Origin of the sequence: Thalassotalea hakodatensis (assembly GCF_030295995.1) — a bacterium.
Classification (GTDB): Bacteria; Pseudomonadota; Gammaproteobacteria; order Enterobacterales; family Alteromonadaceae; genus Thalassotalea_C; species Thalassotalea_C hakodatensis.
In genome coordinates, this window is record NZ_AP027365.1 from 2,076,175 (window position 1) to 2,133,845 (window position 57,671).

Here is a 57,671-nt window from a genome sequence, read left to right on the forward strand (position 1 = left end):
TCATTTCGTTTTCATGTTGGTCGTGCGCCAAATTTTTGGTACGACATTGCTGATGAACAAGGTTTTATTGTTACCGACGAATACCATATTTTTGCGCCGGTTCGTTTAGGCTTACCTGGCATGCCGACTTCTATTAATTGGTCACTAAAAGAGCTTGAGAAAGAATTTACTGCTTGGGTTCAAGAAAATTGGAACCATGCTTCAATTGGCTGGTGGGATGCGTCAAACGAGAATCACAATCCTATCCCATATGAAGCTGTGCCGTTGGTACGTCATTTAGATTCAACGCGTCAATGGGAATCCGGCAGTTATAGAGCGCCAGATAGACCCAATGACCCACTAGAAGATCACCCTTATAAACTCAATGGTCAGAGTTTTATGAACAGTAACCCCAAAGAATATCGTTTAGATGATTTAGATGATTTTAGTCGTCTACCACCTATGACAGAAGGAGATATTTTTAGAACCTATGATGGTCCGGGGGCGAGAAACCACCCTTATATTAATAATGAGTACTCGTGGCTGTGGATTACTCGCGACGGTAGTGACCCGGTTACTATTTCCGAAATTGCATATGACATTATGGCACCGGGAGTTGACTTAACACCTGAGCAACACCGAGAAATTTATGCCTATGTGACGAGTGAATTAACCGGTTATTGGCGCGCTCGTAGAGGCTATGCGGGTATTCAACATTTCTTATATTTAGGTAAATGTGCCGATAAAGACACCATACCTGATGATTGGGATATAAAAGAGCCAAGCTACACGTGTGATAATTTCATTGATATCCCTAACTTAACCATGGAGCCACGTTGGGCAGAGTGGGGACGACATTCTTTCGCGCCTATTGGCATTAACATCGAACGTTGGGCTGAAGACTTTTATACAGTAGGCAGAACAGTGTCGGTGCCAGTTAATTTACTAAATGATACTTATCAAGCAAGCAATGTGATTGTTGAAATGGTAACGGCGGATGCAGACGGTAATGTGTTAACGCGCTCTATGCCTGTAGAGCTAACGCTTAATTCACTTGAAGATAAACTCATTAACATAGATCTAGCCATGCCTGAGCAATCACCTTTTGTTATTTATGCTTACCTCAATGGTGAGGGTATTGAATCAACGGTTATTAGCCGTCGCAAAGTCGGTTTTGAACACCCCGGCATAGATACAAAACTGCCAGTTATGAGTACTGGTATTAACATGTATTCTGAGAGTGGTAATAGTGAATAAGATGAAAATCTTAAAAGGAATTATGCTAGGCATTGTCTGCTTAGCTGTCCTTGGCTTTTTATTTAAAGCTCCTATAATAGGGGCTTTTCGGGCGCACATAATAAGTACCTTTGGTGAGTTTCCAGAGACCGAATTTAAATACAAAGAAATTCCTGGCAGTTATGCAGATACTGTTTGTAATAATAGCCATACTAACTATGGAGAAACGGTTAGAAATACTCAGTCGTTAGACGGTACTTGGGCAATTGAACAGGGCAGTTTATCGGATCAAATGCCTAATGAATTTAGCCGTAGTGTTCAAGTGCCCGGTTTTGTATCAGAAGCTGTGCCTGCCTTTGTTGATGTAGGTGTGCAAAGTGATGAACGTGATGCTTTTTGGTATAAGAAAACTTTTACAGCGCCAGAGCAAGAGTTCGCTCAATCTCATTTGTGTTTAGAAAAAGCAAAATATGGCGTTAAAGTTTGGCTTAACGGAAAGGCTCTAGGTGAGCACTTTGGCGCTTATTCAGTTTCTGAATACGATTTATCACAAGCGATTAAGTATGGACAAGAGAATGAGTTAATTGTTCGCATAGGATCTGAGTACTCTTCAGTACCTGAATTTATTCCCGTTGGTGCAGATCTTGAAAAGCGTGGCTGGTTTCCTGGTTTGTGGGACAGTGTCAGTTTAGTTCATACAGGTGCTACAACAATTGTTAGAACCAAGGTCGAGCCAGACATTGATACTAATCAGGTTAAAGTGCTTACCACGGTTAAAAACAGTAGTAATCAATCAGTAGAAATCTCATTAGGCCAACAGGTTTCTGAGTGGCAATCTAAAATAGTTTCAGCTATGCCTGTTGAAACCACATTAACCTTAAAGCCACAAGAAACAACAGTTGTAGAGCAACTTATTACTCTTGAATCACCGAATTTATGGTCACCTGAATCGCCATTTCTTTATAGTGTTAAGGCTCATATCAAAGAAAACGGTGTTGACTCAGATGATCGAGTGACACGCTTTGGTATGCGTAAATTTGAGTGGAAGTCTGGCGAAGGTAAAGGTTTTTTCTTAAATAATAAACGCTACTATTTGCGCGGCTCTAATATTGCATTGCACAGGTTTTTTGAAGACCAAGATCGTAAAGCTCTGCCGTGGGATAGAGAGTGGGTTCATAAACTTTATTCAGGCCACATGAAAGACTTTAATTGGAATACCTTTAGATTTCACAATGGTCGCGCGCCAAATTTTTGGTACGATTTAGCAGATGAAGTAGGTCTTATCGTGGTAGATGAATACCATATATTTGCGCCAATTAATCGACTGGTTGAAGGGCGAGCAAACTCACTTAATTGGTCATTAACAGAATTAGAGAAAGAGTATACTTCATGGGTTCAAGAGAACTGGAACCATGCTTCAATTGGCTGGTGGGATGCGTCGAATGAAACTCACAATCCATTACCTTATGAAGCGGTATCATTGGTTCGCCATTTAGACCCAACTCGTGCATGGGATGCTGGCAGCTATCGTGCACCGAATGGTCCCAATGACCCACTAGAAGAGCATCCGTACAAATTTAGTGGCGCTCATTTCTTAAACAGCACTAAGGTTGATCACGAACTAAAAGATCTCGATGATTTTAGCCGTATACCTCCGATGACTAATGGCCCCATTTTTAGAACCTTTGATGGCGAAGGCGCGAGAGAACATCCTTATATTAATAACGAATATGGTTGGTTGTGGCTAACCCGTGACGGCAGCGACCCTACAGAAATTTCTGGCATCGCTTTTGACTTATTAGCGCCGGGAGTTGATCTAACCCCTGAACAACGCCGTGAAGTTTATGCCTACTTTATTTCTGAGTTAACTGGATATTGGCGCGCAAAAAGAGGTTATGCAGGGATTAAACATTTTGTTTATTTAAGTAAATGTTCAGACAAAGATACTATTCCAGAAGATTGGGCGTTAAAAGAACCCAGTGTCACTTGTGATAATTTTGTCGATGTTAAAAATTTAACGATGGAGCCTAAATGGCAGTTTTGGGCACCTCATGCCTTTGCGCCTGTGGGTATAAATATCGACAGGTGGAACGACGAATTTTACTCGCCGGGTAGAAAGGTACCGGTTCCTGTGGCGCTTATTAATGATACTTACGAAGGCGGTTTAGTGACGGTGACATTAATAGCGGCAGATAAAAACGGCAAAGTATTGTCAAAAGCGATAAAAGAAAACGTTTCATTAGCAGCGCTTGAAGCGAGAACACAAAGTTTTGATATTCATTTACCTAAAGCAAATGAGTTTGTTTTATACGCTCAATTGTCGGCTGATTGGATTAAAACACCGGTGTTAAGTCGTCGTAAAATTGGTTTAGAACATATCGGTATAGAAACCAAGTTACCTGCTGAATTTGCAGTAAACTAAATAGGAATTGTAATTGATGAATAAATTGATAAAGGTATCACTTGGGCTAGTTTGTTCTGCATTAATACAAACAGTTAATGCGAGTGAACAACAGCCAAATATATTGTTTGTATTTTCTGATGACCATGCAACGCATTCGATTAGTGCATACGGTTCAAAAATCAACCAAACACCTAATATTGACCGTTTGGCTAATGAAGGTATGTTGTTTAGAAGTGCTTTTGCTACCAACTCTATTTGTGGGCCAAGCAGGGCGGTGATCTTAACTGGAAAGCATAGCCATATGAATGGCTTTATGAATAATGAGTGGGGTGGCGATTTTGACGGCTCACAACAAACTTTCCCTAAGCTTTTGCAAAAAGCAGGTTATCAAACATCCTTAATTGGTAAATGGCATTTATTCAGTAAACCGACAGGTTTTGATCATTGGGAAATTTTACCCGGGCAAGGGCGTTATTATAATCCGCGCTTTAAAAGTGAGTTGGGAACACAAGAGATCACTGGCTATACTACTGATGTTATTACCGACAGGGCACTTGATTGGTTAGATAAGCGTGATAAAAACAAACCTTTTATGTTGATGTATCAGCATAAAGCGCCACATCGTGAATGGGCACCAGGTCCTGATCATATCGACAAATATAAAGATATTGAAATTCCTGAGCCAGCGACACTTTTTGACGATCACAAAGGTCGTGCAGCATCACTTAGCCCAGATTTAGAGATGTCGATTTCTCATTTCTTAACAAAAGCAGATTTAAAGCTTGAACCACCTGCTTATTTAAATGAAGAGCAAGCGGCTAATTGGAACAGAGCATATGCCGCTGAGAACAAGGCTTATTTTGAAAATAAACTACAAGGCGATGCCAGAACAAAATGGCGATATCAAAGGTACATCAAAGACTACATGCGCTCGGTTGATTCGATTGATGATAACTTAGGCCGCGTGATGGCTTATTTAAAAGAAAATAACCTTGAAGAAAACACCATTGTAATTTATAGCTCAGATCAAGGGTTTTTCTTAGGGGATCATGGCTGGTTTGATAAGCGTTGGATGTATGAAGACTCAATCAATATGCCGCTTATTGTTAAGTGGCCGGGTAAAATTAAGCCGGGCAGTGAAAATAATGATTTAGTCCAAAATCTTGATTTCGCCCAAACGTTTTTGGATATTGCGGGTGTTAAAGCGCCAAGTGATATGCAAGGTAAAAGTTTAGTGCCTTTATTAAGGCAAGAGAGACAAGACCAAGACTCTAGTGACAAAGCACCATTTCGTGATGCCATTTATTACCACTTTTACGAAAATCCAGGCTGGGCGTTTGTACCACGCCATTATGGTGTACGTACCGACAGATATAAGTTAATCCATTTTTATAAGCTAGGTACGTGGGAGTTTTATGACTTAGTAAATGACCCTAATGAACTTAACAATTTGATAGGAGATAAATCCCAATCTGCGATTATTTCACAATTGAAAACGCGATTAACTCAGTTACGAAGCGAATATCAAGTGCCTGAGGAAGATCCCGAGCCTACGCTAATGGAGCGATTTAAGTTTTGGATTATGCACAAAGGGCTTTCTTCACAACTTGAAGATTAATGCTTAACTTAATAATCTAACGCTATTACTTTACCTTGATAGCATAAAAAAAAGTAAAACCTGATGTGAATTAATTGTTTGCATCAGGTTTTTTTATATTTCTAATCGTTATTCTAAAGGTTTGAATTATCTATGTTTAAAAAACTAATTATTGGCTTTTTTGTCTTTCTTTTTATTATGGCAGTTAGTCTTTTTGTGTATGCAAAATATTGGGGCATGATACCTCGTCATGATTATGAAACCGTTGCGCCAGTTATTCCTAAAATGTCAAAGCCTGCGGTACTTATTTTCAATAAAACTAACGGCTATATTCATCACGATGCACTACCTGCAGCACAAGCTATGCTAGCTAACATTGCTAGAAAACATGGCTGGGATATTTACACAACGGATAATGGGGCTATTCATAATACTAACGATTTAGCACAGTTTAAGTTAATTGTTTGGAATAATGTATCAGGTGATGTGCTTACCATTAAGCAAAGACAAGCTTTTAAACAATGGTTAGAACAAGGAGGCGGTTGGCTAGGAATTCATGCTTCGGGAGGAGACCCTTCGTATCAATGGCAATGGTATGTCGATAGCTTAATTGGCGCCCAATTTATTGGCCATACTATGCACCCACAATTTCAAAATGCAAAAATAAATGTAACTGATATACAAGAGCCACTAACAAACCACCTGCCGAGTGCATGGTTATTTCCTGATGAAGAATGGTATGCATTCGATCGCAACCCAAGACATACCGGCCATGAAATCTTATTAACAATTGACGAAGGCTCTTATCAAACGGTAGGTAAATCCTTCTTAGGCAATGACCAAATGGTTGGGGAGCATCCGCTTGTTTGGCGAAGCACAATCGGTCAAGGACGTGCATTTTATTCCGCCATAGGGCATCAAGCCAAAAGTTACCAAATTAAAGAATATGTTGAACTCATTGATAAGGCATTAGTTTGGTTGATGGGGGAATAAATCCTCTTTTCTCCATTTGTACCTAAAGGAAAATGGCGTTATTTGTTCAGGTTGTTTTCATTTTAACCCTTTACCTTTATGGCTAACTTCTTAAAAGGTAATCTATTCATGGCTCAAAATATTCACTACATCAAAAAACAAACCACTATTCAGCTTATTGCCAATTTTATTATTGGTGGTGTTATCGCTTATTTCATGACCAAAGAATTGCCACAAGTCAATTTATGGTTAGACACTAACAATATCGCCCAAACCAACATTGCTGTTGATCTCATCATGGGTAGTTTCTTTATGGCGTTAATACTTAGCTTGGTTTATTCAATGTTAACAAAAAGTGCTAAAAACAAAGGTGAGTTCTCCTTACAAACAAGCCATAAACTATTAGCCAAACTGCCAAATAACTTTCTTAAACGTGCTTTATTTGTCGGTGGGTTATTTCTGTTTAGCTTTGGTTTTTTCGCAATTGCCATGTTTAGTTTAATGGGCATCGAAGGCCTTAGCCCAACGGCTTTTGTTTTTCTCAAAGCTGTGCTCTCTGGCATAGAGGCTGCTCTAGTCACCTTCATCATTATTCATAAAGAACTAAGCCATTAATCAATTTTATGTGGCATAAGTTTTAATTAATTTAGAAGAAAAAATAATCTTACATACCATGAAAGGATATTATTAATGATTAAATTTCAATCAATTAATTTTAAAGAAAAATATGGCCCTTGGGCTCTAGTTGCTGGCGGCGCCTTGGGTTTGGGGGAGTGTTGGTGTAATGAATTAGCGAGGCGTGGTCTTAATATTATTTCTATTGACCGTGATCCGGAAGCCTTAAAAAAGCAAGAATCTGTATTGCGAAATGACTTTGGTATTGAAGTGATATCAATCCAAGCCGATTTGTCTAATGAAAATGTTATTGATGTTATTAAACACAGAACAGGTGATATAGAGGTTGGTCTTATGGTATTTAGTGCTGCGATGACAACAGATCCTGCTATCGTAAGGCCTCATTTATTTCATGAAGGTAGTTTAAGTTACCACCAAAAGCTTATTAATCTAAATATTAGTGCGGTTAGTGACTTTTCCTATCATTTTGGTCAGTTAATGAAAAAAAGAAAAAAAGGCGGTATCGTATTAATTTCCTCCGGAGCTGATGGGCAAGGAGCGCCATTTAATGCGCATTATGGTGCATCAAAAGGGTATCAAACATTATTAGGGGAAGCCCTATGGTTTGAATTAAAACCTTACAATGTAGATGTTATCGCTGCTCCTTTGGGGATGACCAACACCACGGCAATGGATAAATTTCAAGATAAAGAAAATTTAGCTCGATTAAAGCCTATGGACCCAACTGAAGTTGTTATAGAGATAATGCAAAATTTGGGCAAACAGCCACAAATAATTCCAGGGAGAAAGAATAGAATAGGCCAATTAATCATGAAAAGATTCATGGGACGAGAGAGTGCAATTAGGGCGATGGCAAATATTTTTCTAGATAAGTTTCTTATCGGTGAAAAACAATATGATATTTATCGTAAGTAATCATTTTATCATCTGCATGATGCGTATTAGATCTTAGTATAATACATTGCAGGAATGCAATATGTGGAATGAGCCTATGTAAGAAGCTACCCTCTCGCTTGATAAGCACACTTGATAATACTAAATTGAGTTCAGGTTCATTTCATTAAAGCGCTTTAGGTTACCTAGTATAGAAGACAATATAAAGGTTAGCCATGAAAGTTAGTTTAAAGATGATCGACAAAGAGTTGCGTTTAGCCGGTTTTTTTGTACGTCCGTTTTGTCGTCCTTCGTTAACGATGTTTAAATTTGTACAGAAGATGTGTATTAAATCTAGAGGGAAACTGATTGAAGGTTTGCACTGTGAACAGAAGTACATAGATAGAAAAAATAGCCAAGAAAAGATACGCGTTTGTATTTACAAACCCTTAAATCCTAGTGATAAACCATTACCGGTTATACTCTATTGTCATGGTGGAGGGTACGCATTAACCATACCTGAATTAGCCTCACCTCAAATAAAAGGTCTTCTTGATACACGAGATTGTATAGTAGTTGCACCTGATTACAGAAAGTCAATGGAAGCCCCTTACCCAGCTGCTTTGGATGATTGCTATGATACGTTAAAGTGGATTAAAAATAATACTAAGGAATTGGGGGCGAGAAGTGATCAAATCATGGTGGTAGGACACAGTGCTGGTGGTGGTCTAACTGCAGCAGTAACGCTACTAGCCAGAGATAAAAAAGAAGTGAATATTGCTTTTCAAATGCCTGTTTGTCCAATGATTGACGATCGCATGTTAGGAGACTCTGCAATTGATAACAACGCACCAATGTGGAATTCAAAACTTAATGCATTTGGTTGGGATTTATACCTAAAAGGCTTAAAAGATAATAACCAAGAAATACCTGAATATGCTGCACCTGCCCGAGCAACAGACTATACAAACTTACCCCCAACAGCAACTTATGTTGGTGACATAGAGCCTTTTAGAGATGAAACAATAGCTTATGTTGCAAATTTAAGAGCGGCTGGTGTCCCCACTGAGTTCAAATTATATAAAGGGGGCTATCATGGCTTTGATGCCATTGTACCTAAAGCTAAAATAAGTCAGCAAGCGATTGAATTTATTCATGGTGAATTCAGTTATGCTGTTGATAACTATTTTGCCAAGCAATGACATAAAACTACTGTTCTAATGAAGTCACTCTAAAGTTTTCTGGTTTTTTCATGTGCTTAGCTGGCTTGTATGGCTAAGTGCTTGTTATTTTTCATTCTATTTTATCCATTTTTCCTTTCAGGATAGTTTCAGACTTCATTGTTAACCTAGGAGTATCTTTAAATATATGATACTCAAATTGGATAGTTAACCATGATAAATTCTTGGAAATTTGTGTCCATTGTTGCTGCTGTTTTTAGCGTTCTTTTACCTATAAGTTATGCAAAAGCAAGTGATGAAATAGCGGTTACAGAAGTACAAACTAAACCTAACATTATTTTCATTTTCGCGGATGATTTAGGCTATGGCGATATCAGTTCATTTGGTGCAACCGATATTAACACGCCCAATATTGACCAAATAGGCGAGCAAGGAATCAAGTTTACCAACTTTTATTCCGCTGCCAATATTTGTACACCGTCACGAGCTTCGCTATTAACAGGTCGTCACTCGGTACGCATGGGGATCTCAGCCGTTTTCGCTGAAAGCAGCCCTGAAGGTATGCCGTTAAGTGAAATTACTATTGCTGAAGCGTTAAAGCCACAAGGTTACAAAACCGGTATGGTTGGCAAGTGGCACCTTGGCCATCATGACCGTTTCATGCCTTGGAATCAGGGTTTTGAAGAGTTTTATGGTGTTCCTTTTAGTAACGACATGTCAAATTTCTTCTGGTATGAGAACCAAGAGGTAACCTATACCGAAATTGACCAACAATATCTCACTAAACGTTATACCGACAAAGCGATCGACTTTATCGACCGTCATCAACATCAACCGTTCTTTTTGTACCTTGCCCATAGCATGCCGCATGTGCCGCTTTATGCTTCACCTGAATTTCAAGGCAGTAGTGAACGAGGTTTATATGGCGATGTGGTGCAAGAGCTTGATTGGTCTGTTGGTGAAATAATCAAGACCTTAAAAGCTAAAGGGTTATGGGAAAATACTTTATTAGTCTTTTCAAGTGATAACGGGCCATGGCTAATGATGGGCGAAGACGGTGGCTCAGCAGGTGAATTACGTAATGGCAAAATGACAACCTTTGATGGTGGTCACCGCGTACCAACGGTTGCTCACTGGCCTGCTGGTATTGAGCCTCGTCAATATGACGGCGTGTTATCTATGCTTGATTGGTTTCCTACCTTTGTTGAACTGAGTGGCGGCTCATTGCCAACCGATCGCGAAATTGATGGTAATAACATTACCCGTGTACTCAGCGGAGAAAGCGACAACCAAGAGGGCGTTTATGTTTATTTCGATCGCCTCAATAAACAAGTTCAAGCGGTGCGTAAAGGAAACTTTAAATTAAAGCTCGCTCATGGCTTGGGGTTAAATATTTATACAGGTAACGGTATTATCGCCAATATGACTGCATACAGTCATCCATTATTACTAATCGACTTATCAAAAGACCCTTTTGAAAGTGATAATTTAGCAGACCAATACCCAGAAAAGGTTGCTGAATTAAAAGAAATTATTGCAAAGCATCAATCAATTAAACCAGAGCAACGATGGTTATTAATGGGCGGCACAGCGAGTGATAAAAAAGGTTATGGGCCATTTTTCACTACAATGGCAATCATGGCACTGATTTCATTAATCATTCTTGTCGGTATTATTTATGGTGTATTTAAATTGCTTAGACGTGGTTATCGCCGTATCAAGTCATCAACACAAAAATCTTCAAACTAGGTAAATTATTATGAATAAATGGCTCAAATATTCTGCAATTGCTGTTGCAGTTCCCGTGGGGTTAGCGGCATTAGGTGCAGCTAAGATCTTTTGGCTAGATACGCTTTTAGCAAAAAGTGATATTGGCCCTGAAGCACCAACATTAACTGCTAATGGCTATACTTATCGCGATCTAAATAAAAATGGTCAATTAGATGTCTATGAAGACTCACGTCAACCCATTGACCGTCGTGTCAGTGATTTGATTGATCAAATGAACATTGAAGAAAAAGCGGGCCTAATGTTTCAACCGCCAATAACGTTTGGTGAAAATGCTGAAATTATTGAAGGAATGAATTTTTCAATTGGCTACGGTACCTACGATGTTATTAATTCTCGTTTAATTAACCATTTCAATTTAATGGGCTCAGCGCCAATAAAAGAAATGGCTCGCTGGCACAACGATATTCAAAAGCTTGCCGAGCAAACCCGTTTAGGTATTCCAATTACCATCTCAACGGATCCTCGCCACAGTTTGCGTGATGGCAAAAGTGCAACCTCAGTACGCACTGAAGGTTTTTCATTATGGCCTGAGCCTATTGGTTTTGGTGCGATAGGTGATGAAAAAGTCGCCGAAGAGTTTGGCCGTATAGCCAACATTGAATACCGCGCTGTAGGTATTCGTTTAGCACTGCACCCAATGGCAGATTTAGCCACAGAGCCGCGTTGGGCTCGGGGTATAGGTACCTTTGGTGAAGAAGCAGAATTATCGTCTAAATTGGTTGCTGGTTATATAAAAGGTTTTCAAGGCGCTAACATTGGCAAATCAAGTGTGTTAACTATGGTTAAACACTTTCCAGGTGGAGGCCCACAACGTGACGGTTTAGATGCGCATCAATTCTACGGCGCAGAGCAAGCATACCCTGGTGATAACTTTGATTATCACTTGAAACCTTTTCAAGCAGCATTTGATGTAGGCGCTGCTCAAGTTATGCCTTATTACGGCATTCCTAATGGCCAAACATCAGAAGATGTTGCTATGAGTTACAACAAAGAGATTATCACCGATATGCTGCGTGGTGATTTTGGTTTTGACGGTGTTGTTTGTACAGATTGGGGTATTGTTACTTCAAAAATGGCGGGCCCTGTAGTTGCCATGCGCGCAAGAGCTTGGGGCTTAGAAGGTTTATCTGAGTCTGATCGCTTTAAAAAAGCACTTGATGCTGGTGTTGACCAATTTGGCGGTGAAGAATTACCTGAATTCATTGTTGATCTAGTCGAATCTGGACAAGTTTCTGAAGGGCGTATAAATACCTCTATTCGTCGTATCTTAAAAGACAAATTCCGCTTAGGACTATTTGACGACCCTTATGTCGATATGGCAATGGCGGATAAAATAACTGGCACAGACGAGTTTATGAAAGCAGGCGCCTTGGCACAACGTAAATCTTTAGTGTTGCTGAAGAACCAAAAAGAGACCGTTGCACAAAGTACTTCACAAAGCAGTATTCAAAATAAAGAATATGCTTTGCCATTAGCTAAAAATATTAAGGTCTATATTGAAGGTCTTAGTAAAGAGTCAACCAGCAAATATGCGCAAGTGGTCGATAATTTAGATGATGCCGATGTTGCTATTTTACATGTTAAAGCGCCACACCGTCCGCCAAGAACTGATTTAGGCTTTGGTGAAAATATTATCGAAACCATATTAAACCAAGGTGATCTTGATTTTAAAGGTGAAGAGTTAGCGCATATCAAAAAAGTGATGGCAACTAAACCAACCGTTGTGGTGATTTATTTAGAACGCCCATCAGTTATTCCAGAAATCGCTGAAAACGCTGTTGGTATATTAGCGGAATTTGGTGCCACTGATGAGGCGATGTTAGATGTTTTATTTGGTGATTTTAACCCAACCGGCAAATTGCCATTTGAAATGCCAAGTTCTATGGCGGCCGTTGAAGCGCAGTTTGAAGATGTGCCTTTTGACTCCGTTGATCCGTTATTCAACTTTGGTCACGGTTTGTCATACAAGCAGTAAGGGAATATCCTAACGCGTTAACTTTTGCGTTTAGTTCCCTCAAGGCCTTTTCATTATCCGATGAGAAGGCCACTTAATTTCCAATTATAACAAACCATTATTAACTAAAGCTCAATCAGAATCTGACTTTGCTTTTTGTTGATGTGTTTGCTTTATTCTTACCATAACCACTGCTGATAAATTGGTGATGCTTGATTAATGGTAAATACTTTCAGTAATACGCCTTGCTCAAGTACATCTATTTCGATAAAACCTTCTTGCGATGTAGCAAATTGCGTTTGCTCGTTATAACTTACGCCGCTAAGTTTTGCGCTATTGGCTGCGCCGCTGACTAGGTTGTAGTGCGTTTTATTTTCATCTTTTTGTTCAAACACCTGCAAACTGTGATCATGTCCTGCAGCAAAAATTGTTTTGGGATAAGGAATAAGCTGGGAGTTCATGCCATTTATTAAACGCTGGTACTTTAGGCTATCTACATCTTGTTGGTTGTTATTAAAAAATGTCACAATGCTGACGTAAAGTTGATAGCCTAAGCTCGAATAGTAACCGCCATGAGGCCCCATGGTTTCAATCGGGTGATGGCCATTTAATACAATGATATTGTCAGGAAACGCTTGGTAGCTCTTGGTTAGCAATGACGATAAATGTTCCAGGGCCTTGTTAAAGTCGTTTTGACTAGCCTTTATTAACCACATGGTATCTAAAAAAACTAAGCTGACACCGTCACGTAATATCATTTGAGGTAGAGGAGATGAAGCTTCTTGATAAGGAACAAACATGGCTGATAGTTTGTTGGTGCTAGCATAGTTTTCTATATATTCCGCTTGTGTGTCGACCTGTGTTGCATACCAGTCATGGTTGCCGGGAACGATGAACATTTCAGCGCCACTTTGTTTCGCTATTTGAAGTTGTGCTTCTAAAAAACTGATGTGTTTCAATTGCTTGCTGGTAAATACTTGCTGCTCAGGAAGTTTATTGGGAAAACCTGATGGGTAAATATTATCACCTAACATGATCACTGCCGTTTTTTCGGGAGATTTTTCTGCATGTTCAACTGCTTTCTGAAGACTTGCTTGTAAGGGCTTAATCGACGATAAACCAGCGTCGCCTAATAGTATAATGCGTTGCTTTAATTCACCTTGTGCTTTAATAGACTGTTGAATGTCTGGGTTGATATAAACCTTATGGTTTGTTGAGCTTTTATAAGCGCATGCAGATAAAAGTAGGGTGGTGATTAATGTGAATAATCGCAATGTCATCGAGACCTCTTAAGAAGGTATTGTTAGTGGTAAATGAGTGGTCAATAATAGGGGGGGCGCCTGAAGTAGAGCTGAAAATAAAGAAGAATTAGTAGTAGAAGTTTGAATCAATCTTTATTGATTTTATAGCATTGTACATTTTCTTCGTCGTTCAGTTTTGTTCGTTCAAAATCATAAAGATTTGCTAATATTTTAGCCTTTTCTTTCCCAAAGTATTGATGAGAAAAGCCAGGGTACATACTTGCTGTTCCTAAGGTTATTATACTTTTTATTTCATCCTGACTATTTAGATTGATGCTAGCAGATAAGTAGTCAAGCTCTGATGCAATGACGATATCAATTCTATTTTTGAGTAAGGCCTAAAGGCAGAAAGCGAATTAATATAAAAATGATAATTTTCTCTGCCTTCTACAGTAAATTTTTTCACATCATGGGTATATATGTTTCTAACCAATCCAATTCGATAATTGGCACGCCAGTTGGGGCTGTTCATCTCTATATTGATGTCTTTTCTGCTGTAAAAAGAAATGGGTACTGTTACAAAAGGGGTGGAGGTTAAGGCTAGACCTTGTGAGCTTGTTTTGGGTTTGACAGTTGTTTTAAAGTTAGGTAAACCAATTAAAGCCAGTGCCATATTACCATTTCTTGTTTCGGTAAATGCCCTCATTATTGGATGTTCAATTTCTTTAAGCAAATAGCCCATATTCTCGAAAGTTTTATTCATCAGACAGTAAGCATGCTTCTTTACTTCAAGCCTTAGAGATTCAGGTACAGCAAAGGTAAGTGTTTTCTTTGTCGATGTAGTGGTTGTCGTACTTTGTTCGGACTTGTTATTAATGGCAAGGCAATTAGAACTTAACGTAGTTAAGAAAGAAAATAGCAACAATCTTAACCTTAGTGATTTTGCCATCAGGGTTACCTAAAATAATTAATCTTCCTTTTATAATAGAAGGAAGATTAATTAGAGCAAATGTAATGGGTTTTTATTTGATTAAAAAATAATTTAGTTAGCGAAAAAATAGCGCTCAGATAGTGTATTTGATTTATCGGTAACAATTAGCTGGCTATGCTTATCAAGCATAGCTTCATTGCTTAAGATTGTATTATTAGCATTAACAACTTTTATCGATCCACCTGTAATCGGTTGAATTAGTTTTAAAGCATCTGCAACTGTATGCAGTTTTTCTGCACTAATTGTTTTATTCTTGTAGTTAATGTCGATGGTGTCAGATTTAAGTAATCCACCAATAACAGATATTTCTTCCGCTCCGTATATTGGATATTTCCCGACAATAGGCGCATCGGCAAAGGTTTGGGTTTTTAGTAACTTGACACGAATAAAACGAGCCGTTTTTGCTATACTATCGCTGGTGGTGCCAATAACCGTATTGCTCTCTTGGTTAACAGCTACTTGGTAGCTCTCAGAAAATACATCAAAAGTTTGTTTGAAATCTTTTGCACTTTCGATGCTATACGCCATAGGGCCAACGTTGAGCATGTCGATATGTTGTGGCCAGACAATTTCAACGCGATCAATATAATATTCGGCGCCTAAGTCGACTTTCCACCAGTGCGGTGCTTTGCCCATAGCATTCCAAATATTAACGTCTTCCATATCATCAACCATACCGGTAATGATGTTATCGTTTGCTTTGGCTGCACTCATGATAGGAATATCAATTGGCCCAATAGATAAGTTAGCAGCTATTTCAGCACTGGCAGATGTTGGTTTAAAAGCCGATAGGGCTGCACTATCAAATGTATATTCTTGGCTGGTTTTGCCATCTTGCGCCGTTACTTTAATGATATCGCCACTATTAAGAGCAAGTTCATGTTGACCTTTTATCAATTCGACGCTGCTATCGCGCGGATATTCAAGCACAGTAGGTAAAGTTGAAAAACTGATGCCATGAGGTAAGTTATAAATTTTCCCATTTACGGTATCTATGCCCAAAAGCTTAGCGCTAATTTTGGTATCAGTGCTGTTCACGCGTGTTAAGTGAATGCTATCAACGATCTTTCCTTGATTGTTTGCCACTTCAATAAGGTTATCACCAAGTGTTAGCTCAACTTGTGGCCAAATAATTTTTTTATTGCCATTAAGCTCAAGCTTACCAAGAGATTGTTTATTAACGAACAACTCAAGTTCAGCTTGGTTACTGTACACTTTAATGTCTATTAGCGCTTGGGTTCGAGTTGAAAAGCGGCGACCAGTTATATGAGTAACAGGCTCTTTTGCCCAGTTAGCTTTATACCAAAAGAAGGCATCCTTTTTTACTTTTCTATCAAAGGTGACCAAGCCTTTATCATTACGACCGGGTGTATCACCTTCATCACGGTTATCAACGGCAAAGTCAGCCAATACCCACAAGAATTTGCCCCAAACATAGTCTCTATCTTGTAAGTCTTGCCAATAGTGTTCATGAAAAATGGCTTGATATTCTTCACTGTGATCTTGCATGGTTGGCGTATCAGTGTGAATTTTGTCACTGGCTCCGGCGCCAAATTCACTCAGCGCGATAGATAAATCGGGCGCGCTTTCACGGGCATGATCCATAAATTTGGTAAAATCACTAAAACTGCCGTAATACCAAGCATAGTAGCGATTAAATGAGGTGATATCCGTTGTTGTCGCCAGCGGATCTTGTAATGCCTTTTCGCCGCTTGCCGCAACGGCTGCTGTGGTAAGGCGATTAGGATCTTCAGCTTTTACTAAAGTATTTAGCTCTTTTACGATTGGTCTTGGATCAGGCCCTGGTTTTAAGGTGATTTCGTTGAACAACCCCCAAAACATTATCGAACTGTGGTTATAGTTTTGTCTGACCAGCTCTAAAGCTTGCTGTTTTACGTTATCAGTAAAGGCTTGATTAGTGTTAATGCGGTTAATCAATGGCACTTCTGCCCATATTACTAAGCCTATTTCATCAGCGCGCTGATAAACATAATCATCACGTTGTTGGTGGCCTAAACGTACACCTGTAGCGCCTAACTCCAACATTAGCTGAATATCTCGTTCGTGATCTTCTTGATTAATTGCTGTGCCTTTTTTCGGGAAATCAGCCATACGGTTTATGCCGTAAAGCGGATAAGGTTTACCGTTTAAAATAAACCCTTGGTCTTTATCGACACGGAAATAACGTAAGCCCAATTGTTGATTAATTTGATCAACCACTTTGCCGTTATGACTGATTGTGGTTTCTCCTTGGTATAAATAAGGATCGTCTAAACCATGCCATAAATGAGGGTTTTCAAGCGCAATTTGGCTAGTATATTCAACAGATGCTTGCGCCTTTATCTGAAGTTGTTCACTGGTTTTGGCAACAATAGTATTGTTAGCATCACGCAATAAGTTGGTAATAGTAATGGTTGCAGCTTCACTATTTTCATTAAAAAGTTTAGTACGTACATCGAGTTCAGCCTTTTCATTGCTTATATTAGTTTGTGACCAATAAACGCCACTTGAGGCATAGTCTAAATTGTCTATGTGGATGTTATTACTGGCAATTAAACGAACCTTGCGATACAAACCGCCAAAAAAAGTAAAGTCAGCAGAAAGCGGGGCAACGGTGTCGTCTACTTCATTGTTAACGGTTACCACCACGATATTATCTTGGCCAAGTTTTACCTGCTTAGTAATGTCAAAACGAAATGCGGCATAGTTACCTTTATGTTGACCGACTTCTTTGCCATTAACATAAACAGTTGCCGTGGTGGTTGCGCCATCAAAATGCAGGTAGATTTTTTTATTGGTAAACTTTTCATCTAAGGTGAATGTACGTTTGTATGTGCCTGTGCCGCGGTAATAATCGCCACCACCGTCTTGGCCATCTTTTGCGTTCCAAGTATGCGGTAAATTAACTGTTTGCCAATTTTCTTTAGCAATACTATGCGCTATGACAGGCGAGGTTTTGCTAAATTGCCATTGGTTATTTAGTGGCTGAATAACACGACTATTTACGATAAATGATTTTTCTTTTGGAAGTACCTCATCCGAAGCACCGAAAAAAAAGTATGCAAATAAACTGATTAAAGTGACGGCAAGTCCGATGATAAACTTATACATATTGAAGCCTGTTGTTAATTATGTATTGTTATCATGTCATGGCAAACTGAAGTGTATCTTAAAAAAAAGAGCCCCATAAAGGAGCTCTGTTGTTTATCGTCTTAATTCATTATTAGGCTAAAGATTTCTTAGCAACAACATTTTCTGAACTGGTGTCGTTGTCCCATAACTTCTCCATTTCTTCTAAGGATTTTCCTTTTGTTTCAGGAACAAACTTCCAAACAAATAATGCCGCCAATAAACTCATACCGCCGTAAATCCAATAAGCAAAACCATGATTAAATTGCTCTGTTAAATAGGTATTGTTGTTCATTAGTGGGAAGCTCCATGACACTAAATAATTGGTGATCCATTGTGCAGCTACCGCGACAGACATTGCTAAACTACGAATTTTATTCGGGAAAATTTCAGACAGTAACACCCAACATACTGGTCCCCATGATAGAGAAAAGAAGGCGACGTAAGCTAACATGGCGATTAAAACAGAAATACCCATGCTCTCGGTATAGAAGCTAAATCCTAGTGCCGTCATTGCAACGCACATGCCGAGCGCACCAATGATCATTAGTGGTTTTCGACCAAATTTGTCTACGGTGAAAATAGCTACCAAAGTGAATATCACATTAAAGGCGCCAACAATAATGGTTTGTAGCATTGCTGCATTAGTACCTGAACCCATATTCTTAAATATTTCAGGCGCATAATAAAGCACGGCATTTATACCAATGAGCTGTTGAAACATTGACAGCAAAATACCAACAACAAGCACCATTAATCCAAAAGAGAATAATTTACCTGAAGTATGATGACTCAATGATTCTTTAATTTCAGAAAATTCAAGTTCAGCTTCTTTTGGCCCATGTAATTTAGCTAGCGTATTTCTTGCTTCTTTATCATGACCATTTATTGCATGCCAACGAGGACTTTCAGGAACCGTAAATAATAAGAAAAAGAAAAGGGCTGCTGGTAGCATTTCAGAGGCGAACATATAGCGCCATCCTAACGTTTGTATCCATGACTCACCACCTTGTAATGCGATAAGGTAGTTAACAAAGTAAACGACAATAATACCTGTAACAATAGCCATTTGGTTAAATGAAACTAAACGTCCACGAATTTTTGCCGGTGCAATTTCTGCAATATAGAGCGGCGAAAGCATTGATGCCATACCTACGCCAACACCACCCAAAATACGATAAAAAATGAACTGAGGTAAGGCTTGATTAGCTTCTGAACTACCAATGGCATAAAAACCCATTTCAGGTATCGCTGAGCCTAAGGCGGAAATAAAAAATAATGCAGCACTAACAATTAACATTTTCTTACGGCCATACTTTTGACTAAGTACTCCGGCAATTGCTCCACCAATGACACAGCCAATTAATGCGCTTGATACCAATGTACCCAGCAGTGAGTTAGCTTCGTATTCAGCTAAGCCTAAAGGAGCAATAAAAAAGGCATCAAGGGAGCTAACTGTTCCTGAGATTACAGCGGTATCCCAGCCGAATAGCATGCCCCCAAGGGCTGCTACTAATGTTAATAGTGTGATGTAGCCTGAACTCTGGTTATCTTGTTGATTCGTCATGTTAGCAATTAAATTCCGAAATAATAGTTTGTACCCTATAGATAACCCTACAAAGCTTAAATAAGCCTGAATAGGGCATTTCAGGTAGAATTCAGTTTGACTGAATAGACTAACTTATATGGTGAATATCGAACGCTTTAACATTGCAGGGAGTTAGTTATGGAACCTACTTTTGAAAATGTACAGACTAATGAGGGAAGCTCATTTTGTTGCTTCAAGGTTAAATGTCATGATTTAAACGAAGATCATAGTTGGCACTTTCACCCTGAGTATGAACTTGTCTGGAACATTAGTGGTGAAGGTACGCGCTTTGTAGGCGATAGTGTCGATACTTATCTACCAGGAGATATGATTCTCATTGGCCCAAACGTACCTCATTGTTGGCAAAGTAGTACAAATAAAGGTCATAAAGAATCAGAATTATTGGTTATTCAGTTTAAACCAAGTTGTTTTGGTGACGGTTTTTTGCAGTTACCTGAAGCGGGTTTAATTAGTCGTTTATTAGATAATGCAAGTAAAGGCCTTGAAATATTTGGGGAAACATCAGAAAAAATAGCAAAGCAGCTTAGTTTTTTGTACCAACAACAAAGTATAGATAGATTACTCTGTCTTATTAAAATTCTTGATCAGGTTGCAAATTCAGATGACGTAAAAGTGTTAACTACACCAGAATACGATCTTCATTCTGATATTAATAATACAAATTTAAGACGAATAGAAACTATTTATAGTTATGTCAGAGCAAATCTAGGTGATGATATCAATCAAACTGAAATTGCCAATAAAGTAGGCCTGACTACTCAAGGGTTCAGTCGATTTTTTAAAAAATATACAGGTCTGACATTTGTAAAATTTGTTAATACCTTAAGAGTAAATGAAGCTTGCCGTTTATTAGTTAGAGAAAATTACGATGTAACCCAAATTGCTTATATGTGTGGATATCAAAATATATCTAATTTTAATCGCCGTTTTCAAGAAATTAAAAGCTTAACCCCAAGTGAATTTAGAAGTGGATACCGTCAAGGTAATAAAGTGCCTTACTCAAAAGCAAGTTAAGAGAGATTTTGATTTTGAATACAGTTCGCTTTATTAGTCTTGCACTTGTTTGTTTGTTATCAGTTTATTCTGTATACGCCACAGAGAGTGTAAATCATGATTTTCAAAAAGAAACTCATCTATCAAACAAGCAATGTATTTCGTGTCATAAGCAATCACAACACGATTGGAATCAATCTGATCATGCTAAATCAATGGCTATAGCGGATAAAACCACGGTGCTTGCTAATTTTGATAATGTAAAAGTAGAGCACTACGGCCAAAAAGCACATTTCTTAGTTAAGGGTGGTTTTTATCAGGTAACTATTTCTTATGATGATAAAATAACTACCTATCCAATAATATACACGTTTGGTCATTTTCCATTGCAGCAGTATTTAGTTGAAACGGAGCAGGGAAAGCTGCAAGTATTACCTTTTGCATGGGACAGTAGAGCCAAAGAAGAGGGCGGTCAACGCTGGTATCACAATTATAGCCATGAAGAAATTCGTCCAGAGGACAGATTACATTGGCGTCAACCGTTACAAAACTGGAATGGTATGTGTGCTGATTGTCATTCAGATGGTTTGATTCGACAATATAATCCAGAAATGAATGGTTTTAATAGTCAGTTTGATAACATTAATGTCGGTTGTTTATCTTGCCACGGAGATATGTCAGAGCACGCTAATAAAAGTACTAATCGTAATGTTGTGGCAGATACTATTTCAAATAAACATCCAACAGGAAAATGGCTTCGAAGTATTGGTGAGAAAACGGCTCATTGGGAAGGTAAAAAGCGTGATAATCGCTTTATGGATGGGTGCTTTGCATGTCACTCATTACGAACGTCATTGACTGATGGGATTACACCTAAAGCAGCTTTTTTAGATCAATTTACCCCTCAGCTTTTATCATCACCAAATTATCATGCTGATGGTCAAATAAAAGAAGAAGTCTATGTTTATGGTTCTTTCTTACAAAGTAAAATGTTCACTGCAGGTGTTAATTGTTTAGATTGTCATGACAAACATACTATGAAGCTTAAGTTTGAAGGCAATACCACTTGTCTGCAGTGTCACGGAGCTGAAACTTATAACGCAAAATCTCATCATCAACATGAAGAAATGAGTGAGGGAGCACAATGTGTAAATTGCCATATGCCAACCAATCGGTATATGGGGGTAGATGACAGGCGTGATCATAGCTTCAAAATTCCAAGACCAGATCTATCAATTCAATTTTCTACCCCTAATGCATGTACACAGTGCCATATTGAAAAAACTAACCAATGGGCGGTTGAAAGTTTAGAAGAGTGGCACGGTAAGCCAAATGCACTATCTAAGAATAAGCAGTTATTAATGGCTTTAAATAATGGTCAAGCTATTAATCTTGAAGATCACTTAAGTATTATTGCTGATGAAGACCTTGATGTGATCAGTAGAGCAAGTGCACTTCAGATGCTGAGTTTTACTACACCATCACTTTCTGGTGAAGTACTTAAGCCATACTTAACTCATCAGGAGTCATTATTCAGGTTAAGTGCTGTGAATGTTGGTGCGTTACTTTCACCAACGGAAAGGAAACTACATATTAGCCCTTTGTTAGGGGATAAATTTAAATCTATTCGCGTAGCGGCAGCAAGAACATTAGCGTCGAGCTATGACTCTGATGATAATAGCCCAGACTTTGATAAAGCATTTAACGAGTTAATTCAGGCGAATAATATCAATAGCTGGCGTGGTGAAGGTTTGGCTAATCAAGGCGTCTTAGCAATAGAAAGGAACAAATTAATGGATGCGGAAAAATCGTTTAAGCAGTCGATTAAAATAGATCCTTATTTTGAAGCTAGTTATATTAACTTAGCGGATTTATATCGTGTTCAACAGAAACCTTTTCTAGTCGATGCTATTTTGAAAAAAGGGATTAAATATAACCCAAAATCAGCAGATTTACATTACGCTTATGCCTTATATTATGTTCGTCAGAAAAAACTAGGTAAGGCATTGGTGTTTTTGGATAAATCAATGTTCTTGATGCCTAGCAATGCGCAATACGCTTATACTTATATTTTGGCGTTAGACGGCGCTGGTCTGGGTAAACAAGCTTTGAATAAGTTGAAAACAATAATTATAAATTATCAAAACAATGCACAACTGAAAGAATTAGGTTTGTATTTATCGCATAAATTGAATTCGAGAACAGAATACGATTGGTTTATGAAAATATAAGTAATCCTAGCTCATAGTGGGGGCGTATTCGTCATCGATTCTTTAATCTAAAATACACAGGTTTAGTTAAATAACTAGTTGGCGCTTTTTATCTTCATGTTTCTGTACCTTCTGAAATTGATATAGCATCTTCAATTTCAACGTATAAACGTATAGTTATTACCCGCATTCTGTAGTTTTGAATGCCCAAGAAGCAACTGTATCGCTCTTAAGTTTTTTGTTAAAGCGTAAATCAATGATGCTTTGATATGACTGAGAGAGTGTGTGTCATACTGAGCTATAACTAGGCCTAGTTTTGACACCCAATTCTTTACGATATTAGCATAATAGTGATAACAAATATGGTGACCTGATTTTCTTGAGTTAGGAAATAAAAAATCAGACAAAGATAGTTCATTTGTACAAATCCATTGATTCTCAAGCATTGTTGAGTCTTGGGTGTTATTTCAAATTGAATTTCTTTATGAATTTTTCTTGCTCTATCATCGCACAAGATTGAACTAGTGATGCGGATGATAAATCTCGAACTTTTAAACTTATTAAGTCACAAGATCTAAGTTTACTATCTATGGCTAAATTAAAGAAAACTAGTTGCTCAAGTTTGTTTTCAATTTCTAGTCGAATCCTAATCAACCAAATTTCTTCAAGTTTAAATGCTTTCTTTTGTCCTACACGCTTACCTTTATTTCAAGCTGTTATTGCTAATTCCCGTAATAAATATTGAACTAAAAGTTAAGTCAATTATTTACTCAATAAAAGATCATAAATGTCACAAAATTATTTTGAAGTTTTTAGAGAGATATGAATTCCCTTAAGCCACAACCAACTGTTTTTAAATAAAATATAATAAATGTTTAATTGAATGCTTGATGTAAGTTTAGGTATGTTAAGAACGCTCTAGGTCACGTTTTTTTTGTGACGAGGAATGCTGGAAATATAAATAGCCCTAAGGTCAAAAATTGCATATTTATGCACTTTTTGATTGATTTACGCAAAGGTAAAAAGTGCAAAACGAGACGAAATGTCTCACTGAGGTCACAAATGAGCTTTCAACTGTATTTTGTTTTTTTTGTAAAGATAAATAAAACTAAGGAAAATGAAAAATATTTAACCAAAACATTTAAATTAGTAATCTATTTTACGTGACGTAATTCTATGTCACATTACACTGATTTTGATAAAAGTAGAGTAGTGCAATAAACTTTGTTTCTTTAATTGATTGATTTTAAGTGGTAAAATTGGTTGCGGGAGCTGGATTTGAACCAACGACCTTCGGGTTATGAGCCCGACGAGCTACCAAGCTGCTCCATCCCGCGACAGGATATCTTTTACTTTTGGTATTAGATATTTTTATGAAAAATTTGGTTGCGGGAGCTGGATTTGAACCAACGACCTTCGGGTTATGAGCCCGACGAGCTACCAGGCTGCTCCATCCCGCGTCCGAATGACCTACAAAAAGTAGGAAAGCCAAGTTGTTTTGATTCAAACTTAAGAAAGGAACTGACGACCTAAGGTCGTACATCCCGTTTAAGCTTTATTTTAATTCTAAACTTAGTAAAGAATTGGTTGCGGGAGCCAGATTTGAACTGACGACCTTCGGGTTATGAGCCCGACGAGCTACCAGGCTGCTCCATCCCGCGTCCGAATGACCTACAAAAAGTAGGAAAGCCAAGTTGTTTTGATTCAAACTTAAGAAAGGAACTGACGACCTAAGGTCGTACATCCCGTTTAAGCTTTATTTTAATTCTAAACTTAGTAAAGAATTGGTTGCGGGAGCCACTATTTTGAAGAGAGTGAACTGATGACCTAAGGTCGTACATCCCATTTAAGCTTTATTTTAATTCTAAACTTAGTAAAGAATTGGTTGCGGGAGCCAGATTTGAACTGACGACCTTCGGGTTATGAGCCCGACGAGCTACCAGGCTGCTCCATCCCGCGCCTGTATCTTCCAACCTTGTTGAAAGCGAGGCGTATGTTAGTGATACTTGGTTGAGAATGCAAGGCGTTTTCGTAATTTTTTTTCTGTTCGTACGTTAGTTAAGCAACTCGTTCTTTTTTTCTTCTTTTATCACCCCCTTTAACTGAAAAGCACTATTCGTATCTATGCTTATTGTTTATAATTGCGCTCTACTCTCATTTGGAACCCTGTATGGAAATCAACTCTACACAACAATTTTTAGCATTAACGTCACCTGGTATTGAAATACTATTAGCGCAGGAGCTTAGTTCACTTGGTGCAGAGAATGTCGTACAAAAACCTGAGGGTGTTTATTTTTCAACGTCAATTTCGCAGGCTTACCATATATGTTTATGGACTCGATATGCTTCTAGAGTATTATTACAGTTGTCTTCTAGTGATGCGGATAATAAAGAAACATTGCATCAAGCTGCTAGTGAAGTTGCTTGGTCAGAAGTCTTTGAAAGTGATACAAGTTTTGCAGTTGATTTTGTCGGTAAAAGTAGTGAAATAAGAAACAGTCAATTTGGTGGTTTAACGGTCAAAGATGCCATTGTAGATCACTTTCGCGATAGTGGCTTAGCTCGTCCAAATGTTGATAAGTATCAGCCAGAGATAAGAATTCAAGCAAGATTGCTAAAAGGGCAGGTGCGCTTTTATCTTGATTTTTCAAGTCGTTCATTGTTCCAGCGTGGTTATCGTGAAACTACGGGTGCTGCACCCCTTAAAGAAAATCTTGCCGCTGCAATTATCACGAGAAGTGGTTGGTTAGACAATCAAAATAAACCCTTGATTGATCCAATGTGTGGTTCGGGCACATTATTGATTGAAGCCGTGTCGATGGCCATTGGTTGTGCTGCAAATATTCGTCGTGAAAACTGGGGCTTTGCGCATTGGTTACAACATAATGAACAATTATGGCAAACACAATACGACCAAGCTTACGAAGCAACGGAAGAAGCACTTAAGCAGTTTAATGGGAAAGTTTATGGATACGATTCAGACGGGCGTGTTCTAAAAGCAGCAAAACAAAATGCACGTAACGCTGGGTTTTCAGATTTTATCGAGTTTACCGAAGCAGATGCAAACCACTTAACAAATAAATTTAGTGAAGATGGACATATTGTATTCAATCCACCTTATGGTGAACGGATAGGTGAATTACCCGAGCTTGTTGAAACATTTGTTCATTTAGGTCAGTCATTTAAAGAAAATTTTGATCAGTGGAAAATAGCAATTTTCACTGCGAATACGGAATTACTAACACTATTAAAGTTGAGTAGTAAAAAACGCTATAAATTTAAAAATGGACCTTTAGATTGTCAACTTGCTTGTTATGACATCAATGATAAACAACGAGAAAAAGATCAAATAACGCCTCAATCTGATTTTGATGGTAAAGACTCAGCGTTTGCTAATCGCTTATTAAAAAATCGTAAGAACCTAAAAAGTTGGCTTAAAAAAGAACACGTTGAATGTTATCGCCTTTATGATGCTGATATTCCAGAATACAATGTAGCTGTTGATGTATATGGTGATTATCTTGTTATCCAAGAATATGCCGCACCTGCAAATATTGATCCTAGTAAAGCCGCAAAACGGTTGCAAGAAGTGCTTTACTTTGCCCCTAAAACACTCAATGTACCGGCTGATAAAGTCGTTATTAAAACCAGAGAAAAACAAAAGGGCACTAATCAGTATCAAAAATTAGCACAGAAAAAACAAGCCATTACGTTAACTGAATATGGTGCGAAATTTTCAATTAATCTATGGGATTACCTTGATACAGGGCTTTTTCTTGATCACCGAAAAACACGCCAGCTTGTTGCAGAAAAAGCAAAAAATAAATCATTGTTAAACTTGTTTGCTTACACGGGTTCTGTGTCTGTTCAAGCGGCATTGCATGGTGCTAAATCAATTACAACCGTTGATATGTCAAATACTTACTTATCTTGGGCACAAGAGAACTTTCGCCTTAATAACTTATCGGGTAAACAGTACCAGTTTGTTCAAGCAGACTGCTTAGCCTGGCTAAAAGAAAATAAACAATCGTTTGATGTTATTTTTATCGATCCGCCAACATTCTCAAATTCAAAACGTATGGAAGACAGTTTTGACGTACAACGAGACCATGTAGATGTGATACGCGATGCCCTTAATTGCTTAAGTGAAAATGGTGAAATTATTTTTACCAATAATAAACGCAACTTTAAAATAGATCACGAAGGCTTATCGGCATTAGGTTTTACTGCAAAGAATATTTCTGATCAAACACGTGATAAAGATTTTCAGCGTAATAAACATATTCATAACAGTTGGCTAATTACGCGAGCATCTAAATAAATGCAGGCTGAATATTATTTATATAGTAGTGAAGGCTGTCATTTATGTGAGCAAGCGTTACAGATGTGTAACCCTTTTATTGCAAATGGAAAGCTAAGTGTGATTGATATTGTTGAGCAAGAAGAACTTGTTGAACAGTACGGGGTTCATATTCCTGTTTTAGAACGATTAGATAACGGCGAAAAACTTTACTGGCCATTTACACCACAACAAATAAATGAATTAATAACAGAATGGAATTAATAAGAATTACACAAGGCGAATTAGCTTTTGGTACTGATAGCATACTCGATCATGCTGAACTAAGAATAAAGCAAGGTGAACGTGTTTGTTTAGTTGGCCGCAATGGTGCTGGTAAATCATCATTATTAAAAATTATTAATAAATCGCAATTACTTGATGATGGTGAATTTGTTATATCAAATGATGTTCGTGTCGCCATGCTTGAGCAAGATCCGCCTGAATCATGTGATATGTCGGTTTTTGACTATGTTGCACAAGGTATTGCCGAAAATGCGGAGCTGATCCAGCAATATCATCATTTAATTGCGGTTATTGCAGAATCACCATCAGAAGCAAACTTAGAAAAACTTTCTGTCATTCAACAAGCACTTGAACAAGCCAATGCTTGGCAAGATGAGCAACGTATTGAGCAAGTATTAACAACGTTAGCTCTTAATGCTGAAAGTAAAGTCAGTGAGCTATCAGGGGGATGGTTACGCAAACTTGCTTTGGCAAAAGCGTTAGTATCAAATCCTGAAATATTATTACTAGATGAGCCGACCAACCATTTAGACATTAACAGTGTGTTATGGCTAGAGCAATTCTTAAAAGAGTTTAAAGGTACTATTGTTTTTATTAGCCATGACCGAGCATTTATTCGTCGTTTAGCAACACGAATTGTTGATTTAGATCGTGGTAAACTCACCAGCTACCCAGGGAATTATGATGTGTATGTTGAACAAAAACAGCATGATTTACAGGTTGAAGCACAACAAAATGCACTTTTCGATAAAAAATTAGCTGAAGAAGAAGTGTGGATAAGACAAGGTATAAAAGCGAGAAGAACTCGCAACGAAGGTAGGGTTAGAGCACTAGAAAAGCTTCGAAGCGTTCGAAAGCAGCGCCGAGAATTAACGCATCAAAGTGATATGAAAATATCTACAGGTGAACGTTCGGGCAAGTTAGTGTTTGAATCCGAGCAATTAACCATTGCTTTTGACGATAAAGTGATTATTAATCAGTTAGATTTATTAATTACTCGTGGCGATCGGTTAGCGTTCATTGGTGCTAATGGCACAGGTAAATCAACACTGATCAAGTGTTTAATGGAGCAATTAACGCCAACTAAAGGAAAAATGCGTAGCGGTGTTAATCTAGACATTGCTTATTTTGATCAGCATCGCGAGGCGTTAGATCCCGATAAAACCGTGCAAGATACCGTAGCAGACGGTAAGCAAGATGTTACGGTTAACGGTCGAACTCGACATGTTTTAGGTTACCTTCAAGACTTTTTATTTAGTCCTAAGCGGGCAAGAACCCCAGTTAGAGCTTTATCAGGTGGCGAAAAAAATAGATTATTACTTGCACGGTTATTTTTAAGACCAAGTAATTTGTTGATTTTAGATGAACCAACCAATGACTTAGACATAGAAACTTTGGAATTATTGGAAGAAGTCGTTGCAAATTATGCAGGAACCGTTATTTTAGTCAGCCATGATCGCGATTTCGTTGATAATTGTGTCAATGCTTGTTTGTACTTTGATGGTACCGGCAACATTACCCAGATTGTGGGAGGATATGATGATGTTGAACATTATGTTGCACGTGTTGAAGCTTCTCGTAAAGCTCATCATGGCAACGAAGATAATACACATCATTCCGTTACAAAAGATAACAGTCAGCAAGAACAACCAAAGCAAGCGGTTAAAAAGAAGTTATCGTATAAAGATTCAAGAGAGCTCGACGCTTTACCCGAGCTTATCGATAATTTAGAAAATGAGATAACAGAATTACAAGCACAAGTGAATAAAGGTGATTTTTTCACGCAAGAACAAAACGTCACGCAGAAAATATTGAACCAGCTTGAAGAAAATGAGTCGAAACTCGAAGTTGCCTATGCAAGGTGGCAAGAATTAGATGAAATATAGAAATCAAAAGAGTTAAGTAGTTACATGAAAACATTGGTAAGATCGGTCTTAACACTCAGCATTAGTAGTGCATTAGCCCTAACAACGGCACAAGCAGCCACTTATAAAATTATTGATAAGGGTGCTGCAGATAAATTTAAATTTACGTATTCTCAACAAGAAAATAATGTTGGCCAAATGGCTATATCAGCAACAGATGCTTATAATTTTCCTGTTCAGTTTCAGTATTTTGACGAAAATGATTACGATAACATTGTTCTTTCTGCAGAACGTAGTCATGAATTAGTCAGCGGTATCAATGATATTGAAGATGAAACTGCTTTACGAAATGGTAACCCAACAGCCAATGATTTGTTTTGGGCGATTTATTACTTAAAAGACACCCAAAAAAGCAGTTTGTTCTATCAAAAGTACGGCGATATTGTTGCCATGACAAATTCTGGCCAAGAGTCCACAGAGTTTACTGTTTTTGATGTCAACTTTGATGGTACTGATACCTTAACGCGATCAACCGTTGATTATATTAATGGCATAACTGATCAAGGTTGGGTGTATGGCAACGGCTCTGCGCCATTCTTACCGGTTGATTTTACTGATTCAAATGATAACGAAGTAACGTTATGGTTAAGTGAGTTCACTACGCGTGGCTTCTTATCCACTGATGGTGGGAACTCAATTATTCCTATACTACCGCCAGAAACAACTTATGGTGGCGAGTCTGCAGTGTTAGATATCAGTAATAACGGCATTGCGGTAGGGTACGCAAGTACCAGTATCGTTGAAGAAGTACTGGAAGTCATTGAAGATGAGTCTGGTGGGTGTCGAGACCCAGAAGTGTTAGATGATTTACCTTTTGAAGCTTGCGTGCAATTACGTGCCAATGGCATGTATAACAACGAGGCATTTAAATGGTACGTAGATGAAAGTGGCGAGATTTCAAAGGAGACGTTAGGCTTTTTAGTGACTCCACATCCTGATGATCCAAGACAACATGTAAGCATTGCACAAGCTGTAAACAGTAGCGGTGTAGCTGTTGGCTATGCCACGGGTTGGCAAGATGAAACAGAAATGAACCCTAGCGAATTAGAACCTACAAGCCTATATGCCGTAGTTTTCAAAGATGGTGTAGTAAAAGACTTTACTGAAGATCATACGGAATACTTTGACTCAAGAGCTTATGATATTAATGATGCAGGTATTGCAGTCGGGCATGCAACTACTTTAAGTAATGGCTCTTATCGAAAAAAATTCTATTACGTAGATACCAATCAGGAAAGCCCTCAAATGGTACTACCGCAAGATTTCTTTACCGGTTCATCTAGTTCAGCTCGAGCAATTAATGAGCATGGCATTGTAGTAGGTCAAGGTGAAGTAGAAACACACAATGATAGTTCATCAAACCCTCGCCGAACTCATGGTTTTATGTACGATATTAATACTGATACCTTTACGAATTTAAATGAATTATTATCATGTGACTCTCCATATACCATTATTGAAGTGAGAGATATTAATGAAAATAATGAAATTTCGGGCTCTGCTGTAATAAAAGTGGAACGACGAGATGCGAAAGGCAACATAATGTATGATGAAGATGGTGACGCATTGACAGAAGATGTTGTACGAGCGATTAAAATGCAACCTATTGCTGGTGAAGTCGAAGATTGTGCAAAAGTCGTTGAAGATGTTGAACGTAAAGGTGCAAGTACAGGCATTATCAGTTTAATGCTGTTAAGTTTATTAGGCTTTGCAAGACGCTTTACTAAAAAGTAATTGTTTGATGTTTAATGTTGTGAAAAGCGCTATATTTAGATAGCGCTTTTTTTGTCCAAAAATTTAATCATGTGCTCAGTCAAGGTTATCTAGGGTGTTGAAATTACGGGTTGTCGTTTAATGCATTTAATAGAATTGGTATAAGTAACTCTTTTTGCGTTTATTGTTAATTCTTTTTAACTTCATAACAATTAATGTAGAGCGGTCAACACTTTTTCATATAAAAAAAGTCACTGTTTCGCTTAGCATAGCTGAGTATTGTTTATAGTGTTGAACGGTAGGAAAATCTAAAATAGTGCAAGGAAGGAAATATTTACGTTGTATGATGTAGCATTACTACATCATACAAAATCATGATATAAGCCGTAAAAGCTTAATTATTCAGAGATAAAAGCAACTAAGTCTAATACTTTTGTTGAATAACCAATTTCATTATCATACCACGATACAACTTTAACGAATGTATCTGTTAAGGCAATACCAGCACCTGCATCAAAGACAGATGTACATGTTTCACCTATGAAATCGTTAGATACTACTTGATCTTCTGTATAACCTAACACGCCACTTAATTCGTTGTTTGCAGCATCTTTCATTGCTTGGCAAATTTCTTTATATGAAGCGGGTTTTGCTAAGTTAACTGTTAAGTCTACAACTGAAACATTTGGGGTAGGTACTCTAAAAGACATACCTGTTAGTTTGCCATTTAATTCTGGAATAACTTTACCTACAGCTTTAGCTGCGCCGGTTGAAGAAGGAATAATATTTTGGCTGGCACCACGGCCACCACGCCAATCTTTAACGGAAGGTCCATCAACGGTTTTTTGTGTCGCTGTTGTTGCGTGTACCGTTGTCATTAGGCCATCAGTGATACCCCATTTATCATTCAATACTTTTGCAATTGGCGCTAAACAATTTGTTGTGCAAGACGCATTTGATACAATGTCTTGTCCTTGGTAACTGTCATTATTCACACCCATTACAAACATTGGTGTAGCATCTTTAGACGGGGCAGACATGACTACTTTTTTAGCGCCTGCTTCAATATGCTTGCGAGCTGTTTCGTCCGTTAAAAATAAACCTGTTGATTCTACAACAACATCTACGCCAATCGCATCCCATTTTAAGTCTGCTGGGTTGCGCTCAGCTGTTACGCGAACCGCTTTACCATTAACGATTAATTGGCCACCTTCGACATCAACAGTGCCCTTAAAGCGACCATGCGTAGAATCATACTTTAACATATAAGCCATGTATTCAACGTCTATTAAGTCGTTGATACCCACTATTTCAATGTCATTTCTCTCTGCTGCTGCTCTAAATACGAAACGGCCAATACGGCCAAAACCGTTAATACCTACTTTAATCGTCATAATAATTCCCAAAAAATGATAATGTAGTAAAATTACATCATTTGAGAAAAAAAACAAGAAAAAGTTATATTTTAGTAAAAACAACTCGGGTTAACGTGAATTTAATTACAGATAAATAAAAATATACTACATTTTTAAAAAATATCGCTAAATAGGCTAGGAACTATTAAAAATACCGTGATAAAATGTACTGCAAAGTATAAAAAAATAATGATTCTTAACATTTATATTAGCGACCCTCTGGAAATTACATGACACAAGAACAACAACTTTGCGATATAGGATTTATCGGGCTAGGCGTAATGGGTAAAAACTTAGTGTTAAACCTAGCTGATAATGGTTATAGCATTGCTGCATTTGACCTAGACCACGAAAAAGTCAAAGAAGCTATCGCACTTGATAAAGAAGAAAACACCTCTGAAGTGGCACGAGTAACGGGCTGCTTTTCTTATACGGAACTACTTTCTAAACTTAAGGCTCCGCATCTTATTGTGCTATCTGTACCTGCAGGTGAGCCTGTTGATCAAGTCTCAGAAAGCTTAATTGGAGCTGGCATACAGCCAGACGACATAGTAATAGATACCGGTAATAGCTTATGGGTAGATACAGTTGCACGTGAAGAAAAGTATAAAAATAATTTTATTTTGTTTTCTTCAGCAGTATCAGGTGGTGAAGAAGGTGCACGATTTGGTCCATCTTTAATGCCAAGTGGCTCACCATATGCTTGGACACGAATCAAGCCTATTTGGGAAGCTATTGCCGCTAAAGTTGATCCAAGTACAGGAAAACCTTTAGAAAGAACAAAGCCTGGACAAATTGTTGAATCAGGCGATCCTTGTACAGCGTATATTGGTCCTGCTGGAGCAGGTCATTATGTTAAAATGGTACATAACGGTATTGAATACGCTGACATGCAAATAATTTGTGAGGCATATCACGTACTTCGTAATGGTTTATCGTTACCTACCGAAGAAATTGCGGATATTTTTGCAAAATGGAATCAGGGCCCGTTAGATAGCTATTTAATGGAAATATCGGTGGATGTGTTACGTCACAAAGTTGATGGTGAACCTTTAGTTAATTTGATTTTGGATACTGCCGGCCAAAAAGGAACAGGACTTTGGACTGCTGTTAGTAGTTTACAAGTAGGAGCACCTGCACCAACAATTTCACAAGCGGTATATGCACGTTCAATATCTTCTTTCAAATCACTGAGAGAACAGGCAAGTGAAATTTTAACCGGGCCTGTACAAAAACATTATTCTGATGAAGAAAAAGCAACCTTTATTAATGAACTTCATGACGCAATATATTGTGCTAAAATTTGTGCATATGCGCAGGGTTTTCAATTAATGAAACAAGCTGAGAAAGAGCACGGTTGGAAGTTAGATTTTGCCAGTATAGCTAAAATATGGCGTGCAGGCTGTATTATTCGAGCAGTATTTTTACAATCTATTACTGATGCATTCGAGCGCAATGATGACTTAGAGAATTTATTATTAGATGAATTCTTTGCTAAACAACTTAATGAAAATCAGCAGTCTTGGCGTCATGCAATTGCGAATATTACCTTAATGGGGATTCCTGCTGGGGCGTTATCTTCTGCGTTGTCTTATTACGATTCAATGCGATCTGACGTATTACCAGCTAATTTACTGCAAGGGCAGCGTGATTATTTCGGTGCACATACCTTTGAAAGAGTAGATAAACCTAAAGGTAAGAAATATCATGTGCAATGGTCTACTGATACCAAAGAGATGATAAAGGTATAATATGAAAACTGACGACGAATATAAAAAGCAGCTATCACCCGAAGCCTTTAACGTTTGTCGTCAAGGGGCGACCGAAATGCCTTTTTCGGGCAAGTATAATGATCACTGGCAAAAAGGTGTTTATCATTGTGCTTGCTGCGAACAACCTTTATTTGACTCAACGGCAAAATTTAATGCCGGTTGCGGCTGGCCGAGCTTTTTCCAAAGTATTGAAAATCAGGTTAATTATTTACCTGATCATACACATCATATGGTCAGAACCGAAATTCAGTGTAAACATTGCCAGTCACACTTAGGGCATGTATTTGAAGACGGTCCAAAACCAACGGGCAAACGTTATTGTGTTAATTCATTAAGTTTAAACTTTATTGCTGATCAGTAACGAAAATTGCCTATTGCTGTTAAAACTTCGGCGCAATAAATTGTAATGATTCAATTTTATTGAGAGTTGCTTCAGCCACCTGATCTAAAAATTCATAATCTAAATCATGGGTTGCAATATAATTTTCTAGTGCATTATGATTTAGCACTGGATCTTCAGGGTCATAAAGACTCAGCACCTTTAACCAAATATAGGCTTGCTTAGCTTTATTTTTTTTCGCAAAAATTGATGATAATGATTTAAATACCTCGTCATTAATATCGGTACTATCTTCTAAAAGCTCTAGTGATCGAAACAGTAGTTGTAATGTTTTCGTTGGATCTCTTTTTATATAATACGTGGCTAATTCATATTGAGACTCTGATGTTTCAAGCGCTTTAGTTCCTTCTAACGCTAAAAATTTTTCAAGTGCTTGTTCGTCAAGCTCTCTTGTCCAATGATAATATAACAGGCGAGGGTGTTCTGAGCTTTTAGTGCTTTGGGTTAATTCTTCTATTCTTGCTCGCGCCAGTATCATATTATTAATGCGGCGTGTTTTCTTTTCTTTTAACTTTATATGTTCAATTTTTGCTGCATGCGAAATACACTTCTCATAACCTTCGTAAGCAATTAGTTGATTAAATTTTGGTAAGTCATTATTTGGTGATAGTTTTGCTTCCACGTTAGCGACTCCTACCGCAATTCGCTCACGTTTACACCAAGAATCTTCAGTAAACTCTTCACAAATCTCAGGGTTTTCTTTACATAATGTGGCAAAATTAGGGCCAGAATCACAGGCGGAAAGATATAAAAAAGCTGTAAAAACAACTAGGTAACGAATTATCATTGGTAAATCCATTATGTTGCGACAAATATTATGTAATCTATAGAGAAAACTTTCATATTCGATTACAATACGCGCCGCAATTCACTATTATTAATTAACACTATAATTAATAATAGTACGTGGTTCAATTGACTGAAATAAAAAGGTTTAAGCAATGACTTCTCATTTAGAGGAACAGTATCAAACAAGTTGGCTAGAACGCCAAACTTTCGCGGAAAACATGCAACCTATTATAGGGCAGCTATTTCGTAATAAAGGTATAGAAATCACCGTTTATGGTCGTCCTTTGGTAAATGCTTCTGCTATTGATATTATCAAAGCGCATAAGTCGGTAGCGTTACATGAAGAAAGCAAACTTAGATTGCGTGAAAGCTTTCCTTTTATAGAAGCATTAACAAAAATGTCTTTAGCACCGGCCCGCATCGATGTTGGTAAACTTGCTTACCGGTATTTATTTAAAGGTGAGGCCAATGGTGTATCAATTGAACAATTTCTTGAAAAAGAATTAACTCAGATTTGTAAAAACGTACAAGAAGAAGAGCCACGTGATGTTGTACTTTACGGGTTTGGCCGTATTGGTCGTTTACTTGCTCGTTTATTAATAGAACGTACGGGGCCAAGCTCTAAACTACGTTTACGTGCTATTGTTATTCGTCCGGGTAAAGATGGTGATTTAGCAAAGCGTGCAAGTCTATTACGCCGTGATTCTGTACATGGTGCATTCAACGGCAGTATTACTATCGATGAAGAGCATAATGTAATAAAGGCAAATGGTGCTTTTATACAAGTGATTTATGCGAAATCACCTGCTGAAATTGACTACACTAAATATGGAATTAATAATGCTTTAGTCGTTGATAACACGGGTATTTGGAGTGACGAAGAAGGTCTTGGCCAACACTTGCAATCAAAGGGTACCTCAAAAGTATTATTAACAGCCCCTGCAAAAGGTGATATCAAAAATATCGTTTACGGTGTAAACCAAGATATGATCTTGGCGGAAGATAAAATTATTTCAGCAGCAAGTTGTACAACCAATGCAATAACTCCTGTTTTAAAAGCACTAAATGATCGTTTCGGTATTAAAAATGGCCATGTTGAAACAGTACACTCTTATACTAATGACCAAAACTTAATCGATAACTATCATAAATCACCTCGTCGTGGCCGAAGTGCGCCGTTGAACATGGTGATCACGTCTACGGGCGCAGCAAAAGCAGTTGCTAAAGCTTTACCAGAATTAAAAGGTTTATTAACAGGTAATGCGATTCGTGTGCCTACGCCAAATGTTTCAATGGCGATAATGAACCTAAATTTAAAAGAAACAACAACAACTGAAGAGTTAAATGATTATTTACGTAATATTTCTTTAAATTCTGATCTACAAAACCAAGTAGATTATACCGCTTCAACTGAAATTGTTTCGACTGATCTCGTGGGCTCTCGTTATGCTGGTGTGGTTGATTCACAAGCAACGATTGTTGAAGATGACCGAGCAGTTTTATATGTTTGGTATGATAATGAGTTTGGTTATAGCTGCCAGGTTGTTCGTGTAATGCACGAAATGGCAGGGATCAACGTTCCTACATTACCGAGTAAATAGTTGATAGTCATAGATTTTAAAAAAGGCGCTTAATTGCGCCTTTTTTAATCAAGAAAATTGAGTTACAGTCGATAAAGAAATGGTTAGTAAACGTAGTCGTTAGAAGAGAGGTTTTATGTCAATAACAATTTCAAACACGGTTGATGCTGTTCAACAAAATACCACTAAAGGCGGTGGCGTTATTGTGGCTAAGAAAGCAAATGATCAACAAGCGTTAGAAGGACAAATGGCGTTAAAATTAATTGAATCGAGCGTCATCAACACGCAAACACCAGTAGGAAATAGCGGCCATAATATCAATGTTAAAGCTTAAATGATAAACGTTCTACGTTAAATACAGCGTGCAGGTTTAGGTAAGCCTGCATACTTTGTTGCTTGTTTTGCTGGCCCATCCGGGAATAACCGATACAGATATCGACTATTTGCTTTCTCTTCACCAAACTCAATCTTCATTGCTTTGGTTAATGCACGAATTGCTGGTGATGTGTTGTATGTTAGGTAAAACTCACGTACAAAACGTATGACTTCCCAATGGTTTTCAGACAAAGTAACACCATCTTTTATTGCTAATTGACTCGCGATATTCTCATTCCAATCATGCACATTTAATAAATACCCTTGTTTATCTAAATCAATTGCTTTGCCGTTGAATTCAATTGTCATTGCTAATTCCAGGTAATATTGTTTGTATGCTTAAATAGTTGTTTTGGTAGTTGTTTAGCGGTTATTTCCATCACGCCTTCTGGTGCGGTTAATCCTCTTGCTTGCATGTGCTCTGTCACCACGAAAATACGCTTGGTAGGAAGAGTGACTAACCATAGGATATTAACGTTGTAACAGCCATCATCCATTAAAATAACGTCATCATCTACACTAACGAGTGATTGATAATGATCAAAATTGTTATTTAACGCAGATCCTCTAATTAAATGTAATGTCGACATAAGATTAAAAATTCAAAATAAAGTGGTGTTGTTTTAAAGACGCGGCAAACTCTGCTTCATCTAATAGTGTTATACCCGCTAAGCTTTTTACCGCTTTTAATCCACGCTGTACTAAACTTTGTTTGCAGACATAAATGTGTTCGATATCGTAAAAAGAAAACGCCTCAAACGTTTTTAAAAAATTCTTAATGCCAAGTATCTCGGGTTGAGTGCCATCAACTAACTGCCAAACACCATCTCCATGAAAATATAAACAAGTAGGTTGTTCATAACTTCCCATAATCAATGCAATATCTAACGAATCTTTTGCCGAAGAGTGGCTAAATGGTGCAGTTTGGTTAAGGATTGCTAATGTTTTATTTGTCATAATTGCACTACTTTATCAGCGTTATTCATTAACGAAACTAATTCACCGAGCCCAGAAGGTTGGAAGCCATCTTGTAGGGTATCTTTTGCAGGTTGGCCATTTTGAAGGTAACAGGTTAAACCAAAACGCTCAGCGGCGGTACTACATAAATGCATGGGAATTTTACTTTCTTGAGCAAATGTACTCCAGCTAACGGCTATATTAACTTCATCACTGGCAATGTCGATATTGCGAGCAGCATTAAGCACTCCAGATTGATAAAAAAATACACCTATCACGTTATACTGTTCTTCAGCATCTTTGACAAACTGCAATGCAGTTTTAGTTAAATGACTTGTTGGTGGAGTAGTAATTATAACCGCAATTTTTTTCACATTAACCTCATAAAAAAAGCCTCGTTAAATGAGGCTTTTTATTATAAACAAATTTTCAGACAAATTTAATCGTCGCCGCCAAATGCACCTAATAAATGTAATAGGCTAGTGAAAATATTGTATATATTAAGGTATAAACCTACGGTTGCACGAATATAGTTAGTTTCGCCACCGTGAATAATTCTACTGGTATCAAATAAAATCAAACCAGACATTATCATAATAATGGCTGCACTTAATGCTAATGACAATGCAGGAATTGCAAAGAAGATATTTGCAATAGCTGCAACAATAACAACAAGTAGGCCAACCATTAAGAAGCCGCCCATGAATGAGAAGTCTTTCTTACTTGTTAATGCATAACCAGACAAAGCAAAGAAGATAAGGGCTGTACCACCAAGTGCTTGCATTATCATGCTACCGCCATTTGCCATTGACAGGTAGTAGTTAAGGATAGGGCCTAAAGAGGCACCCATTAAACCTGTAAAAGCAAATATCCAAAAGATACCGCTTGCTTTGTCAGCTTGTTTATTAACAACAAACAGTAAACCGAATGCAACTAATGTCATGACTAAGCCAGCCATATGAGACAAGCCCATGGCCATAGAAACACCGGCAGTAACGGCACTAAAAGCTAAGGTCATTGACAATAACAAGTAGGTGTTCTTCAACACTTTGTTGATTTCAATCGCAGAGCTTCTGCTCGCCGTTTGAAAACTCATATCAGGTCTCATATATATTCCTCTAAGAACTTTTACATTGTAATTTTAAGATAAGGCCAAATTTAAGAAGTTCAAGTTAAATATCTTCTTATTAACACCTTGTGACATATTATGACATACGAATTATAAATTGCTATCGCTTTTTTACTGATCAAAGCTATCTATTATTTGTTGCTTTCGATAACAGTTCACACTGTGGTCGTTAATCATGCCGCATGCCTGCATATGAGCATAACATATTGTTGAACCAACAAATTTAAACCCTCGTTTTTTTAAATCTTTACTAAAAGCATCAGACTCTGCTGTTGTTGCGGCATAATCTTGTAATGTAATAGGGCAGTTAACAATGGTTTTATGATTGACAAATTGCCATTGATATTGACTAAAGCTACCAAACTCGCCTTGAATCTCAATAAATCGTTGAGCATTATTAATAGTCGCTTCGATTTTTTTTCTGTGTCGAATAATGCTTGTATCTTGCACCAATCGATCAACATCGTCTTCGCTCATTTTAGCGACAAGCACCACATCAAAATTGTGAAATGCTTTTCGATAACCCTCTCTGCGTTTTAAAATAGTGTACCAACTAAGCCCTGCTTGCGCTGACTCAAGTGTTAGGTATTCAAATAACTTAACGTCATCATAAACAGGCACACCCCATTCTTTATCATGATATTCAACGTAATCAGGTTTGGTTTCATCGAGCCAAGGGCATCGACATTGTGGTTGTGTTTCAGACATTATTATTATCTTCAATTGTGTATTGTGGTTGAATGCTATGCAAAATGATTAAATTTTTAGCAAACAAGCAACCTTAGTGAAATTAACCCTTTACAAGCGGGTAGGGACACTTTAATATTCGCCCCGTCTTTAAGCAAGACATGTTTTTCAGGTGAGATGGCTGAGTGGTCGAAAGCACCGGTCTTGAAAACCGGCAAGGGTTTGTAGCCCTTCTAGGGTTCAAATCCCTATCTCACCGCCATATATAAAAGCCTCGCGAAATCGAGGCTTTTTACTTTAAAAAAACATGTAAAAATGCTTTACAACAGACGAGCGAATTATTACTATTCGCACCGCTTTTATAAAAGCGAATATTTGGTGAGATGGCTGAGTGGTCGAAAGCACCGGTCTTGAAAACCGGCAAGGGTTTGTAGCCCTTCTAGGGTTCAAATCCCTATCTCACCGCCATATTGATATGAGACTGGGCACTCCTTCGGGGGGCCCACCCTTGTTGTTTGCAAAGTTAGCTAATAACGGCAAATAACCACCTCTGACTTCAACCTTATCCTCATATACTTTAATATCTTTAACCAGAGCCAGAAGTAGGGCTTTAGTAGCTTCAATGTTATTTCCTAATAAAATTTTGTCACATGATTCAACGAATCGTCCTATGTGATCTTTCCCAAAACGCATTATAGGTAAAGCAGTTTTTTTATCTAATGTATTTATTGAGGCTTCGATTGAGCTTAATTTATCCTCATAAATTTTTAAATGTCTTTGTATTACACCTGATATAGATAATTTGTTGTCAGCTAAATTACTTATAACGGTAGAAATTTGATTATCGACTTGATTCCATTTACGTTGTAAATTTGCTTTTTCTATAGAGTTTCGTTTTCTTTCTTAGGCTAATAATGACTTTAGTTCTTCGTAATTACCTTCAATAAATTCATTAGTGAATATTTTTTTCTTGAGAGAATCAAGTACTGCTTTTTCTATTTTTTCCCTTGGTAAATTTGGAGTATTACATACGTGAATTGAGTGCTTAATTTTATCTCTACACTTGTAATAATCATAACGGCCACCTTTACCAGTGTTTATTACCATATTACAGCCGCATTGTTCACACTTAATTAAGCTCGTTAGTAACTTTGGGGATTTCACTGCTTTGTTTGAAGGTTGCGATTTATTTGGTGCTCTACTTTTCAATATTTTTTGAATTTCTTCAAAATCTTCTTTTTTTACTATCGCTGGAACAGGGATTATAACAACGCCAGTGTGTAAATCCTTTCTAAGTCTTTTTTCCCGTACTGTCTTTCTCCATAATACGTAGTATTAGTTAAAATTGTATGTACTAAATTGGGTGTCCATCGGCTACCGTTTTTCAGTAAGTTTTTGTTATTAAGATACGCTGCAATTTTTTTTACACCATATGAACAGCCTGATTCACCTTTGAGTGCTAGTGTAAAAATCTTTTCAACAATTTCAGCATTTGCTGGATGTAATGCATACACTTTACGCTTTTTACACCCATCTAGATTGGGAGCTTCAATTGTTTGATATCCAAATGGCGGGATAGCACCAGTAGAGTATCCTTGTTCTGCTATACTATTTAACTTAATAGCCGATTTTTTGCTATTTTTTCTACTGAAGCTTTCAGCAAATAAGCCATTTATTCCTCTCATGATAAAAGCATCATCTACATCTTCAGGTATACAATCTAAGTATGAATATATTGCAACCCCATTTTTTTCTAGAATATCTTCAGCTTTATATCTAATAGCTTCTTTACGGCTAAATCTAGACGCATCATAAAATGTTCTGCGCAACTAAATCAGGACACTTTTCTTAAGGAACTTTGTTCATACTCTACTGGCGACAGATCACCATTAGCTGTATGAAGTCGTTCTAAGTTGTAATAACGCATATACGCCATTACATCATTTCTCATATGCCCACGAGTTGGCTGCGGTACTTTCAGCAACCAATCATGTTTTAAGCTGCCGAAGAACCTCTCAACCACTGCATTATCCTAACACGCACCTACATCGCCAATGCTCGCTCTAATTCCGTAGTTGGCTAACAGTTTACGATAATGCTTACTGGTATATTGTGAGCCTCTATCGCTGTGAAATACTAAGCCTTCTGGTGGCTGACGTAAGTTATACGCTTTCATCATTGCCTTGTTCACTAAATCAGTCGTCATACGTTTATCAATGTGCCAGCCTACAATACGACGAGAATATAAGTCCATGACAATGGCTAAGTACATCCAGCCTTCGCCTGTTCTTAAGTAAGTCACATCACCAGCCCATACTTGATTAGGTGCAACAGGATTAAAGTTTTGGTTCAGTAAGTTATCAGCAACCGCATCGCTATGTTTGCGTTTAGTTGTGACCTTGTAGGTAACTCGTTGGGTAACAACTAAACCAAGTGTTGCCATTAATTTCTGTACGTCATAATCACTGACGTTAAAACCCTCACTGCGTAATTTCTTTCTAAGCTCTCGATAACCTAAGCTATTTCTGCTTTTCTCGAAGAAATACTTGGCCTTTCGATATAAGTTCAGTTGCTCAGCGGTAATAATTTTTGCTGGTCGTTTAAGCCAAGCGTAATAAGCACTTCGGCTTACTTTCATTACTTTGCAGAGCTTAACCACGGGAAACACCGAAGATAACTGCTTAATTGTTTTGAATGTTACTTGGTTTCCTTTAGCAGGAGGGCGTTGGCCTTTTTTAATATCTCTTTTTCCATCCTTAGCTCTTTATTTTCCTTGCGTAGCTTTAGCAGCTCGGCTCGTTCATCCGCGTTTAAACTGGCACCTGATTGCTCAGATTCAAACTTGGCTTTCCAGTTATAAAGTAACTTATCTGTAATACCTAAAGACGCAGCCGCCTTTGGTACGCTGTAACCTTGCTCGGTTACTAATGCGACAGCTTCTTGTTTAAATTCTGTCGTATAACTTCTGTTTGTTCGTTTTGTCATTTAACACCTCAATAATTGGATTATATTCCATTATTAAAGTGTCCTGTTTAATTAAAGCAGATCACTAAGATTGCTTATTAGAAAAGTGAGCAATACCGTGGAAGGATAATGTGCAATAGGACACTAAATTGTAATGAACACAACGGTAAAAGATTGGTACATTATTAGTGTCATGGATGGTGAGTAATTAATCGTTGAGGTGCTGTATAGTATAGTGCAAAACGATCATTTGAAGTCAATGAATTATTATTTACAAGCATGTTTAATAGTTAAGTAAGTTTGAAAATCATACAAATGATGCTAACATTTTATCCTTTAAGTCAGATTGCGGATTAGATCGATGTCTAACTTATCGCCAGAGCAGTTCGTAGAAGAAGAAACTAGAAAACTCAATGCTGAAGGTTTGCAGTGGGATGACCCTATTGTCTATGACATAAAATTGAGAGCCATTGAAAGAAAAGCTGAGGAAATGCGTGAATCAATAGAAGCTGAACAGCAGCGCATTGAAAACGATAAAACAGATCCTGCTCATGATCAAAACACACGGTTAGACGCATATGAAGATAAGTACGGAGCAAGCTACCTTCCAAAAGACTACCAACCAACAGAAGCTGAGCAAAATAACACATGGTTAAGTGATGTTGTGCAGGCTAAGCAGCTAAGTACTTCAGAATTAGAGCAAAAAATTATCAATTCAAATTCAGGTCTTAATCCAGCAGAAAGTAAAGTTTATGCTGAGCGTATGGCTGAAACTAATGTTCACCACGGGCGCTATATCGAGAAAGTTGAATCAGGAGAAGCTGATGCCGCTGAAATGGGCGCAACTTTAATGTCTATCGAAAGGCTAGATGCATACAGCCAAGGTGAAGAAGCATATAGAGCTGTGTTACAAAAGCAGCAAGACCAAACCCCCAGTGATGCATATAGAAGCCACATGGCTGAACAAAGTGGTGATGTTGAAAATATTCGTCAAGAAATTTTAGCGAAAAACGTTCAGGTAGAACAAGCTTTAAATGAATCACAAGCTTCCTTAAATGGCGTAAGAGGAATGTATGATGAAAGCTCCGCTTATAGTGCTCAAACGCGTTCAAGCGCCAATGATTCTGAAAGTGCATCTCAGCGTTCTCAAGAAAGTGCAAACAACATCAATAATATAAATAACGCTGCTTCAGAAAGTACTCAATCGATAGAACAAAGTGAATCGAGAGCTAAAGTGGCGACTGACGCTTCTGAGCAAGCCTTAAGTACTAGCCAACAACATGAAAGTCATGCCGCCAACGCATCTCAAGCTACTGATAGTTATTCTCAAAATGCTCAGTCATCAAGTAATCAAGCATCTGAACACAGCCAAAATGCGCAATCCGCAAGTGAACAAACTGTCGAGCAAAGTCAAAAAGCTCATCAATTTTCAGAAGAAGCACGAGCCTCTTCTATGGATGCAGAGTATTTTAATTCCGATGCTAAAACTAGCAGTCATGACGCGCAGTCATTTTCCACTGAAGCAAAGATTTACAGCGAATTTTCTGAAGGTCATTCTAGGCAAAGTGAAGATAGTTCAAACATAGCATCTGATTCAGCTCGATCCGCTGATAGTTACTCAGGTTTTGCTCAAGAAGCAAAAGATAGTACGGTTAGCTTTTCACAAACAAGTAGAGATGCCAGCAGTGATTCGATAAATCATTCTTCATTATCAAAAGATGCAAGTCTGGATTCTGCCAAATCAGCAGAGGACACGGCTAATAAATCTGGTGATGCTGAAGGCCACAGAGCAAATGCAGAAGAATCCGAGCATGTATCAAGATCGAATGCATCAGAAGCTGAACGCCATAGTGCACATGCCAATCAACAAGCTAATTTAACAGAAAACGAAAAAAACCTAGCAACACAATCTGCAAATGAGGCCAGAACTGAAGCTCAGCAAACTCACGCCAATAAAGAAGTTAGTGAAGGTGCAATGAGTTCAGCGTTAGCTGCTTCACAAGCAAGTGAAATTGCAGCCGAAGAAACCAAGAATCTACAGTCTACAGCTACCGACTTAGTAAACGATATAAATGGACAACTGGTTGAGTCCACTCAGATTAAAGAAGAAGCCAATAGTACGCTTATTCAAATTCAAGGTGTTCTTCAACAAGCGTTAGCAGAATTAAAAGCAGCTCAAGCAGCTCGTCAAGAAGCTGAAACAATGCGCAACCAGATTAAAGATGAATTAGCATCAGCTATGGATACAAGGCGAGATATAGAACAACAGTCAATGATGGCGAAAGATTTTACTCGTGATATTGAAAGACGCTCAAATGAGTCTTCCGATTTACTTTCTAAGCAAATAAATAACATTGCTTAACCATTGTAATAAAGATAGTGACATAAGCACTTATGAAGGGATTTGGACTTACACACAAGGGGCTGGTACGAACAAACAATCAAGATGCTTTCTATTACAACGAAGAAAACGTTGCAGCGGTTTTTGATGGTGTTGGTGGCGCCAAATTTGGAGAGGTAGCTAGTAAAATCGCGGTTGATGTTGTCAGCCAATCTGGACAAACAGAACCTTTAGTTGAACTGCTAACTAAAATTCAACAAACTATTACAGAAACGCAGGCAGTTGAACCGAAGTATGAGGGTATGGCAACAACAGCCGTTATAGCGAGGTTTAAACGAGGGTATATAGAGTATTCATGGTCAGGTGACTCTAGGTTATATATGCTAAAAGGCTGTAAACTCGTGCAGTTAACGAAAGATCATACGATAGCGCAAGATTTCGTTGATCGAAAAGTACTGACAAAAGAAGAAGCTAAGACGAGCAATATTTCTTCACACTTAACATCTTGTTTAAGCGCTAATGATAAATTTTTTAAACCATGTCAAGGGAAGGTATCATTTAAAACTAAAAAACGATTTTTGTTCTGTTCTGACGGTTTAACTGATGCTGTACAAGATGAAATAATATTGCAGCTTATAAAAAATAAATCGGTTACTAAAGCGGGTGAGCTATTGCTAAATGCGGCATTAGGAAACGGTGCACCAGATAACGTCACTATCATTATTTTCGATGTGCCCGGTAAATATTTATAGATAACAATCAAAGTTAGTAAAATTAAAAAAAAAGTAACAGGACTTTTAACATGGACAAGAACGATTTTCTCAATGACCTGCCGCAGGCCAAACCGAGCTATACACCAGCTCCTGATGGTCAGGCACCGGGTAAAGGACTAGTCATTGAGTCAGGAACCTTGTTAGCAGAACGTTACGAAGTCAAAGAACGTATTGGTGCAGGTGGCATGGGAGCGGTATTTAAAGCCTTTGATAGGAACCGCGATAAAGATATTGCCATTAAAGTATTACTTCCTGATTTATTTTCCAATGAAGCAGCGAAAGAGCGTTTTACCCAAGAAGCTCAAATCTCATCAGAATTATCTCACCCTAATATTGTTAATGTGTTTGATATTGTAGTCACAGGCGACTTAACATTTTTAACAATGGAGCTACTTGAAGGGCAAAACCTTCGAGAATACATGGATGCCCAACATCGAGGCATGGACCAAGAAGAAGCTATCGGTATTATCCAAGATGTAGTTAAAGCTTTGGAATATGCCCATCAGAGCATGGTGCATCGCGACATCAAACCAGAGAATATCTTCATTTGTGATGATGGCTCCATCAAACTGATGGACTTTGGTATCGCCCAAGCACAATCATTCAGTCGCGCATCTAAAGTAGGCATGTCATTGGGTACGGCCTATTACATGGCACCAGAGCAATTAAAAGCTAAAGGTAAGGTTGATGCAAGAGCTGACCAATATGCCTTAGCAGTGCTTTGTTATGAACTTCTTATTGGTGAGCTACCAACAGGCGCAGTTAAAAAACCTCACGAACTTAAAAAAGATATTCCTAAAAAGCTGTCAAACGTCATTATGAAAGGTATGGAGCCAAGTGCGGATGAACGATTTACTGATGTAGCAAGCTTTGGTAAAGCACTAGCAGGTAAAGGCCGTGTGTCTGGTGGTTTGTCAACTAAATGGCTAATGGGCGCAGGAATTACTGTGATTACATTTTCAGCATTCTTTTTTGGCTCAGGTAATTCGATAGACTTAGACTTTTCATCATCAAACACAGCGAATACCTCTAGCGGCTCAGATGAAACAAGCTTTATTGATTCAATTAAAGAAACTTTTTTTCCAGACCCTGCTATTGAGCAAGAAGCGATAGCTTTGAGTGCAGAGCTTGAAACATTAGGTAAAGCAATAGAACGATCAGAAAAACAACTTAAAGAAAAGAAACAAGAAACCAAGGCTGAAGTAAACCGCATAGAGTCCTACCTTCGCACCGCGAAGGGGGAAGAAAAAGAATCATTAACGAGTTCGCTTAATCAAGCAAATGTCGAAGCAGAAGCGTCAAATAATGCTTATGAACTTTTCGCGGACCTGTCCACATCAAGTGACCAGTTTATTGAAGGGCAAAAACAAAAATCGACTGCTGATGCTTTGTTAAAAGCAGGGAAGTTTAAACAAGCGATTCAAGAATACAACTCAGCTAAAATTGCGTTTACAAAAATATCATCGGTATCTGATGATATTCACGACTATGCGTTAAATAAAGCAAAGCTTAATGCCTTCAAGAATGACGTCATATCTTTTAATACTTCAAATAATAAACCAATTAAAAACATTAAGGACTTTATTGAAAATGTGATGTCGGCAATGAGGAATGCTGATAGCGATGCTGCTAAGTTAAGGTTTGAACAAGCATCAAAAAAATTACTGGTTTTTGAGTTGTTGCAGCAAACATTCCCTGATATTAAAGAACAATATGTACTTAAAAATGTTGAATCGTTAGTTCAGATCTATAGCGAATGCGATTTAGCGAGTGAGTCTGGTGATGAAAGCTTTGATGAATGCAGTGTCGCAGATGATTTAGCTTTTGCCATAGCGAAAGAAAAAAACAGTATTTCAGCATACGGGCAATATGCACAGAGTAATGGTGCGCATACTGATCAAGCAGATGAGTTGAGTGGAAAACGTATGGACTCTCTCAAAACTTATGATGCGTTGACTGTTTATAAAGAGTGGTTTCCTCAAGGAATGTTTATTAACTGGGTGGATGAGCAGTTTGAAAAACGAGATAAAGAAATTGAAAAAAGCAAACGAGCTGAACAGGCTCGAAAAGACAAAGAAAAAGCAGAACTAGAAGCTAAAAACGCTCAAACTAGTGCCAGTTTAAATCGTCTAGCCAATCAGCTTTCTGGAGTTTACAGGTTCGAAAAACGTATATACGGAAATAGACAAAACGACGGAACAACTAGAGGGTATTATAGAGAAGCTGGGGAGATTAAACGTCGCAGTAATTGTGGATTCGAATTATACCGTTCTCGTGTATTTGTTATTTCTCCTAAGACTATTAACGTCGAAGGCAATAAAATAACATTTAAAATCATTTCTCAATATTTTAGCAAAAAATGGCTATACAAAGCTTGGGATTCTAGCTATGCCGAATACCAGCAGTGCTATTTTGACGAAAGTTTGAATACAAAATATGCTTGGCGAAAAAAAGATTTTGAAGGTGAATTTACACTTACAAACGATTCATTGAAATATGGATTTATAGATCTATCTTCAGTTAGGTTTATTATTAAAACCAATGACTATTCACATTCGAATTATCGATTTAGTTCATCCGATGATAGAGTGGGACAATCTTATAAATATTATGATTTAAACCTCAGAAACGGTGTTATTCATTATGATATTGAAAAACACCAAAAGCAGTAGTAAAAAGCAAATAATCATTTGGTTATTGTGAGTCTAGTACTAATATCAAATAGAGAGATAGTTTAATTGAGTCAATTACAAGGTGTTGCTTTAGCATTTAGACAAGAAACCTTCGAATACGAAAAAGGACAAGCTCATCAACCTATATCTGATGAGGTTTTGTCACTTATTTCTCAAATTGAAGAACAGAATACTTCAGTTATCTGTATTTCTAGCGACTTTGAATTGGAAAAAGGTTTTTATAGTACGTTATTGAGTGATGAGGTTTTTCAGGTTTTAGCTTCGATAGTAAGCAAGAATGTTACAAAAATTGACTTTAGCGATAGCTCGATATCATTAACTAAAGATCATGATGAACCATCTGCCTTTAATAGTTTAGAAGCACTAAAAGAATACTTTATCAACACACAACCGCACGATGATATTGTTAGTTACCGATTGAACTTGCCATCTAACTTCAGTGCTAAGTTTGATTCAATAACGTTTTGCAACCTTGATAAAGAAAACCTATTTTCTGATGCATCATTACTTCGCAACCTAAAGAACAATAACTCTGTTTTCATTTCAAAGGGTTTACTTAATAAACAATCAGCGCTTAAAGAGTTATTTTGTGATATTGATTGTGCTTTTATTTTATCTTCAGGCGCTAATGATAAAGGCGAAGCTAGCTCTAATTTAGCGTTTTTGCCTTATGTTGACGTAATCAAACTAGATAAGTTTGAACCATCTCAAATTAAAGCAATTCAACAACCAATAAACGTAGCTAACAATATTAGATTAACTAAAAAATTATCTTCGATTATAGAGGCTGTTAGGGGCGAATCTTCCGCATCTACTGAAAAGTTAACCAAACAAAAAAAGCGTGAAGAGCAAAAGTTAACTGCAATTTCTGGTGGTGGGTTTTCTACCAACTCAGATTTGCAAAGTAAATTAAATACATTGGTAAACAATGAGTTTAGTCAAGCACAAACAAAGCTTGAACAAGAGCTTAAATTACAAAGTAGACAAAAAAATATTATTGATAGTTTCAATTCCACCGTTGTCGATAAATTTACCTTATTTGATTTGGCGAGAGAGAAAAAACACAATGGCTTTAAACTAACTATTCAAGAGTCGCTAATTGAAAATGTACAAGGTTTGTTGCATAGAGCCTTTGAAAAGCAATTAAAGCAAAGCTTAAAACTTTATCAAAGCTTGGGTGAATCAATACTTAAATCAGTTAAAGAAGAGCTTGCAAAAACTGATGTAAATGCCTCAAACCTTGAGCTTAGCTACCCAAAAGAAAGTGAGTTTTGGCACACTGCTCAATACATTTTTGAATTTGAATCTGATTATTCTGGCGAGCTAAAGAAAAGAGGCTTTTTAAAACGTTTATCTGAAGGTAGACGAGCAGTTTTTAGTTTATTAATGGTAGTGTCGCTTGGCGGTACTATGTTTGGTTTATCCAACTTACGATCAAATAAATTGATTGGTTTGGCATTGTTTTTAACTTTTATCTTTTCAGTTGTATTTACTTACCGTTCATGGCGAGCTGAAGATAAAGAAACGGAAGAAAAAGAGATTGATCGCGCTAAAGAATCGATTAAACGAAGTGCGAGCCAATGTATCTCAGAAGCTGAAAGAGATTGTGCACAGTGGATTAAAACTGAATTTGATAAGCTTAAAAAACACATTCTGCAATCAATTATTGATGCCACTAAAAATAAATCTGAGCAAGAAAGTAATCAGCAAAAAGCAGTGCGAGACAAAGCAGAAGCATTGCTGCGAAACATCAATAAAAAACTAGATGAATCGGTAACTCTCAGCCGCAAGCTTGAATCAATTTACCAAGAGGTTAAAAAAGAAGAGGCTGATACTCGGCGTCAGCTAATGCCTTTAAAGAAATAATTTATGAATATAGGAATTGATTTAGGCACCACATTTACCTTATGCGCCTATATGAATGAAAAAGGTATTCCTGCACTAGTGCCAGATAGATATGACGCTAATGCCTTTAGAACGCCATCAGTCATGTTGATTGATGACAGCGGAGTTCATGTTGGAGATACTGCTAATGAGTTATGTGAGGAAGACACAACCTCAAACCTATGGCGAAATGCCAAACTCGATTTAGCCAGTGATAAATTGTTTCAAGCTATAGATGGTAAGGCGTGGAAGCCTGAATCAGTATCGGCAGTAGTCATTTCGAAGGTACTAGCAGATTGCCAAATGTACTTAACGGAAAGTATTAAACATGTGGTTATTACCGTACCAGCCAACTTCAATGCCGAACAACGAAAGGCAACCAAGTTAGCTGCTCAAATGGCAGGGCTACTTAAAGTGTCTTTGGTAGAAGAGCCAGTGGCTGCGGCAACTTTCTATGGCTGCGTAAACAATATTCCCAAATCTACTGTGTTAACTTATGACTTTGGTGGTGGCACCTTTGACGCTTCTATATTGGAAGTCAACGCGGGTAACTCAAAAGTTATTGCTTCGGATGGTAGCAATAGTTTAGGTGGTAACGATATTGATGAATTGATCCAAAACTTGGTATTTTCTGAGTTCAAAGTAGAATTTGGTTTAGACATAAGCCAAGATCAAGAATCACAAGTGAAAGTGCAAAAGCTGGCTGAAAAAATAAAAGTAGGCTTTTCACGGCCAACCATTAGACAAGTAAAAAAATCAATTGTTTTGCAAGGTAGAGCCTTCGAGTTTCTGCTCACAAGAAGTCAATTTGAAGAACTATTACAACCAATTATCGATAAAACACTGGTAGTTTGTGAGTCGTGTTTAGCGGCTGCCAAAATGAACTGGAGCAGTATCGATGAGGTTCTGTTTGTTGGTGGTAGCAGTATGCTGGCACTAGCTAAGGAAAAGATACTCGCTGTATCGGGTAAAGACGCTAGCACAATAATTCAAAACCAGCCTCATCAAGCGGTAGCATTTGGAGCGGCTATTATCGCTGAGCAAATTGGTGGTGGTGTGGCTGATACAAACTTTCAATATGGCGCTACAAGTAAAGCTATTGGTATAAGTGTCATCAATAAAACAACTGGTGAAGCTGATATGGAAGAGCTGATAGCGCAAAATACACCATTGCCAGCAAAAGTTGAACGCACTTTTTTTACTCAGCGAAATGATCAACAGTATCTGGTTTTTGAAATACTCCAAAAAGGTAATAATGAAATTCAGCCGAGTAGCTTGGGTTACTTTAAATTTGGGCCATTTTTAAACCCTAAGAAAAATTTGCCTATTAAATTAACCTTGAACTGTGATACCGAAGGTATAGTTCATGCTACCGCTACTGATGAGGGTAGCGGACAGGAGTTGCAAAAAATCCTATCGAAAGAAATGGAAAATGCTGAATGGATTGAAGAGCAAAAGCAGCTTGTAGAATATGCTAAACATTATGTTTAGTTTTTAATTAATATTATTTAATACCAGTACAGTAATAGCAGGACTTTTAACATGGACAAGAACGATTTTCTCAATGACCTGCCGCAGGCCAAACCGAGCTATACACCAGCTCCTGATGGTCAGGCACCGGGTGAAGGACTAGTCATTGAGTCAGGAACCTTGTTAGCAGAACGTTACGAAGTCAAAGAACGTATTGGTGCAGGTGGCATGGGAGCGGTATTTAAAGCCTTTGATAGGAACCGCGATAAAGATATTGCCATTAAAGTATTACTTCCTGATTTATTTTCCAATGAAGCAGCGAAAGAGCGTTTTACCCAAGAAGCTCAAATCTCATCAGAATTATCTCACCCTAATATTGTTAATGTGTTTGATATTGTAGTCACAGGCGACTTAACATTTTTAACAATGGAGCTACTTGAAGGGCAAAACCTTCGAGAATACATGGATGCCCAACATCGAGGCATGGACCAAGAAGAAGCTATCGGTATTATCCAAGATGTAGTTAAAGCTTTGGAATATGCCCATCAGAGCATGGTGCATCGCGACATCAAACCAGAGAATATCTTCATTTGTGATGATGGCTCCATCAAACTGATGGACTTTGGTATCGCCCAAGCACAATCATTCAGTCGCGCATCTAAAGTAGGCATGTCATTGGGTACGGCCTATTACATGGCACCAGAGCAATTAAAAGCTAAAGGTAAGGTTGATGCAAGAGCTGACCAATATGCCTTAGCAGTGCTTTGTTATGAACTTCTTATTGGTGAGCTACCAACAGGCGCAGTTAAAAAACCTCACGAACTTAAAAAAGATATTCCTAAAAAGCTGTCAAACGTCATTATGAAAGGTATGGAGCCAAGTGCGGATGAACGATTTACTGATGTAGCAAGCTTTGGTAAAGCACTAGCAGGTAAAGGCCGTGTGTCTGGTGGTTTGTCAACTAAATGGCTAATGGGCGCAGGAATTACTGTGATTACATTTTCAGCATTCTTTTTTGGCTCAGGTAATTCGATAGACTTAGACTTTTCATCATCAAACACAGCGAATACCTCTAGCGGCTCAGATGAAACAAGCTTTATTGATTCAATTAAAGAAACTTTTTTTCCAGACCCTGCTATTGAGCAAGAAGCGATAGCTTTGAGTGCAGAGCTTGAAACATTAGGTAAAGCAATAGAACGATCAGAAAAACAACTTAAAGAAAAGAAACAAGAAACCAAGGCTGAAGTAAACCGCATAGAGTCCTACCTTCGCACCGCGAAGGGGGAAGAAAAAGAATCATTAACGAGTTCGCTTAATCAAGCAAATGTCGAAGCAGAAGCGTCAAATAATGCTTATGAACTTTTCGCGGACCTGTCCACATCAAGTGACCAGTTTATTGAAGGGCAAAAACAAAAATCGACTGCTGATGCTTTGTTAAAAGCAGGGAAGTTTAAACAAGCGATTCAAGAATACAACTCAGCTAAAATTGCGTTTACAAAAATATCATCGGTATCTGATGATATTCACGACTATGCGTTAAATAAAGCAAAGCTTAATGCCTTCAAGAATGACGTCATAACTTTTAATGACAATAATAAAAAAGTTATTAGTGATTTATCTAATTTTATCGAAGATGTAATGGAAGCATTTCGATTATCCGACAGACAAGCCAGTAAGTTAAATTTTAAACGCGCATTGGATTTTTTAAGTGAATTTAAAGCCTTTAGCGACAACTGGGTTGATATAAAAAAAGGCTATTTAGATAAAAATATAGAAAATTTGATCGATATTTATAAGAACTGTGAGGTTTACGCTAAAAGAAATCAATATGATTACTGTCATATACCTGATGGTTTGGCCCTTGCTATCGCTAAAGAGAAAAACACTATTTCAGCTTACGGTCAATATGCAAAAGGAGGTGGTAGCTATACTGACATAGCTGATGATATGGCTGCTGATAGAGTAAAAGAATTATATTCTGATGATGCCTTTCAAGTATATTTAAAATGGTTTCCTCAAGGGAATTATAGCGAGTCAGTGAGTAAGGTAGCATCTGATAGGCGAAGCAAACTTGATGAAACGGTTTCTAAATTGAAGAATTGGCAGCATTCATATAGTGCATGGTTAACCTTCAAAAGAGAGGCTCAATATTATGATAGAGGGTTGCACAATTACTACAGAGATGGAGATTATGTATACATAAATATTAGGTATGATTTTGGCTTGGATGTAAAATACAAAGATTATAATAAAGAAGAAAATTATGCCGTTTATGAATTGCTGCTAACCTCAGAAGGACAAGTTAAACACTCTGAGAGCTACCGTGATAAGTATTTCCACGAAATGCTATTGCGATTCGAGTTAATTTTAGAGTTTGATGATAATTATGCAGTTTCATTTAATGATGGAAAGGTTCTAAACTGCAAAAATGGTGGAGATGATTCCAAGTATTATAATAGATATGTTGATTACTTGATGAAGTGCCCTGCTTTGGGAGCGGATATAGAAATAGTACGTTGGCTACCAATTAAAAGTCTTGGTTTTTCTCACTCGGCAGGCTTTAACTTGATTGGTTATAATTCTACATTTTTGAAAAATACTACAATTCCTCTGAGTATTAAAGGTAAGTAACACTAGATATGGTGAAGAATTTTCTTAAAATTGCTTTTTCAGTAATACTTTTGTTTGTTGGTTTTGCAAATGGGGGAGAACCTGAACCAATAAAAATATTTAGTTATAATGTTTATTTTGATGATGAAACAGGTGCTGAACGCTATCCAACAATATTAAATTATATTGCAAAACAAAGTGATGATGTTGTTTTGCTTCAGGAATGCACGCCTACATTTTTAAGTTTACTTTCGAGAGAGCCTCGATTTAATAAGTATTTTATCAAACATGGAAATAAACAAGGTGGTTACACCAATATTATTTTAACTTCATTGCCAATTATTGCCGCTGGTGATATTAAACTGAAAACGAATATGGGGCGTTCAGCGCCATATATAACGTTTAAAGACTATGATCTTTCTATAGTCAACGTACATTTGGAAAGCGGCATTTTGGACTGAGGTGTTCGCAAGGAGCAGCTAAAACAAATAAAAGCGTTTGATGGGCTTGCTTCAAATGTCATTATTGCAGGAGACTTTAATTTTGCCGATGGCGATGATGAAGAACTTTTACTGAGTGACTTTATTGATTTAGGTAAGCAAGCCAATGAAGTAACCTACGATGTTGAAAATAATGGACTAGCCAAAGAAACCAAATTTCCGTTCGAATCCAGTAAACGTTTGGATCGCATATTTTTAAAGTGCCCAAGTTGTCGAACCACTGGCTTTCAAACGCATAAAACTAATCACTCCGATCACTGGCCCATCTCAAGCGAAATACAGCTTAATCAATAACTTTTATTTTAAAAAGGTTGTCCGCATAATATTTTCTTGTCTCGCTAGCCGATAAATCGCCAAATGTTACGTCATATTTATAATTAAAAGTGATTTCGTATTTTTTGCCAATTAGATGCTCCATATTTTTTCTATAATCTGGCCCATGTCCCGTGAACCATCCGTCAAATATATCTTCAAGGTACTTATCTATATTTTGATTGATTTTGCATTCATCAATAAATCGTACTTTTTTTAAATTTCTCTCTGAAATATATTCAAAATGTTTCCCAAGTTCAGACCTGTCAACCAACTCTATGGCTGTTGGCCTATAATTTTCATTAAGTTGAAATTCATAAGTGACCCATCCATCAAATTCACTGCTACTATTATAGTGCTCAACGTGGTGTCCTAATCTCCAACGAGTTGGAATAATTCTAAGCTTTATTTCATCTGCTTTACAATGTGTGCTTGTTGGGCTGCTTGATGCAAAACTAGATAAAGATAAAAGCAGAGAAAAAACAACGCCGCTAAAAACACTTTTATTCATTGGTTAATCCTTTATATGATTCGAATTCGTAGTGAGTAGTCGAAAGAACATATAACATATATTAGGCTAAAAATTTTAATTATAGTAAGTTGAAAACAATATGTATGGAAGATTAGCTTTGGTACTGTGTGCAGTTACTGTCGCCTTTGATGCTCAGTCAAACTCATTGCATAAGTCAAAACTAGCGTTTGATAAATTGATCAAAGTATGTGATCCATATGAGTTTGTTCAAAATGAAAGCAATTTTGAAAACACATTAGCGAAAGAAATTAGTAAGTTAGATACATATCAACAAGAACAATTGCTATATAAAGAAAGTGAATCTAGAGTTCTTCTTAGCTACTTTGGTATTCCCTATTTAGATCATAAGGTCAAAGGAGCTAACCATTTAAAAACTTGCTGGGCAATGAAGTATGAAATTACTTTAAGAGCTAATGCTAAGGCCAAATTAGATGCAATAGACAAATGGTATTCAAGCACTCAAGGAGTTCATAACACAGAATTAGAGTTGTTAAAAAAGTACTATAGTTGTCACAAGGACTCTTTAAAGTAAAGCAGAACAATAGTTTAGTTACATTTAAAATTTTAAGTCTTGTTAAATGAACGCCCCTGAACTTGAAGGGCTACATCGACATTTCCCAGCCGTTCTTGGTAAAAAACCTCGCCAAAACCAGAAGACCACAAAAAGTCCCCACCATCGATACTGGAATGACTAGAAGACAAAGACTGAAGTACTCTTAAGTTTTTGCAACAGACCAATTAGTCTGTTGCACTACAACAGTTTATATTGAGGTTTAAATTTTTATTCCAATGGCAATTTTATTGAATAAAACCAGTGCCCATACTCGTCCCATTCCTCCCGCCATATATAGAAACCCGTTGAGCGAAAGCTTAGCGGGTTTTTTGCTTTCTAGCGTTTAACACGTTATCACAATGCTTTAATGATTAATGCGGTCACCTTATAAAAAGGTCTGTTTTTTATCAAGTAAAGTCGCTTTTTAATAGATAACCGATAATCATTAATTTTGACTTTGTTAACCATTAGGCTTTCTCATGTTATATTGCGATTAAAGCCAAGGAAGCTTATATCAATGATGATTAAAAAATAACCTCAATTTTTCGCAACAATAGGTATTCATAATGCCTTTTACACCGATACATATGGGGCCAGGAATTTTCATTAAAGCTATTTTACAAAGTAGTTTTAGTTTGATGGTTTTTGGTTGGACTCAAATTGTGATGGATATTCAACCGTTAATAGTGATGATTACCGGCGAAGGGCATTTACACGGTTTCACTCATACTTATGTTGGCGCGGTATTGATTGCGATATTTTCTGCCCTAACAGGAAAGTACCTATCTGAATTTGGTTTAAAAATATTAAGGATCTCTAAACACGAAAATCCTATATCAATTGTCTGGTGGGTTGTATTCCTCAGTGCTTTTATTGGCAGCTTTAGCCATGTTTTACTTGATAGTATAATGCATAT

44 protein-coding genes, 6 tRNA genes and 1 pseudogene (2 of these 51 only partly in view) are annotated in these 57,671 nt (G+C 37.6%); 30 read left to right on the top strand and 21 right to left on the bottom strand.

Features of this window, described 5'->3' with window-relative positions; all coding sequences use genetic code 11:
* From QUE72_RS09005 to QUE72_RS09045, 9 genes are all read left to right on the top strand, one after another.
* Positions 1-1,236 carry the 3' portion of a glycoside hydrolase family 2 protein gene (locus tag QUE72_RS09005; RefSeq protein ID WP_286272877.1) on the top strand. 1,206 nt of this gene lie to the left of the window's left edge, so 1,236 of the gene's 2,442 nt are visible here — the last part of the coding sequence; the start codon falls outside the window, past its left edge; it ends in the stop codon at positions 1,234-1,236.
* Between the two features lies 1 nt (position 1,237).
* Complete coding sequence (locus QUE72_RS09010) at positions 1,238-3,637, top strand: glycoside hydrolase family 2 protein (protein ID WP_286272878.1); 2,400 nt, start codon at positions 1,238-1,240, stop codon at positions 3,635-3,637.
* 16 nt (positions 3,638-3,653) lie between these two features.
* The gene (locus QUE72_RS09015) at positions 3,654-5,237 is read left to right on the top strand and encodes a sulfatase family protein (protein WP_286272879.1); all 1,584 of its coding nucleotides are present in this window, start codon (positions 3,654-3,656) and stop codon (positions 5,235-5,237) included.
* A 132-nt stretch (positions 5,238-5,369) separates the two neighbouring features.
* Positions 5,370-6,209: a ThuA domain-containing protein gene (locus QUE72_RS09020; RefSeq protein ID WP_286272880.1), complete on the top strand. Its 840-nt coding sequence runs from the start codon at positions 5,370-5,372 to the stop codon at positions 6,207-6,209.
* 108 nt (positions 6,210-6,317) lie between these two features.
* Positions 6,318-6,803, top strand: a complete 486-nt coding sequence (locus tag QUE72_RS09025; RefSeq protein ID WP_286272881.1) for a hypothetical protein — start codon at positions 6,318-6,320, stop codon at positions 6,801-6,803.
* 75 nt (positions 6,804-6,878) lie between these two features.
* Positions 6,879-7,739 carry an SDR family NAD(P)-dependent oxidoreductase gene (locus QUE72_RS09030; RefSeq protein ID WP_286272882.1) on the top strand — a complete coding sequence of 287 codons (861 nt, stop codon included), beginning with the start codon at positions 6,879-6,881 and terminating at the stop codon, positions 7,737-7,739.
* A 194-nt stretch (positions 7,740-7,933) separates the two neighbouring features.
* Positions 7,934-8,899, top strand: coding sequence for an alpha/beta hydrolase (locus QUE72_RS09035; RefSeq protein ID WP_286272884.1), 966 nt, complete (start codon positions 7,934-7,936; stop codon positions 8,897-8,899).
* 192 nt (positions 8,900-9,091) lie between these two features.
* Entirely contained in the window at positions 9,092-10,627 is a 1,536-nt protein-coding gene (locus tag QUE72_RS09040; RefSeq protein ID WP_286272886.1) for a sulfatase family protein, read from the top strand.
* 10 nt (positions 10,628-10,637) lie between these two features.
* The gene (locus QUE72_RS09045; RefSeq protein WP_286272888.1) at positions 10,638-12,644 is read left to right on the top strand and encodes a glycoside hydrolase family 3 protein; all 2,007 of its coding nucleotides are present in this window, start codon (positions 10,638-10,640) and stop codon (positions 12,642-12,644) included.
* 158 nt (positions 12,645-12,802) lie between these two features.
* Here QUE72_RS09045 and QUE72_RS09050 read toward each other — a convergent pair whose 3' ends face one another.
* The 4 genes from QUE72_RS09050 to xylE form a co-directional block, all read right to left on the bottom strand.
* Positions 12,803-13,903: a metallophosphoesterase gene (locus QUE72_RS09050; protein ID WP_286272890.1), complete on the bottom strand. Its 1,101-nt coding sequence runs from the start codon at positions 13,901-13,903 to the stop codon at positions 12,803-12,805.
* 286 nt (positions 13,904-14,189) lie between these two features.
* The gene (locus tag QUE72_RS09055; RefSeq protein WP_286272892.1) at positions 14,190-14,813 is read right to left on the bottom strand and encodes a hypothetical protein; all 624 of its coding nucleotides are present in this window, start codon (positions 14,811-14,813) and stop codon (positions 14,190-14,192) included.
* Between the two features lie 93 nt (positions 14,814-14,906).
* The gene (locus QUE72_RS09060; RefSeq protein WP_286272894.1) at positions 14,907-17,966 is read right to left on the bottom strand and encodes a glycoside hydrolase family 2 TIM barrel-domain containing protein; all 3,060 of its coding nucleotides are present in this window, start codon (positions 17,964-17,966) and stop codon (positions 14,907-14,909) included.
* Between the two features lie 112 nt (positions 17,967-18,078).
* Entirely contained in the window at positions 18,079-19,551 is a 1,473-nt protein-coding gene (gene xylE / locus QUE72_RS09065; RefSeq protein ID WP_286272896.1) for a D-xylose transporter XylE, read from the bottom strand.
* A 159-nt stretch (positions 19,552-19,710) separates the two neighbouring features.
* Between xylE and QUE72_RS09070 the strand changes: the two genes are divergently transcribed.
* On the top strand, positions 19,711-20,607 hold the full coding sequence (locus QUE72_RS09070; protein WP_286272897.1) for an AraC family transcriptional regulator: 897 nt from the start codon (positions 19,711-19,713) through the stop codon (positions 20,605-20,607).
* Between the two features lie 8 nt (positions 20,608-20,615).
* Positions 20,616-22,817 carry a hypothetical protein gene (locus QUE72_RS09075; RefSeq protein ID WP_286272899.1) on the top strand — a complete coding sequence of 734 codons (2,202 nt, stop codon included), beginning with the start codon at positions 20,616-20,618 and terminating at the stop codon, positions 22,815-22,817.
* Positions 22,818-22,954: 137 nt separating this feature from the next.
* Here the strand turns inward: QUE72_RS09075 and QUE72_RS19005 are convergent, their stop codons facing one another.
* The 5 genes from QUE72_RS19005 to QUE72_RS09100 form a co-directional block, all read right to left on the bottom strand.
* Positions 22,955-23,242, bottom strand: a complete 288-nt coding sequence (locus tag QUE72_RS19005) for a tyrosine-type recombinase/integrase (protein ID WP_407704964.1) — start codon at positions 23,240-23,242, stop codon at positions 22,955-22,957.
* Between the two features lie 814 nt (positions 23,243-24,056).
* Positions 24,057-24,133, bottom strand: a tRNA-Met gene (locus QUE72_RS09085).
* 46 nt (positions 24,134-24,179) lie between these two features.
* Positions 24,180-24,256: transfer RNA gene (locus QUE72_RS09090), tRNA-Met, on the bottom strand.
* A gap of 124 nt (positions 24,257-24,380) precedes the next feature.
* Positions 24,381-24,457, bottom strand: a tRNA-Met gene (locus QUE72_RS09095).
* A gap of 221 nt (positions 24,458-24,678) precedes the next feature.
* Positions 24,679-24,755: transfer RNA gene (locus QUE72_RS09100), tRNA-Met, on the bottom strand.
* A gap of 211 nt (positions 24,756-24,966) precedes the next feature.
* Between QUE72_RS09100 and rlmKL the strand changes: the two genes are divergently transcribed.
* From rlmKL to QUE72_RS09120, 4 genes are read left to right on the top strand one after another with little or no spacing between them, the layout of a single operon-like run.
* Positions 24,967-27,117 carry a bifunctional 23S rRNA (guanine(2069)-N(7))-methyltransferase RlmK/23S rRNA (guanine(2445)-N(2))-methyltransferase RlmL gene (rlmKL, locus tag QUE72_RS09105; protein WP_286272901.1) on the top strand — a complete coding sequence of 717 codons (2,151 nt, stop codon included), beginning with the start codon at positions 24,967-24,969 and terminating at the stop codon, positions 27,115-27,117.
* Entirely contained in the window at positions 27,118-27,360 is a 243-nt protein-coding gene (locus tag QUE72_RS09110) for a glutaredoxin family protein (protein ID WP_286272903.1), read from the top strand.
* Positions 27,351-29,267 (top strand): ATP-binding cassette ATPase Uup, encoded by a 1,917-nt coding sequence (uup, locus tag QUE72_RS09115; protein WP_074500104.1) that lies wholly within the window; start codon positions 27,351-27,353, stop codon positions 29,265-29,267. Before QUE72_RS09110 ends, uup begins: the two co-directional genes overlap by 10 nt.
* A gap of 24 nt (positions 29,268-29,291) precedes the next feature.
* A complete protein-coding gene (locus QUE72_RS09120; protein ID WP_286272904.1) occupies positions 29,292-31,040 on the top strand; it encodes a DUF3466 family protein in 1,749 nt (582 codons plus the stop codon).
* Between the two features lie 377 nt (positions 31,041-31,417).
* On the opposite strand, the gene gap is transcribed toward QUE72_RS09120, so the two are convergent.
* Entirely contained in the window at positions 31,418-32,413 is a 996-nt protein-coding gene (gene gap / locus QUE72_RS09125) for a type I glyceraldehyde-3-phosphate dehydrogenase (protein ID WP_286272905.1), read from the bottom strand.
* 251 nt (positions 32,414-32,664) lie between these two features.
* Here gap and gndA point away from each other — a divergent pair, with 251 nt between their 5' ends.
* Positions 32,665-34,185, top strand: coding sequence for an NADP-dependent phosphogluconate dehydrogenase (gene gndA, locus QUE72_RS09130; RefSeq protein WP_074500110.1), 1,521 nt, complete (start codon positions 32,665-32,667; stop codon positions 34,183-34,185).
* A 1-nt stretch (position 34,186) separates the two neighbouring features.
* Positions 34,187-34,567, top strand: a complete 381-nt coding sequence (gene msrB / locus QUE72_RS09135) for a peptide-methionine (R)-S-oxide reductase MsrB (RefSeq protein WP_286272906.1) — start codon at positions 34,187-34,189, stop codon at positions 34,565-34,567.
* 19 nt (positions 34,568-34,586) lie between these two features.
* Here msrB and QUE72_RS09140 read toward each other — a convergent pair whose 3' ends face one another.
* Positions 34,587-35,393, bottom strand: coding sequence for a DUF2989 domain-containing protein (locus QUE72_RS09140; RefSeq protein ID WP_286272907.1), 807 nt, complete (start codon positions 35,391-35,393; stop codon positions 34,587-34,589).
* A 154-nt stretch (positions 35,394-35,547) separates the two neighbouring features.
* On the opposite strand from QUE72_RS09140, the gene QUE72_RS09145 reads away from it, so the two are divergent.
* Together QUE72_RS09145 and QUE72_RS09150 are read left to right on the top strand one after the other, a co-directional pair.
* Positions 35,548-36,996, top strand: coding sequence for a glyceraldehyde-3-phosphate dehydrogenase (locus QUE72_RS09145; protein WP_286272908.1), 1,449 nt, complete (start codon positions 35,548-35,550; stop codon positions 36,994-36,996).
* Between the two features lie 115 nt (positions 36,997-37,111).
* Positions 37,112-37,309, top strand: a complete 198-nt coding sequence (locus tag QUE72_RS09150) for a cytoplasmic protein (protein ID WP_286272909.1) — start codon at positions 37,112-37,114, stop codon at positions 37,307-37,309.
* Between the two features lie 17 nt (positions 37,310-37,326).
* Here the strand turns inward: QUE72_RS09150 and QUE72_RS09155 are convergent, their stop codons facing one another.
* The 6 genes from QUE72_RS09155 to QUE72_RS09180 form a co-directional block, all read right to left on the bottom strand.
* Complete coding sequence (locus tag QUE72_RS09155; RefSeq protein ID WP_286272910.1) at positions 37,327-37,659, bottom strand: TusE/DsrC/DsvC family sulfur relay protein; 333 nt, start codon at positions 37,657-37,659, stop codon at positions 37,327-37,329.
* 2 nt (positions 37,660-37,661) lie between these two features.
* Positions 37,662-37,940: a hypothetical protein gene (locus QUE72_RS09160; protein WP_286272911.1), complete on the bottom strand. Its 279-nt coding sequence runs from the start codon at positions 37,938-37,940 to the stop codon at positions 37,662-37,664.
* 4 nt (positions 37,941-37,944) lie between these two features.
* Positions 37,945-38,307 (bottom strand): sulfurtransferase complex subunit TusC, encoded by a 363-nt coding sequence (gene tusC, locus QUE72_RS09165; RefSeq protein WP_286272912.1) that lies wholly within the window; start codon positions 38,305-38,307, stop codon positions 37,945-37,947.
* On the bottom strand, positions 38,304-38,681 hold the full coding sequence (gene tusD, locus QUE72_RS09170; protein WP_286272913.1) for a sulfurtransferase complex subunit TusD: 378 nt from the start codon (positions 38,679-38,681) through the stop codon (positions 38,304-38,306). Before tusD ends, tusC begins: the two co-directional genes overlap by 4 nt.
* Positions 38,682-38,746: 65 nt before the next feature.
* Positions 38,747-39,415 carry a Bax inhibitor-1/YccA family protein gene (locus tag QUE72_RS09175; RefSeq protein ID WP_074500133.1) on the bottom strand — a complete coding sequence of 223 codons (669 nt, stop codon included), beginning with the start codon at positions 39,413-39,415 and terminating at the stop codon, positions 38,747-38,749.
* Positions 39,416-39,547: 132 nt separating this feature from the next.
* Complete coding sequence (locus QUE72_RS09180; RefSeq protein WP_074500136.1) at positions 39,548-40,144, bottom strand: DNA-3-methyladenine glycosylase I; 597 nt, start codon at positions 40,142-40,144, stop codon at positions 39,548-39,550.
* 150 nt (positions 40,145-40,294) lie between these two features.
* On the opposite strand from QUE72_RS09180, the gene QUE72_RS09185 reads away from it, so the two are divergent.
* Positions 40,295-40,385 (top strand) — tRNA-Ser (locus QUE72_RS09185).
* A gap of 115 nt (positions 40,386-40,500) precedes the next feature.
* A tRNA-Ser gene (locus QUE72_RS09190) sits at positions 40,501-40,591 on the top strand.
* Positions 40,592-41,026: 435 nt separating this feature from the next.
* Here the strand turns inward: QUE72_RS09190 and QUE72_RS09195 are convergent.
* The 3 genes and pseudogenes from QUE72_RS09195 to QUE72_RS09205 all read right to left on the bottom strand — a co-directional run bounded on the left by QUE72_RS09195 (position 41,027) and on the right by QUE72_RS09205 (position 43,108).
* On the bottom strand, positions 41,027-41,287 hold the full coding sequence (locus QUE72_RS09195) for a zinc ribbon domain-containing protein (protein WP_286272914.1): 261 nt from the start codon (positions 41,285-41,287) through the stop codon (positions 41,027-41,029).
* Between the two features lie 98 nt (positions 41,288-41,385).
* Complete coding sequence (locus QUE72_RS09200) at positions 41,386-41,952, bottom strand: recombinase family protein (protein ID WP_286272915.1); 567 nt, start codon at positions 41,950-41,952, stop codon at positions 41,386-41,388.
* Between the two features lie 5 nt (positions 41,953-41,957).
* Positions 41,958-43,108, bottom strand: a pseudogene (locus QUE72_RS09205) (IS3 family transposase).
* Between the two features lie 340 nt (positions 43,109-43,448).
* Here QUE72_RS09205 and QUE72_RS09210 point away from each other — a divergent pair.
* From QUE72_RS09210 to QUE72_RS09240, 7 genes are all read left to right on the top strand, one after another.
* Entirely contained in the window at positions 43,449-45,449 is a 2,001-nt protein-coding gene (locus QUE72_RS09210; RefSeq protein WP_286272916.1) for a serine-rich family protein, read from the top strand.
* Positions 45,450-45,481: 32 nt separating this feature from the next.
* Positions 45,482-46,180 (top strand): PP2C family protein-serine/threonine phosphatase, encoded by a 699-nt coding sequence (locus tag QUE72_RS09215; protein ID WP_286272917.1) that lies wholly within the window; start codon positions 45,482-45,484, stop codon positions 46,178-46,180.
* A 50-nt stretch (positions 46,181-46,230) separates the two neighbouring features.
* On the top strand, positions 46,231-48,873 hold the full coding sequence (locus QUE72_RS09220; RefSeq protein ID WP_286272918.1) for a serine/threonine protein kinase: 2,643 nt from the start codon (positions 46,231-46,233) through the stop codon (positions 48,871-48,873).
* Between the two features lie 66 nt (positions 48,874-48,939).
* Entirely contained in the window at positions 48,940-50,760 is a 1,821-nt protein-coding gene (locus QUE72_RS09225; protein ID WP_286272919.1) for a hypothetical protein, read from the top strand.
* Positions 50,761-50,763: 3 nt separating this feature from the next.
* The gene (locus QUE72_RS09230) at positions 50,764-52,269 is read left to right on the top strand and encodes an Hsp70 family protein (protein ID WP_286272920.1); all 1,506 of its coding nucleotides are present in this window, start codon (positions 50,764-50,766) and stop codon (positions 52,267-52,269) included.
* A 51-nt stretch (positions 52,270-52,320) separates the two neighbouring features.
* On the top strand, positions 52,321-54,879 hold the full coding sequence (locus QUE72_RS09235; protein ID WP_286272921.1) for a serine/threonine protein kinase: 2,559 nt from the start codon (positions 52,321-52,323) through the stop codon (positions 54,877-54,879).
* 8 nt (positions 54,880-54,887) lie between these two features.
* Positions 54,888-55,319 carry an endonuclease/exonuclease/phosphatase family protein gene (locus tag QUE72_RS09240; protein ID WP_286272922.1) on the top strand — a complete coding sequence of 144 codons (432 nt, stop codon included), beginning with the start codon at positions 54,888-54,890 and terminating at the stop codon, positions 55,317-55,319.
* A 322-nt stretch (positions 55,320-55,641) separates the two neighbouring features.
* Here QUE72_RS09240 and QUE72_RS09245 read toward each other — a convergent pair whose 3' ends face one another.
* Positions 55,642-56,181 (bottom strand): hypothetical protein, encoded by a 540-nt coding sequence (locus tag QUE72_RS09245; RefSeq protein WP_286272923.1) that lies wholly within the window; start codon positions 56,179-56,181, stop codon positions 55,642-55,644.
* A gap of 100 nt (positions 56,182-56,281) precedes the next feature.
* On the opposite strand from QUE72_RS09245, the gene QUE72_RS09250 reads away from it, so the two are divergent.
* Positions 56,282-56,734 (top strand): hypothetical protein, encoded by a 453-nt coding sequence (locus tag QUE72_RS09250; RefSeq protein ID WP_286272924.1) that lies wholly within the window; start codon positions 56,282-56,284, stop codon positions 56,732-56,734.
* A gap of 587 nt (positions 56,735-57,321) precedes the next feature.
* A protein-coding gene (locus tag QUE72_RS09255; RefSeq protein WP_286272925.1) for a hypothetical protein crosses the window boundary here: on the top strand, positions 57,322-57,671 show its 5' portion. The gene runs 148 nt beyond the window's last position; the window shows 350 of its 498 coding nt (coding positions 1-350); the start codon lies at positions 57,322-57,324; the stop codon falls past the right edge of the window.

Coding starts and splice junctions, on each gene's coding strand:
- QUE72_RS09010 (WP_286272878.1), top strand. CDS start 1,238: ATGAAAATCTTAAAAGGAATTATGCTAGGCATTGTCTGCTTAGCTGTC.
- QUE72_RS09015 (WP_286272879.1), top strand. CDS start 3,654: ATGAATAAATTGATAAAGGTATCACTTGGGCTAGTTTGTTCTGCATTA.
- QUE72_RS09020 (WP_286272880.1), top strand. CDS start 5,370: ATGTTTAAAAAACTAATTATTGGCTTTTTTGTCTTTCTTTTTATTATG.
- QUE72_RS09025 (WP_286272881.1), top strand. CDS start 6,318: ATGGCTCAAAATATTCACTACATCAAAAAACAAACCACTATTCAGCTT.
- QUE72_RS09030 (WP_286272882.1), top strand. CDS start 6,879: ATGATTAAATTTCAATCAATTAATTTTAAAGAAAAATATGGCCCTTGG.
- QUE72_RS09035 (WP_286272884.1), top strand. CDS start 7,934: ATGAAAGTTAGTTTAAAGATGATCGACAAAGAGTTGCGTTTAGCCGGT.
- QUE72_RS09040 (WP_286272886.1), top strand. CDS start 9,092: ATGATAAATTCTTGGAAATTTGTGTCCATTGTTGCTGCTGTTTTTAGC.
- QUE72_RS09045 (WP_286272888.1), top strand. CDS start 10,638: ATGAATAAATGGCTCAAATATTCTGCAATTGCTGTTGCAGTTCCCGTG.
- QUE72_RS09050 (WP_286272890.1), bottom strand. CDS start 13,903: ATGACATTGCGATTATTCACATTAATCACCACCCTACTTTTATCTGCA.
- QUE72_RS09055 (WP_286272892.1), bottom strand. CDS start 14,813: ATGGCAAAATCACTAAGGTTAAGATTGTTGCTATTTTCTTTCTTAACT.
- QUE72_RS09060 (WP_286272894.1), bottom strand. CDS start 17,966: ATGTATAAGTTTATCATCGGACTTGCCGTCACTTTAATCAGTTTATTT.
- xylE (WP_286272896.1), bottom strand. CDS start 19,551: ATGACGAATCAACAAGATAACCAGAGTTCAGGCTACATCACACTATTA.
- QUE72_RS09070 (WP_286272897.1), top strand. CDS start 19,711: ATGGAACCTACTTTTGAAAATGTACAGACTAATGAGGGAAGCTCATTT.
- QUE72_RS19005 (WP_407704964.1), bottom strand. CDS start 23,242: ATGCTTGAGAATCAATGGATTTGTACAAATGAACTATCTTTGTCTGAT.
- rlmKL (WP_286272901.1), top strand. CDS start 24,967: ATGGAAATCAACTCTACACAACAATTTTTAGCATTAACGTCACCTGGT.
- QUE72_RS09110 (WP_286272903.1), top strand. CDS start 27,118: ATGCAGGCTGAATATTATTTATATAGTAGTGAAGGCTGTCATTTATGT.
- uup (WP_074500104.1), top strand. CDS start 27,351: ATGGAATTAATAAGAATTACACAAGGCGAATTAGCTTTTGGTACTGAT.
- QUE72_RS09120 (WP_286272904.1), top strand. CDS start 29,292: ATGAAAACATTGGTAAGATCGGTCTTAACACTCAGCATTAGTAGTGCA.
- gap (WP_286272905.1), bottom strand. CDS start 32,413: ATGACGATTAAAGTAGGTATTAACGGTTTTGGCCGTATTGGCCGTTTC.
- gndA (WP_074500110.1), top strand. CDS start 32,665: ATGACACAAGAACAACAACTTTGCGATATAGGATTTATCGGGCTAGGC.
- msrB (WP_286272906.1), top strand. CDS start 34,187: ATGAAAACTGACGACGAATATAAAAAGCAGCTATCACCCGAAGCCTTT.
- QUE72_RS09140 (WP_286272907.1), bottom strand. CDS start 35,393: ATGATAATTCGTTACCTAGTTGTTTTTACAGCTTTTTTATATCTTTCC.
- QUE72_RS09145 (WP_286272908.1), top strand. CDS start 35,548: ATGACTTCTCATTTAGAGGAACAGTATCAAACAAGTTGGCTAGAACGC.
- QUE72_RS09150 (WP_286272909.1), top strand. CDS start 37,112: ATGTCAATAACAATTTCAAACACGGTTGATGCTGTTCAACAAAATACC.
- QUE72_RS09155 (WP_286272910.1), bottom strand. CDS start 37,659: ATGACAATTGAATTCAACGGCAAAGCAATTGATTTAGATAAACAAGGG.
- QUE72_RS09160 (WP_286272911.1), bottom strand. CDS start 37,940: ATGTCGACATTACATTTAATTAGAGGATCTGCGTTAAATAACAATTTT.
- tusC (WP_286272912.1), bottom strand. CDS start 38,307: ATGACAAATAAAACATTAGCAATCCTTAACCAAACTGCACCATTTAGC.
- QUE72_RS09175 (WP_074500133.1), bottom strand. CDS start 39,415: ATGAGACCTGATATGAGTTTTCAAACGGCGAGCAGAAGCTCTGCGATT.
- QUE72_RS09180 (WP_074500136.1), bottom strand. CDS start 40,144: ATGTCTGAAACACAACCACAATGTCGATGCCCTTGGCTCGATGAAACC.
- QUE72_RS09210 (WP_286272916.1), top strand. CDS start 43,449: ATGTCTAACTTATCGCCAGAGCAGTTCGTAGAAGAAGAAACTAGAAAA.
- QUE72_RS09215 (WP_286272917.1), top strand. CDS start 45,482: ATGAAGGGATTTGGACTTACACACAAGGGGCTGGTACGAACAAACAAT.
- QUE72_RS09220 (WP_286272918.1), top strand. CDS start 46,231: ATGGACAAGAACGATTTTCTCAATGACCTGCCGCAGGCCAAACCGAGC.
- QUE72_RS09230 (WP_286272920.1), top strand. CDS start 50,764: ATGAATATAGGAATTGATTTAGGCACCACATTTACCTTATGCGCCTAT.
- QUE72_RS09235 (WP_286272921.1), top strand. CDS start 52,321: ATGGACAAGAACGATTTTCTCAATGACCTGCCGCAGGCCAAACCGAGC.
- QUE72_RS09240 (WP_286272922.1), top strand. CDS start 54,888: ATGGTGAAGAATTTTCTTAAAATTGCTTTTTCAGTAATACTTTTGTTT.
- QUE72_RS09245 (WP_286272923.1), bottom strand. CDS start 56,181: ATGAATAAAAGTGTTTTTAGCGGCGTTGTTTTTTCTCTGCTTTTATCT.
- QUE72_RS09250 (WP_286272924.1), top strand. CDS start 56,282: ATGTATGGAAGATTAGCTTTGGTACTGTGTGCAGTTACTGTCGCCTTT.